The organism is Streptomyces sp. NPDC097595 (assembly GCF_044761525.1).
In the GTDB taxonomy this organism is placed as follows: Bacteria; Actinomycetota; Actinomycetes; order Streptomycetales; family Streptomycetaceae; genus Streptomyces; species Streptomyces drozdowiczii_A.
On sequence record NZ_JBIWCN010000015.1, the window covers coordinates 1 to 56,902 of the forward strand.

General features: G+C 70.6%; 51 protein-coding genes and 1 pseudogene (1 of these 52 cut by a window edge). 27 read left to right on the forward strand and 25 right to left on the reverse strand.

The window, feature by feature from the left end:
- Positions 1-433 precede the first annotated feature (433 nt).
- The 3 genes from ACIQZN_RS22535 to ACIQZN_RS22545 all read left to right on the forward strand — a co-directional run bounded on the left by ACIQZN_RS22535 (position 434) and on the right by ACIQZN_RS22545 (position 9,561).
- Complete coding sequence (locus tag ACIQZN_RS22535) at positions 434-2,122, forward strand: LamG-like jellyroll fold domain-containing protein (RefSeq protein WP_403996670.1); 1,689 nt, start codon at positions 434-436, stop codon at positions 2,120-2,122.
- A gap of 228 nt (positions 2,123-2,350) precedes the next feature.
- A complete protein-coding gene (locus tag ACIQZN_RS22540; protein WP_403996673.1) occupies positions 2,351-9,052 on the forward strand; it encodes a polymorphic toxin-type HINT domain-containing protein in 6,702 nt (2,233 codons plus the stop codon).
- 50 nt (positions 9,053-9,102) lie between these two features.
- Entirely contained in the window at positions 9,103-9,561 is a 459-nt protein-coding gene (locus ACIQZN_RS22545; protein ID WP_403996675.1) for a DUF4265 domain-containing protein, read from the forward strand.
- A 379-nt stretch (positions 9,562-9,940) separates the two neighbouring features.
- On the opposite strand, the gene ACIQZN_RS22550 is transcribed toward ACIQZN_RS22545, so the two are convergent.
- The 3 genes from ACIQZN_RS22550 to ACIQZN_RS22560 form a co-directional block, all read right to left on the reverse strand.
- Entirely contained in the window at positions 9,941-10,951 is a 1,011-nt protein-coding gene (locus ACIQZN_RS22550) for a sigma-70 family RNA polymerase sigma factor (RefSeq protein WP_403996677.1), read from the reverse strand.
- 97 nt (positions 10,952-11,048) lie between these two features.
- Positions 11,049-11,765 (reverse strand): L,D-transpeptidase, encoded by a 717-nt coding sequence (locus tag ACIQZN_RS22555; protein ID WP_403996680.1) that lies wholly within the window; start codon positions 11,763-11,765, stop codon positions 11,049-11,051.
- Between the two features lie 103 nt (positions 11,766-11,868).
- A complete protein-coding gene (locus ACIQZN_RS22560) occupies positions 11,869-13,167 on the reverse strand; it encodes an MFS transporter (protein ID WP_403996683.1) in 1,299 nt (432 codons plus the stop codon).
- 63 nt (positions 13,168-13,230) lie between these two features.
- On the opposite strand from ACIQZN_RS22560, the gene ACIQZN_RS22565 reads away from it, so the two are divergent.
- Positions 13,231-14,205 carry a LysR family transcriptional regulator gene (locus tag ACIQZN_RS22565; RefSeq protein WP_403996686.1) on the forward strand — a complete coding sequence of 325 codons (975 nt, stop codon included), beginning with the start codon at positions 13,231-13,233 and terminating at the stop codon, positions 14,203-14,205.
- A gap of 25 nt (positions 14,206-14,230) precedes the next feature.
- On the opposite strand, the gene ACIQZN_RS22570 is transcribed toward ACIQZN_RS22565, so the two are convergent.
- Positions 14,231-14,911, reverse strand: a complete 681-nt coding sequence (locus ACIQZN_RS22570) for an alpha/beta hydrolase (RefSeq protein WP_403997158.1) — start codon at positions 14,909-14,911, stop codon at positions 14,231-14,233.
- A gap of 222 nt (positions 14,912-15,133) precedes the next feature.
- On the opposite strand from ACIQZN_RS22570, the gene ACIQZN_RS22575 reads away from it, so the two are divergent.
- Both ACIQZN_RS22575 and ACIQZN_RS22580 read left to right on the forward strand, forming a co-directional pair.
- Positions 15,134-16,288 carry an adenosine deaminase gene (locus ACIQZN_RS22575; protein WP_403996689.1) on the forward strand — a complete coding sequence of 385 codons (1,155 nt, stop codon included), beginning with the start codon at positions 15,134-15,136 and terminating at the stop codon, positions 16,286-16,288.
- A 134-nt stretch (positions 16,289-16,422) separates the two neighbouring features.
- Positions 16,423-16,737, forward strand: coding sequence for a hypothetical protein (locus tag ACIQZN_RS22580; protein WP_073964299.1), 315 nt, complete (start codon positions 16,423-16,425; stop codon positions 16,735-16,737).
- A 73-nt stretch (positions 16,738-16,810) separates the two neighbouring features.
- On the opposite strand, the gene ACIQZN_RS22585 is transcribed toward ACIQZN_RS22580, so the two are convergent.
- The 5 genes from ACIQZN_RS22585 to afsQ1 all read right to left on the reverse strand — a co-directional run bounded on the left by ACIQZN_RS22585 (position 16,811) and on the right by afsQ1 (position 20,595).
- Positions 16,811-17,014: a PspC domain-containing protein gene (locus ACIQZN_RS22585; protein WP_403996692.1), complete on the reverse strand. Its 204-nt coding sequence runs from the start codon at positions 17,012-17,014 to the stop codon at positions 16,811-16,813.
- Between the two features lie 90 nt (positions 17,015-17,104).
- Positions 17,105-17,686, reverse strand: a complete 582-nt coding sequence (locus tag ACIQZN_RS22590) for a VanZ family protein (protein WP_403996695.1) — start codon at positions 17,684-17,686, stop codon at positions 17,105-17,107.
- A 97-nt stretch (positions 17,687-17,783) separates the two neighbouring features.
- Positions 17,784-18,383 (reverse strand): hypothetical protein, encoded by a 600-nt coding sequence (locus ACIQZN_RS22595; protein ID WP_403996698.1) that lies wholly within the window; start codon positions 18,381-18,383, stop codon positions 17,784-17,786.
- Complete coding sequence (locus ACIQZN_RS22600; RefSeq protein ID WP_403996701.1) at positions 18,380-19,921, reverse strand: ATP-binding protein; 1,542 nt, start codon at positions 19,919-19,921, stop codon at positions 18,380-18,382. The genes ACIQZN_RS22595 and ACIQZN_RS22600 overlap by 4 nt, the downstream gene beginning before the upstream one ends.
- On the reverse strand, positions 19,918-20,595 hold the full coding sequence (gene afsQ1, locus ACIQZN_RS22605; protein WP_026171255.1) for a two-component system response regulator AfsQ1: 678 nt from the start codon (positions 20,593-20,595) through the stop codon (positions 19,918-19,920). The genes ACIQZN_RS22600 and afsQ1 overlap by 4 nt, the downstream gene beginning before the upstream one ends.
- 212 nt (positions 20,596-20,807) lie before the next feature.
- On the opposite strand from afsQ1, the gene ACIQZN_RS22610 reads away from it, so the two are divergent.
- Positions 20,808-21,554, forward strand: coding sequence for a SigE family RNA polymerase sigma factor (locus tag ACIQZN_RS22610; protein ID WP_403996704.1), 747 nt, complete (start codon positions 20,808-20,810; stop codon positions 21,552-21,554).
- A 247-nt stretch (positions 21,555-21,801) separates the two neighbouring features.
- Here ACIQZN_RS22610 and ACIQZN_RS22615 read toward each other — a convergent pair whose 3' ends face one another.
- The gene (locus ACIQZN_RS22615; RefSeq protein ID WP_403996707.1) at positions 21,802-22,431 is read right to left on the reverse strand and encodes a uridine kinase; all 630 of its coding nucleotides are present in this window, start codon (positions 22,429-22,431) and stop codon (positions 21,802-21,804) included.
- Positions 22,432-22,571: 140 nt separating this feature from the next.
- Between ACIQZN_RS22615 and ACIQZN_RS22620 the strand changes: the two genes are divergently transcribed.
- Positions 22,572-22,988, forward strand: a complete 417-nt coding sequence (locus ACIQZN_RS22620) for a hypothetical protein (RefSeq protein ID WP_330313434.1) — start codon at positions 22,572-22,574, stop codon at positions 22,986-22,988.
- Positions 22,989-23,058: 70 nt separating this feature from the next.
- On the opposite strand, the gene ACIQZN_RS22625 is transcribed toward ACIQZN_RS22620, so the two are convergent.
- From ACIQZN_RS22625 to deoC, 3 genes are read right to left on the reverse strand one after another with little or no spacing between them, the layout of a single operon-like run.
- Entirely contained in the window at positions 23,059-23,955 is an 897-nt protein-coding gene (locus ACIQZN_RS22625; RefSeq protein WP_403996711.1) for an aldehyde dehydrogenase family protein, read from the reverse strand.
- Entirely contained in the window at positions 23,945-25,384 is a 1,440-nt protein-coding gene (locus ACIQZN_RS22630) for an aldehyde dehydrogenase family protein (protein ID WP_403996714.1), read from the reverse strand. Before ACIQZN_RS22630 ends, ACIQZN_RS22625 begins: the two co-directional genes overlap by 11 nt.
- 5 nt (positions 25,385-25,389) lie before the next feature.
- Positions 25,390-26,337 (reverse strand): deoxyribose-phosphate aldolase, encoded by a 948-nt coding sequence (gene deoC / locus ACIQZN_RS22635; protein WP_330242292.1) that lies wholly within the window; start codon positions 26,335-26,337, stop codon positions 25,390-25,392.
- Between the two features lie 135 nt (positions 26,338-26,472).
- On the opposite strand from deoC, the gene ACIQZN_RS22640 reads away from it, so the two are divergent.
- Entirely contained in the window at positions 26,473-27,111 is a 639-nt protein-coding gene (locus ACIQZN_RS22640; RefSeq protein ID WP_403996717.1) for a PH domain-containing protein, read from the forward strand.
- 38 nt (positions 27,112-27,149) lie between these two features.
- Here the strand turns inward: ACIQZN_RS22640 and ACIQZN_RS22645 are convergent, their stop codons facing one another.
- From ACIQZN_RS22645 to ACIQZN_RS22655, 3 genes are all read right to left on the reverse strand, one after another.
- Positions 27,150-28,796, reverse strand: coding sequence for a phospho-sugar mutase (locus ACIQZN_RS22645; RefSeq protein WP_403996720.1), 1,647 nt, complete (start codon positions 28,794-28,796; stop codon positions 27,150-27,152).
- 241 nt (positions 28,797-29,037) lie between these two features.
- Positions 29,038-29,862: a purine-nucleoside phosphorylase gene (locus ACIQZN_RS22650; protein WP_393768660.1), complete on the reverse strand. Its 825-nt coding sequence runs from the start codon at positions 29,860-29,862 to the stop codon at positions 29,038-29,040.
- A gap of 105 nt (positions 29,863-29,967) precedes the next feature.
- A complete protein-coding gene (locus tag ACIQZN_RS22655) occupies positions 29,968-30,405 on the reverse strand; it encodes a gamma-glutamylcyclotransferase (RefSeq protein WP_026171252.1) in 438 nt (145 codons plus the stop codon).
- 260 nt (positions 30,406-30,665) lie between these two features.
- On the opposite strand from ACIQZN_RS22655, the gene ACIQZN_RS22660 reads away from it, so the two are divergent.
- Together ACIQZN_RS22660 and ACIQZN_RS22665 are read left to right on the forward strand one after the other, a co-directional pair.
- The gene (locus ACIQZN_RS22660) at positions 30,666-32,105 is read left to right on the forward strand and encodes an NAD(P)H-quinone dehydrogenase (protein WP_018101035.1); all 1,440 of its coding nucleotides are present in this window, start codon (positions 30,666-30,668) and stop codon (positions 32,103-32,105) included.
- Between the two features lie 165 nt (positions 32,106-32,270).
- Entirely contained in the window at positions 32,271-33,194 is a 924-nt protein-coding gene (locus ACIQZN_RS22665; RefSeq protein ID WP_403997163.1) for a DeoR/GlpR family DNA-binding transcription regulator, read from the forward strand.
- A gap of 82 nt (positions 33,195-33,276) precedes the next feature.
- Here the strand turns inward: ACIQZN_RS22665 and ACIQZN_RS22670 are convergent, their stop codons facing one another.
- Together ACIQZN_RS22670 and ACIQZN_RS22675 are read right to left on the reverse strand one after the other, a co-directional pair.
- On the reverse strand, positions 33,277-33,894 hold the full coding sequence (locus tag ACIQZN_RS22670; protein WP_403996723.1) for a TetR/AcrR family transcriptional regulator: 618 nt from the start codon (positions 33,892-33,894) through the stop codon (positions 33,277-33,279).
- A gap of 139 nt (positions 33,895-34,033) precedes the next feature.
- Positions 34,034-35,788, reverse strand: coding sequence for an acetyl/propionyl/methylcrotonyl-CoA carboxylase subunit alpha (locus tag ACIQZN_RS22675; RefSeq protein ID WP_403996726.1), 1,755 nt, complete (start codon positions 35,786-35,788; stop codon positions 34,034-34,036).
- A gap of 372 nt (positions 35,789-36,160) precedes the next feature.
- Here ACIQZN_RS22675 and ACIQZN_RS22680 point away from each other — a divergent pair, with 372 nt between their 5' ends.
- Positions 36,161-36,631, forward strand: a complete 471-nt coding sequence (locus ACIQZN_RS22680; RefSeq protein ID WP_403996729.1) for a hypothetical protein — start codon at positions 36,161-36,163, stop codon at positions 36,629-36,631.
- Between the two features lie 7 nt (positions 36,632-36,638).
- Here ACIQZN_RS22680 and ACIQZN_RS22685 read toward each other — a convergent pair whose 3' ends face one another.
- From ACIQZN_RS22685 to ACIQZN_RS22700, 4 genes are all read right to left on the reverse strand, one after another.
- Positions 36,639-37,250, reverse strand: a complete 612-nt coding sequence (locus tag ACIQZN_RS22685) for a Maf family protein (RefSeq protein WP_403996731.1) — start codon at positions 37,248-37,250, stop codon at positions 36,639-36,641.
- A gap of 77 nt (positions 37,251-37,327) precedes the next feature.
- Positions 37,328-37,456, reverse strand: a complete 129-nt coding sequence (gene mmpB, locus ACIQZN_RS22690) for a morphogenic membrane protein MmpB (protein WP_403996735.1) — start codon at positions 37,454-37,456, stop codon at positions 37,328-37,330.
- 67 nt (positions 37,457-37,523) lie between these two features.
- The gene (locus tag ACIQZN_RS22695; protein ID WP_403996738.1) at positions 37,524-37,730 is read right to left on the reverse strand and encodes an acyl-CoA carboxylase epsilon subunit; all 207 of its coding nucleotides are present in this window, start codon (positions 37,728-37,730) and stop codon (positions 37,524-37,526) included.
- Between the two features lie 14 nt (positions 37,731-37,744).
- Complete coding sequence (locus ACIQZN_RS22700) at positions 37,745-39,328, reverse strand: acyl-CoA carboxylase subunit beta (RefSeq protein WP_403996741.1); 1,584 nt, start codon at positions 39,326-39,328, stop codon at positions 37,745-37,747.
- Between the two features lie 133 nt (positions 39,329-39,461).
- Between ACIQZN_RS22700 and ACIQZN_RS22705 the strand changes: the two genes are divergently transcribed.
- The 6 genes from ACIQZN_RS22705 (at position 39,462) to hutH (ending at position 47,131) form a co-directional block, all read left to right on the forward strand.
- Positions 39,462-40,325 carry a biotin--[acetyl-CoA-carboxylase] ligase gene (locus ACIQZN_RS22705; protein ID WP_403996744.1) on the forward strand — a complete coding sequence of 288 codons (864 nt, stop codon included), beginning with the start codon at positions 39,462-39,464 and terminating at the stop codon, positions 40,323-40,325.
- A 125-nt stretch (positions 40,326-40,450) separates the two neighbouring features.
- On the forward strand, positions 40,451-41,629 hold the full coding sequence (locus tag ACIQZN_RS22710; protein WP_403996747.1) for an adenylate/guanylate cyclase domain-containing protein: 1,179 nt from the start codon (positions 40,451-40,453) through the stop codon (positions 41,627-41,629).
- 126 nt (positions 41,630-41,755) lie between these two features.
- The gene (locus tag ACIQZN_RS22715) at positions 41,756-43,384 is read left to right on the forward strand and encodes an IS200/IS605 family accessory protein TnpB-related protein (protein ID WP_403996750.1); all 1,629 of its coding nucleotides are present in this window, start codon (positions 41,756-41,758) and stop codon (positions 43,382-43,384) included.
- A gap of 12 nt (positions 43,385-43,396) precedes the next feature.
- On the forward strand, positions 43,397-44,209 hold the full coding sequence (locus tag ACIQZN_RS22720; RefSeq protein ID WP_403996753.1) for an enoyl-CoA hydratase/isomerase family protein: 813 nt from the start codon (positions 43,397-43,399) through the stop codon (positions 44,207-44,209).
- Between the two features lie 83 nt (positions 44,210-44,292).
- On the forward strand, positions 44,293-45,474 hold the full coding sequence (locus tag ACIQZN_RS22725) for a diguanylate cyclase domain-containing protein (protein WP_403996756.1): 1,182 nt from the start codon (positions 44,293-44,295) through the stop codon (positions 45,472-45,474).
- 112 nt (positions 45,475-45,586) lie between these two features.
- A complete protein-coding gene (gene hutH / locus ACIQZN_RS22730; RefSeq protein WP_403997166.1) occupies positions 45,587-47,131 on the forward strand; it encodes a histidine ammonia-lyase in 1,545 nt (514 codons plus the stop codon).
- On the opposite strand, the gene ACIQZN_RS22735 is transcribed toward hutH, so the two are convergent.
- Positions 47,112-47,300, reverse strand: coding sequence for a hypothetical protein (locus ACIQZN_RS22735; RefSeq protein ID WP_403996759.1), 189 nt, complete (start codon positions 47,298-47,300; stop codon positions 47,112-47,114). The genes hutH and ACIQZN_RS22735 overlap by 20 nt on opposite strands.
- Before the next feature lie 588 nt (positions 47,301-47,888).
- On the opposite strand from ACIQZN_RS22735, the gene ACIQZN_RS22740 reads away from it, so the two are divergent.
- From ACIQZN_RS22740 to ACIQZN_RS22775, 8 genes and pseudogenes are all read left to right on the forward strand, one after another.
- A complete protein-coding gene (locus ACIQZN_RS22740; protein WP_403996762.1) occupies positions 47,889-49,154 on the forward strand; it encodes an Ig-like domain-containing protein in 1,266 nt (421 codons plus the stop codon).
- Positions 49,155-49,301: 147 nt separating this feature from the next.
- Positions 49,302-50,768: an ABC transporter permease gene (locus ACIQZN_RS22745; RefSeq protein ID WP_403996765.1), complete on the forward strand. Its 1,467-nt coding sequence runs from the start codon at positions 49,302-49,304 to the stop codon at positions 50,766-50,768.
- A 35-nt stretch (positions 50,769-50,803) separates the two neighbouring features.
- On the forward strand, positions 50,804-51,487 hold the full coding sequence (locus ACIQZN_RS22750) for an ABC transporter ATP-binding protein (RefSeq protein WP_328901950.1): 684 nt from the start codon (positions 50,804-50,806) through the stop codon (positions 51,485-51,487).
- A gap of 99 nt (positions 51,488-51,586) precedes the next feature.
- Positions 51,587-51,739, forward strand: a pseudogene (locus ACIQZN_RS22755) (DUF1330 domain-containing protein); the annotation flags it as partial.
- Positions 51,740-51,865: a hypothetical protein gene (locus tag ACIQZN_RS22760; RefSeq protein ID WP_403997197.1), complete on the forward strand. Its 126-nt coding sequence runs from the start codon at positions 51,740-51,742 to the stop codon at positions 51,863-51,865.
- A 249-nt stretch (positions 51,866-52,114) separates the two neighbouring features.
- On the forward strand, positions 52,115-53,494 hold the full coding sequence (gdhA, locus tag ACIQZN_RS22765) for an NADP-specific glutamate dehydrogenase (RefSeq protein ID WP_403996768.1): 1,380 nt from the start codon (positions 52,115-52,117) through the stop codon (positions 53,492-53,494).
- 103 nt (positions 53,495-53,597) lie between these two features.
- Positions 53,598-53,858 (forward strand): type II toxin-antitoxin system Phd/YefM family antitoxin, encoded by a 261-nt coding sequence (locus ACIQZN_RS22770; RefSeq protein WP_403996771.1) that lies wholly within the window; start codon positions 53,598-53,600, stop codon positions 53,856-53,858.
- A complete protein-coding gene (locus ACIQZN_RS22775; RefSeq protein WP_403996774.1) occupies positions 53,855-54,124 on the forward strand; it encodes a type II toxin-antitoxin system RelE/ParE family toxin in 270 nt (89 codons plus the stop codon). Before ACIQZN_RS22770 ends, ACIQZN_RS22775 begins: the two co-directional genes overlap by 4 nt.
- Positions 54,125-54,171: 47 nt before the next feature.
- Here ACIQZN_RS22775 and msrA read toward each other — a convergent pair whose 3' ends face one another.
- Both msrA and ACIQZN_RS22785 read right to left on the reverse strand, forming a co-directional pair.
- Complete coding sequence (gene msrA, locus ACIQZN_RS22780) at positions 54,172-54,837, reverse strand: peptide-methionine (S)-S-oxide reductase MsrA (RefSeq protein ID WP_403996776.1); 666 nt, start codon at positions 54,835-54,837, stop codon at positions 54,172-54,174.
- Between the two features lie 61 nt (positions 54,838-54,898).
- Complete coding sequence (locus tag ACIQZN_RS22785) at positions 54,899-56,005, reverse strand: hypothetical protein (RefSeq protein ID WP_403996779.1); 1,107 nt, start codon at positions 56,003-56,005, stop codon at positions 54,899-54,901.
- A 66-nt stretch (positions 56,006-56,071) separates the two neighbouring features.
- Between ACIQZN_RS22785 and ACIQZN_RS22790 the strand changes: the two genes are divergently transcribed.
- Positions 56,072-56,902: the 5' portion of a cystathionine gamma-synthase gene (locus ACIQZN_RS22790; protein WP_403996782.1), read on the forward strand. 315 nt of this gene lie beyond the right edge of the window; the window shows 831 of its 1,146 coding nt (coding positions 1-831); it begins with the start codon at positions 56,072-56,074; its stop codon lies off the right edge, out of view.

The following is a 56,902-nucleotide window of genomic DNA, read 5'->3' on the forward strand; positions in this document are numbered from 1 at the left end:
GCGGAAGCTCCGGTGCAGCACGAACCGCATCACCAACTTCGTGAAGGCCATCCTCGTCCTTCACCACGCGTCAGCGTGAGGTTGGAAAAGGCTCAAGGACTACGACCACAACGACATCGCCGGTAAGTCCGAGAGCCTCAAGGCCCAGTTCCACGTCTTCTGGACGAAGGGCTCGACGCAGGTAGACCACTACGCGACCACGGCCTTCCATACGACGACCGGTACCGGCCAGACGGGCTCCGCCGCATTCAAGTACACAGTCGGCTCGGACCTCAGCACGGACTCCGACGCGGGCTTCAGCATCCCGTCCAACGTGGTCGTCGGCTGGGAGGTACGGGGCTCGGACGGAACCGCGTGGGGCCCGTGGAGCTCGGCAGGTGACGAAGCGTACCGGTGTGAGTTCATTTACGACGCCACCGCCCCCAAGGCGCCGGTGATCACCTCTGCGCAGTACCCCGATGACGGTGCATGGCACGCGGGCGTCGGTGACTACGGCAGCTTCACCTTCGACTCGTCGTCCAACGACGCCGCGAAGTACACGTACCGTTTCAAGGGCGGCAACTGGACGACGGTCACGCCGACCACGCCCGGCGGCCCCGCGACCGTGAAGTTCATGCCCCCGACCGAGGGAACCTGGAGCGTCGAGGCCAAGGCCGTCGACGCGGCAGGCAATGCGGGGAAGACGCCGACGGGGGGATATACCTTCCTCGTCGACCGTGGACGCGCTCCAGTGGGCGGCTGGACTCTCGGTGACGTAAAGGGCGCCACCTCGGCATCCGGCACCGGCTCGTCCCCGGCTGCCGCACCTGGCCCCGGAGTCACCTTCGGCGCCAAGCCTGGACCGCTCGGCGCGGCCGACACGTACGCCGCGCTTGACGGCACCGAGGACGCCTACCTCGACGCCGGTCAGCACATCGTGAACACGGATGCCGGCCTCTCGGTCAGCGCCTGGGTGCGGCTGCCGGAGGTTCCGGACCATGACGAGACCGTGATCAGCCAGGACGGCACCGGCCTGCCGGGCTTCGATCTGGGCTACGACAGCGACACCCGCGCCTGGGTCTTCCGCATGCCGTTCAACGACATGGAGTCGCTGGGTAGCTGGCAGGTCACCGGAGGCAAGGTGGTGCCGGACGCATGGACGCACCTCATCGGCTCCTACGACGGAGTTACGGGCATCATGCGTCTCTACATGGACGGCACGGCTGTCACCACCACCGCGAAGCGGGCCACGTCGTGGAACGCCGCCGGGAACCTTCAGATCGGACGCCGGTTGGCCCTCGACGGCTACACCGCCCACCTCGAGGGTGGCATCGCCGACGTCCAGGTCTACGACCGAGTCGTCACCGGCTCCGAGAGCGCGGAGCTGGGCGGCATCGTGGCCCAACAGCTCGCCTACTGGGACGTCGACACCGCTCCGGCGGGGGTCGCGCCCGAGGCGTACGGCGGAACCGGTCTCACGCTCGGCGGTGGCGCGTCCATCTACCAACCGGCGCCGGGCTGCGACCCGGAGGCGGACCCGGACTGCGTCGAGACCGCGCCCGAAGAGCCCATGTGGGGTGACGGCCACCTGCTGCTGAACGGCACCGACGCCTACGCGACACGGTCCGCCGGGCTGCTCTCCAAGCAGGACAGCTTCACCTTGACCGCCCGCGCCCGCCTGTCCTCCGTGTCACCCACGAAGGACCAGACAGTCATGGCGCTCAGTGGTACCCAGGGCAACGCGATCACGGTGGGGTACTCGGCGGCAGACAGCCGATGGGTCCTGACCGCGACCGATGCGGATTCTGCGGCGGCCATGAGCACCACGGTCAAGGCGACAGGCTTCCTGCCCAGCAGCAGTAGCGAGGGCGACCACCTTGCCCTCGTGTACTCGGCTGTCTTCGGAGACGTCGTGTTGTACGTCAACGGTGTCGAGAGCGCCCGCGTGCCGTGGACCAACAGCTGGGACCTCACCACGACCTCGCTCCAGGTGGGCCGCCGCCTGACCGGCACCACCGCCGACGCCTTCCTGTCTGGCGCGGTCGACGAGGTACGCCTGTTCCAGGGGGCGCTCGACGCCAGCCTCGTCGCGACCGTCATGGTCCTTCCTGACGACACGAGCGTCGAGGCGACGCTGTCCTGATCGCCCGCGCATGGCCGGGGCCGGACCCAAGAGGTTTCGCCCCGGCCGTGCCCCGTTTTCAGAGCACCGATCCCATCTCCTGACGGAGTTCTCATGCGCGCATCACCTTTTGGAAGATCCCATTTCCGCATACCGACACGGTTGGTACGCAAGGTTGTACTCACGGCGACGGTCGCGTTGTCCATCGGTCTGCTGCCCCAATACGCACCGCAGGCAGCCGCCAATGGCGTGACACGCCCCGATACCCAGACCAATCTGGACGACCCCGCCGAGGGCAGAAACGGTGTCGTCAGGAAGCAGAAGGGCGCCGACCAGGCCGCACGCGCGACGGTGACGAAGGCAGCGGTCACCCGGTGGCCCAAGGCGTCATCGGACGATGTCGCCTTGGCGGCAAAGGGCTCCGAGGGCGCTCTGGCCGAGGGCCTTCCGCTGAAGGCCGCAGCCACGGGAACGACCAGTCCCCGGTCCGTCCGGCTGGCCGTTCTCGACCGTAAGAAGGCAACGGCCGCCGGTGTCGACGGTCCGCTGATGACCGTGGCCCGTACCGACGGCGGAGCCGATAGCGGCCCGGTCGAGGTGTCCCTCAACTACGGTGACTTCGCGGAGGCGTACGGCGGCAACTACGGAGCGCGCCTGCGCCTGGTGACGTACCCGGAGTGCGTCCTCACCACGCCCGACCGGCCGGGATGCGCCACGGCAACGCCACTGGCCACCCGTAACGACACGGACAGCACGACGCTGAGCGCGAAGGTCTTCGCCGCACCGGCCGCCATGACGGCGGCGTCCGGTTCCGGTGTCACCGTGCTGGGCGCGACCGCGGAAGCGGCGGGAAGCCAGGGCGACTTCGGGGCCACCTCGTTGAAGGCGTCCTCCCAGTGGAGCGTCTCCAACTCCTCCGGCGCCTTCAACTGGTCCTACCCCATCACCGCGCCGCCCGTGCCCGGTGGTCTTGCTCCGGAAGTCGGCCTGGCCTACAGCTCGCAGTCCGTGGACGGGCAGACCGCCACCACGAACAATCAGGGCTCATGGATCGGGGAAGGCTTCAGCTACGAACCCGGCTTCATCGAACGCCGGTACAAAGCCTGCGCCGACGACGGCCACGACGACACGATCGGCGACCAGTGCTGGGGCTACGACAACGCCACGCTCTCGCTGCCGGGCGGCGCCTCGGGTGAGCTGATCAAGGACGACACCACCGGCGAGTGGCACGTCTCCTCCGACGATTTCTCCAAGGTCGAGAAGATCACCGGCACGATCAACGGTGACAACGACGGCGAGTACTGGAAGCTCACCTCCACCAACGGCACGCAGTACTTCTTCGGCCGCAACCAGCTCCCCGGATACAAATCCGGCAACGAGGCCACGAACTCCACCTGGACCGTCCCGGTCTACGGGGACGACTCCGGTGAGCCCTGCTACAAGTCCACCTTCGACACCGCCTTCTGCAACCAGGCATGGCGCTGGAACCTCGACTACGTGGTCGACCCGCACGGCGACACCATGGCGTACTTCTACGGCAAGGAGTTCAACTACTACACCCAGGGCCTGAAGACCACGGAGAACGGCAAGGCGTACGTCAGGGGCGGGTACCTCAAGCGCATCGACTACGGACAGCGCGAGGACAAGACCTACTCGACCAAGCCTGCCGCGCGCGTGGTGTTCACCACCGACGAGCGCTGCGTCGGAGACCTCACCGACTGCTCGCCCTCCGCACTGAAGGACGACACCGCCGCCGACTGGCCCGACGTGCCGTGGGACCGGAACTGCAAGGCGGACACCAAGTGCGCCGGCCAGAACTCGCCCACCTTCTGGACGCGTAAGCAGCTCACCGAGATCACCACCCAGATCCGGAACGGCGAGACGACCTATGAGGATGTCGACCGGTGGAAGCTCGGCCATTCCTACGTGGACAACGGTGACGGGTCGAGGTCGCTCTGGCTGAAGAACATCGACCACACCGGACTGGTGGGCGACGACAAGTCGGTGCCGTCGGTGGAGCTGAGGGGAATCCAACTCCCCAACCGCATCGATGTTCCGAACGACAACATCCAGGAGTTCAACCGGTTCCGGCTCGCCGGCGTCGCGAGCGAGTCGGGCAGCGTGCTGTCCGCCAACTACTCCGAGCCGGAGTGCACATCCACCACCTTGCCCAAAATGGGCGATTCGAAGGTGCGTTGCTACCCGGTCAAGTGGAACCCACCGGGTGTGAAGGACCCGATCACGGACTGGTTCAACAAGTACGTGGTCACGTCGGTGATCGAGGAAGATCGGGTGGGGGAGAGCCCCGACCAGATGACGACGTACACCTATCTCGGTGACGCGGGCTGGCGGAAGGCCAAGCCGGATGGTCTCTCCAAAACCGACAACCTCACGTGGAGCGACTGGCGCGGGTACAGCAAGGTCCGGGTCGAAACCTCCGACGGCAGCATCAAGCCGTCGAATACGAAGACTGAGCATGTCTTCTTCCGCGGCCTGGACGGCGATGCCCAGCCGGGCGGCGGCACCCGGTCCGTCAGCGTGAAGGACAGCAACGGCACCTCCTACGACGACTCCGACTGGAAGTCGGGCACCGAACTCGAGACGACGACCTACAACGGCGACGAGATCGTCACCAAGTCGATCAACACCCCCTGGACGAAGGTCACCGCGACCCGCGTCAAGGACTGGGGCACCGCGTACGCCCGCTACGTGCGAGAGGGCCGGTCCGACACTTACGAGGCGCTCGAAGGCGGCGGCTGGCGGCAGACCGCCTCCACCACGTCGTACGACGACAAGGGCCGGGCGGTCCAGGTCGCCGATTACGGCGAGCTGGACGTGGCCGACAACCAGTGCACCCGCACGGAGTACGCGGACAGCGCCTCCAAGCACCTGTACAGCTACGTGTCTCGCGTCGAGACCCTGGGCGTCGATTGCAGCACGATCGACCCCGACCGGTCCAGGGTCGTCATCTCCGACGAGCTGACGTACTACGACGGCGCGACCACCCGGGGTGCCGAGCCGACCCAGGGCGAGCCGACGCTGGTGAAGCGGCTGGTCTCGCACAACGGCACCACCGGCACGTACCAGGAGGTGACCACCGCCACCTTCGACCAGTACGGCCGCCCGCTCGTCGTCACGGACGCGGCGAAGACCCCTACGACCACGACGTATACGGACAACGCATACGGCCTGGCCGTGTCCAAGACCGAGACGAACGTGCTCGGCTGGTCCACGACCACTGAGTACGCGCCCGAGTGGGGCACGCTCTCCGCCCAGACCGACATCAACGGCAAGCGCACCGACCTGGCGTACGACGGTCTCGGCCGCGTCGTCTCGGTGTGGATGCCCGACCGCCCCAAGGCGAAATTCACCCCCAGCATCAAGTACGACTACGGCATTCGGCAGACCGGACCGAACTATCTGCACACGCAGAAGATCGAGAAGGACGGCGCGTCCTACGGCCACGAGTACACCCTGTACGACGGCCTGCTCCGGCCCCGCCAGGTCCAGACAGAGGCCCAGGGCGGGGGACGCCTGCTCGCGGACACCTACTACGACGGCTCCGGCCGTGTGGTGAAGACCAACGACACCTACTACGCCGCCGGAGCGCCGACGGCCACGCTGTTCGTCCCGCGCAACGAGGACATCGACGCACAGACGGTGACCGAGTTCGACGGCGCCGGCCGGACCACCGCTACGGTTCTGAAGGTCGCGGGCATCGAGAAGAACCGCACCACCATCACCTACGGCGGCGACAGGATCCACACCGACCCGCCGAACGGCCAGATCCCGACCACCGCCATCTCGGACGCCCGGGACCACACGGTCGAGCTGCGTCAGTACAAGGGCGACAAGCCGCTCCTCCCCGGGACGGCGAACGACTACGTCTCGACCAAATACGCCTACACCCCGGCCGGACAGCTGTCCAAGGTCACGGACGACAAGGGCAACGCCTGGTCGTACACATACGACCAGCGCGGCCGTAAGCACACCGCGACCGACCCGGACACGGGGTCCTCGACTTACGAGTACGACGACCTCGACCGGCTCGTCTCCACCACTGATTCCCGCTCCAACACCACGACCACGGTGTACGACAAGATCGGCCGCACCACCGAAACGTGGCAGGGAGCGGCCGGCACCGGTACCAAGCTGTCCGTCTCCAAATACGACACGGTGGCCAAGGGCGAGCTGTACGGCACGTACACCTACAAGGACGGCGCCGTCCTCTCGTCGGTGACCTACCCGGCCCTGGACGACGACCTCGCACCGACCACCACCAAGTACTACCTGTCCAAGACCGCCGAACCCGAGCTGGGCGGCACCTACCAGTTCGACACCCAGTACAACAAGGACGGCACGGTCGCCGGGCAGAACTTCCCGGCTGCGGGCGGCCTGCCCGCGGAGGCCCTGTCCTACGACTACGACGCCCTCCAGCGCCCGGTGGCGATGAACACCTCGCTCGGCGGAATGAGCTACGTCTCCGGGGTGGCGTACTCGCCCACGAACAAGGTGGAGCAGCTGGAGCTGACCACCGGCGGAACGGGAGCGAAGAAGACCTGGCTGTCCTACGCCTACGAACAGGGCACCTCGCGCCTCATCAACGCCCGGGTCGATGTTCAGGGCGCCGCATCGGTGGCGTACGACGCCCGTTACACCTATGACGACGGCGGCAACGTCCGGTCCATCACGGACGCGCCCGACGGCGGAACCCGGGACGTGCAGTGCTTCCGGTACGACGGCCTGCGGCAGATGACGGACGCCTGGACGTCGAATGCCACCCCGAACAAGGCGGTGGGCACTGGAGCGACGGAGGCTGCCTGCGCGTCCGCGCCCTCGTCCGCGACCGTGGGCGGAACCGCGCCCTACTGGTCGAAGTACGGATTCGACACACTGGGCAACCGGACGTCGGCGACCGACTACGGCCTGAACGGCGCGGCTACGTCGACGAAGTCGTACACGTATGGCGAGAACGGGGAGGGCCCCCACCAGCTGACCACGGAGGTCGTGGACACCACGGCCACGTCGAGCACTCCTGCGGTCAAGCTGGCCAACACGTACTCCTACGACGCGACCGGTAACACCGAGCAGCGCGTCCTCAACGGCGACACACAGAAGCTGAGCTGGGACAAACAGGGTGAGCTGACCAAGGTCACCAACGCGGACGGTGCCACTACCGATTACGTCTACGACGCGTCGGGCGACCGCCTGCTCAGCAAGACGGCCGAGGAGACGACGTTCTACCTGCCCGGCACGGAGCTGCACCTGAAGAAGTCCACGGGTGCGGTGACAGCCGCGCGCTATTTCAGCCTGGCCGGCCAGACCGTGGCGGTCAGGGACAACGGCGGCGTCACCTTCCTCGCCTCCGACCACCACGGCACGGCGCAGCTCGCCGTCAACGCGGCCACCGGCGCCACCCAGCGCCGTCGCATGGACCCATTCGGAGCGGAACGCGAGGGGTCCGCGACGGACTGGGTCGACGACAAGGGCTTTGTGGGCGGCACGGTCCAGAAGGTCACCGGCCTCACGACCCTCGGAGCGCGGGAGTACGACGACTCGACGGGCCGGTTCATCTCAGCCGACCCGGTCATCGACTACACCGACCCGCAACAGATCAACGGCTACGCGTACAGCCTCAACAACCCGGTCACGTTCTCGGACCCGGGCGGCCTGGCGCCCGACGACTGCGCCCTGGTCGGCGTCGCCTGCAAGCCGACCGGCAACGGCGGCTGGACCGTCAAGCCCACCGATCAGTACTACACCTACTACGGGGTACAGGCGCCCACCGAGACCCCGGCGCAGTACAAGGCACGCCAGGCCCAAACGGACGCGGACATCGCCAAGCAGCGCGCGATAGCCGCGGCCAAGGAACTCGCCAAGATCGCAGCCGACGAACTGGGCATCACCGACGCTCTGGACTGCTTCACAACCGGAGCACTCGGCGCGTGCGGCGCGACGGCGGTCAACATCATCTCCAGTGCGGTCGGCGGAATCGTCGGCAAGCTGGCCAAGAAGTACGGCCTCCCGTGGAAGTGGAAGAAGGCCGCAGAACTCGGCAAGCGCCTCTGGAAGCTCGGCGACAAGCTGATCAGCGGAGTCAAGAACTGGCTCAGCAAGTTGAAGATCGCCAAGAACGCCGGCGGTTGTAACAGCTTCGTGCCAGGGACCAAGGTTCTTATGGCCGACGGAACGTCAAAACCGATCGAGAAGGTCAAGATTGGTGAAAAGGTTCTGGCGACTGACCCTGTAAAGGAAAGATCAAAGGCGCGTGAGGTCACGGCAGAAATCAAGGGCCGAGGCCACAAGAAGCTGGTCAAGGTCACCATCGATACGGACGGTGACCAGGGCAGCCGCACCACTTCCGTCACCGCCACGGACGGGCACCCGTTCTGGGTAGCGGGACTGGATCTGTGGATCGACGCCACGGACCTCGAAGCGGGTGAGCAGCTCCGCACGAGCAGTGGCGCGCTGGTGGAGATCGAAGGCGTAGAACGTTGGGCAGCGGAAGCGACCGTCCATAACCTAACCATCGGTGACCTGCATACGTACTATGTGCTAGCAGGGGCCACCCCGGTTTTGGTTCATAATGCCAGTTACGGAGTTGCCGGAGAAGTGTGCAAGCTTCGACCCAACTTCAAACCAAAGGAAGGGCGAGGTGGCAAGGTCGGGACGCGCCCCGGGAAGAATTTCACGCCCGCTGGAAAAGACGAGGTTATTCAGCGCAATGCGCTGGAGCAGGAAGATGGGATTGCGAGATGCGTCAACCCCAACTGCAACGTCGAACTCGTTTACCCGGCTAAGTCAGCAAAGGACGTAACGCCTCCGACTAATGAGGCGCAGGTGGATCACGTAGTATCTGAAGCTACTGGTGGTTCGGGAGATCCAGCCAACGGTCAAGCGACGTGCCGTGTCTGCAACAGGCTCAAAAGTGACGGCCCGCAACCATGGTGAGCTAACGCTTGGTTGGCGAGGTAGGCGAAGAAAGGCGATTCATGGAATACATGGCCAAGATCCACGTCCGATTGTGCGTTGAAGGTGGATGGCCGCCGGTCGCCTTCGAGGAGGTAAGCGCGAAGCCCCTGGGGGATCACCTCTACGAGCTCGTATCTCCGCCTGCTTTCGCCAAGCGGTTGGCGGTCGGAGATGTGGTTCGCGTCGTGCACCACGGATCGCCGGAAATGGTCTGGGTAGACTCCATCATTGAGTCGAGTGGCCATTCGACAGCGCGCGTGATCTTCTTCCGGGCGGCTGGTCCGGAGCCCGAGAACACTCTCAAGGGTGATCTTTCCCGTCTCGGTGTGAAAATTCACGAGACTGCCATGGATGGGATGATCGCAATTGATATTCCCGGCCCGGTGGATTATGAAGCCGTTCGCGCTGTCCTGCAGGAAGGGGAATCCAGACGCTTCTGGGAGTTCGATGAAGGCGCCATTTCACCGCTGCACGACCAGGGTGCATAGAAATATCCCCTGCGGGCTGATTGGCTAGTTTCGTTGGGGTCAGGGCGCAAAGAGTGCGGCAGTTAGATCCCTTCGGTCGAAAAACTGTAGACCCCCTCCGGAGTGCCTCGCGGAGGGGGTTCACATACTTTGGTGGCTGCGGCGTTCGGATTACGGCAGTGAAGCGGTAGACGGCCCAGCGGGCCAGGTTTGAAAACCTCACTGTCGCGGGTGACTGCATGTAGTGGTGTTCCGCACGGAGTCTTTGCTGAAAATGGTATAGCTTTCATGCCGGGCGTGCTCGAACTCGGAGTCCGCTTGGACGGCAGCCGGTCCAACCCTTCGGGTGCCCTCATCGGATGCGGCACTGCACGTACACGAGCATCACCCACCCTCCGTCTCACGTCGCATCCGCCTCCAACCGGTCCGGCAGCCCGAACAGCGGGAACCAGCGGTCCGTGGCCAGGAAGCAGTGCATCCCCGTGATCGCGCCGTCCTTGATGTCGATGACCTGGACCGCCCAGGGGATGAAGCCCGGGCCCTCCGGGTCCGGCTTGTACTGGGCGAAGGCCGGGGTGCCGTTGGCGGAGGTGGCGAGGAGGCGGGAGCCGGCGCAGGCCGCGCCCAGGGACGTCATGAAGCCGGTGATGTCGTCATGGCCCCGGAGCCACAGGTCGAACGGCGGCATCGTCATCACCGCGTCCTCGTGGAGGAGGGCGGTCAGCGCCTTCATGTCGTAGCCCTCGAACGCCGCCACATACCGTTCGAGCAGGGCGGTCTGCTCCGCGTCCAGCGGGTCCGCCGCGTCGGCGGCCACGGACTCGTGGTCGGTCAGGGTCGCCCGGGCCCGCTGGAGGGCGCTGTTGACCGAGGCGACCGAGGTGCCGAGCAGCTCCGCGACCTCCGCCGCCTTCCACGCCAGCACCTCGCGCAGGATGAGCACCGCCCGCTGCTTCGGCGGCAGATGCTGGAGCGCCGCGACGAACGCGAGGCGCACCGACTCGCGCGCCACCGCCGCCTCCGCCGGATCGTCGGTCGTCGGGATGATCCGGCCGTCCGGCATCGGCTCCAGCCAGGCGTTCTCCGGCAGCGGGTTGAGCGCGGCCTGCGCGAGCGGCGTCGGCCCGGTCAGATCGACCGGCCGGGCCCGCTTCTTGCCCGCGTTCAGCATGTCGAGGCAGACGTTGGTCGCGATGCGGTACAGCCAGGACCGCAGCGAGGACCGGCCCTCGAACTTGTCGAAGCTGCGCCAGGCCCGTACCAGCGTGTCCTGGACCGCGTCCTCCGCCTCGAACGCCGAGCCGAGCATCCGGTAGCAGTAACCGGTCAGCTCGACCCGGTGCCCTTCCAGACGGCTGTCGATGTCGCCCGGCGCGCCGGGACCCGCTGCCGCCGTTGTCAGTTCACTCATCGCCGATCCACCCTGTCGTGCCGTGACACCGCTCACTTCATCCAGTACTTCGGAAGCTACAGCGGGGCACTGACAACGGGCGGGCGAGCGGCAGCCGTCAGGTCCCCGGCTTGCGGCCGTACACGTAGACGTCGTCGCCGTTCTTCAACAAATTCCAGTATGACTTCGCGTCCGAGGTGCGCATGTTGACGCAGCCGTGCGACCCCGGCGGATTCCACATCGTCACGCCGACCGCGTGGAACGCCTGGCCGCCGTCGAAGAACTGCGAGTACGGCATGGACACGTGGTAGATCGACGACACGTGGTTCTTGTGACGCCAGTAGATCTTCTTGGCGCCCGTCCGCGTCTCGTATCCGTCCCGCCCCGTCCGCACCGGCACCGGCCCGAACTTCAGCTTCTTGCCGTCCTGGATCCAGCTGATCTGCCGCGTCAGGTCGACGCAGGCGATGCGCCCCTTGTTGGTCGGGCACTTCCCGGCCTTGTTCGGGTTCTTGCCGGCCGCCTTCTGCGCGGTGAGCGTCTGCATCGTCCGCCAGGTGACCGGTCCTGCGTAACCGATGGTCGGAGTGACGCCGTAAGTGCTCTGGAACGACCGGATCTTGGTGCAGTCCGCCGCAGACTGCTTGCCGTCCACCTTCAGGTGCAGGTACTTCTCGACCTGCTTCTGGTACGGGCCCGTGGACGTCGTGCAGGACGCCGCCTGCGCGGCGGTGCCCGTACCGAGGACGAATGCCGGTATCGCGGTCAGCCCCGCGACGGACAGGACGAGCCCCCGCCGCGCCCGTATGCCCGTAATGCCCCGAATGTTCTGCATGTTCTTCCTGACTCCCATGTACGCCAACTCCCCTTCGCGCGCACTGCGGTGATTCCGCCTGCTAGATGCGCGAAGGGGAGCGACAGGTTGTGCGCCGAATGTCTCAGTTCTGTACGGGCGCCACGGCGGCGGGCCGCAGCCGTTCGGCGCGGGCGGCCCGCGTCCCGTACAGCGTGATGGATACGACTCCGAGGACCGCGAGCAGGCCCAGCGTGACCGTGCCCGCCCAGCCGCCGGCGTGGAAGGCTACCGCGCCGAGCGTGCCGCCCGCGCTGGAGCCGAGGTAGTACGCCGACTGGTACAGCGCCGACGCCTGGGCGCGGCCCGTCGTCGCCGTACGGCTCACCGAGGAGGAGGCGACCGCGTGCCCGGCGAAGAAGCCGGCCGTGATCAGGACCAGACCCAGGAGCACGGAGGCCAGCTGGTCGCCCAGCGAGAGCAGAAGCCCGGCGGCCGTGGTCGAGACCGCGAGGTACAGCGCGCCCCGCCGCCCCAGCCGGGCGACCAGTCGTCCGGCGGCGGCGGAGGAGACCGTACCGACCAGGTATACGAGGAAGATCGAGCCCACGACGCCCTGCGGCAGGTTGAACGGGGCCTCCACGAGCCGGTATCCGATGACCGTGTACACGGCGCCGAACACCGTCATGAACAGCGCCCCGATCGCGTACAGGCGCCGCAGCAGCGGGTTGGCGAGGTGCGAACCGACGGTCTTCGCGAGGGCCTTCGGGTTCAGCGTGCCCGGGGTGAAGTGCCGCGCGCGCGGGATCATGAAGTGGAAGACGACCGCGCAGGCCACGGCCAGCAGCCCGACCGCGCCGAGCGCCGCTCGCCAGCCCCACAGCTGCGCGATCCAGCCGGTGAGGATGCGGCCGCTCATCCCGCCGATGCTGTTGCCGGCGACGAACAGCCCGATCGCGGCGACGAGCGCCTTGGGCCGCACCTCCTCCGCCAGGTACGCCATCGCGGAGGCGGGCAGTCCGGCGAGCGCGGCGCCCTGGACCGCGCGCAGCGCGATCAGCCAGCCCAGCGAGGGGGCGAACGGCACGAACAGGCCGACCGTCACCGCGACCACCAGCGAGGCGGTCATCATCTGCCGTCGCCCGAACCGCTCGGACAGCGCGCTCATCGGCAGCACGCACAGCGCCAGCGCCCCGGTCGCGGCGGACACCGTCCAGCTCGCCTGCCCGGCCGTCGCGCCGAAGGACGCGGAGACGGCGGGCAGCAGCGCCTGCGTGGAGTAGAGGAGCGCGAACGTCGCGACACCGGCGGCGAAGAGGGCGAAGCTCATCCGGCGGTAGCCGGGGCGCCCGGGTGCGAGCCGGTCGGTGGTGTCGGTGACGGGGGACGACTGGGTCGAGGCGGCCACGGTGAGGGTGGACGCCCCGGTACTGGCGGGAGGCATGCGACGACGGTAGGACGCGCGGGATTCATGCGTCCAATGCACAAACAGCGAATAATCAATCCCATGGTGCATCAACGCAGCTCACAGCCACGGCTGTCACCGAGTAGTTACAAGGAAGATATCCGCGCGCATGAAGAGGACATCCGCGCGGTCCTCGCCCCGCGCCTCGCGTACTTCGAGGCGGTCGCCCGCCACGAGCACGTGACGCGCGCCGCGCAGGAGCTGGGCGTCCCGCAGTCCACGCTCTCGCGCGCGATGGTGCGGCTGGAGGACGACCTCGGCGTCGCCCTGTTCGCGCGCAAGGGCCGCACGGTGTCCCTGACCCCGGCCGGCCGCACCTTCCTCGGCTCGGCCGAGCGCGCCCTGGAGGAGGTGGAGAAGGCCGCCGACTCGGTACGCGCCGACGCCGACCCCACCGCCGGCAAGGTGGCCTTCGGTTTCCTCCACACGTTGGGCTCCGAGACCGTCCCCGCCCTCATCCGCGCCTTCCGGGCCGACCACCCCCGGGTCCGCTTCCAGCTCGTCCAGAATTACGGCGAGGCCATGATCGAACGCCTCCGCGCCGGCGGCCTCGACCTCTGCCTCACCTCCCCGGTCCCGGACGCCCCCGACCTGGTCACCCGCCGCCTCGACGAACAACGCCTCCGCCTGGTGGTCCCCGAGGACCACCCCCTGGCCACCCGCCGCCGCATCCGCCTCGCCGAAGCAGCCGACGAAACGTTCGTCACCCTGGAACCCGGCTACGGCCTCCGCCGCATCACGGACGACCTCTGCGCGGCGGCGGGCTTCGTCCCCCGGGTCGCCTTCGAGGGCGAGGAGGCGGAGACGCTGCGGGGCCTGGTCGCGGCGGGCCTGGGTGTGGCCCTGCTGCCCCCGCCCGCGGTGGCCCGCCCGGGCGTGGTGGAACTGACGGTGACGGCGCCGCGCGCGGTGCGCGAGATCGGGGTGGCATGGCTGGACGGGCACCCGGACACGCCCCCGGTGGCGGCGTTCAAGAAGTTCCTGCTGGGGCGGCGGGGGAGTCTGCTGCCGGGGTGAGGGAGCCCGCACTCCGCGGGCTCCCTCAGCCGACCCCCAACGACTCCCCGAACCCCACAGCCAACGGCATCCGCAGCCCCAACGGCGGCGGAGCCGCCAGCGCGTCCGTCACCGGGCGGGCGTACGCGTGGCCGAACAGCGTGCCGCGTACGAAGTCGGCGGCCAGGGCCGCTACTTCGGCGCGGTGTTGGCGTAGGCCATGGCCGTCCGAGTGGACCTCGAAGCGGCAGGTGTCGCGGTTGGCCTTCTTGGCGCGTTCGGCCAGGCGGAAGGAGAGGTCCGGGGCGCAGCGGGTGTCGTTGGTGCCGTGGACCAGCAGGACCGGGCGGCCGACCAGGTGCTTGACCGGTTCCGGGTCGGCGGACGGGTCGCCGGGGAGCCAGGGGGCCATGGCCAGGACCGCGCCGACCGCCGGGTGGCCGCCCGCGCGGAGGGCGGCCCGGGCGCCCATGCCGTGGCCGGCCAGGCAGAGGGGGACGTCGCCGTAGCGGCGTACGGCCTCGTCCACCGCCCATTCCGCGTCCGCCGCGAGGTGGGCGTCGTCCTCGTTCCAGCCGCGGCAGCGGTAGCGCACCACATGGGCGGTGAGGCCGTCGGCGCGGCCCGCGTGGGCCAGGGCGCGGGCCAGCGGGAGCAGGCGGGCGTGGGAGAGGGCGGAGGGGCGGCGGTGCGAGTGCGGCTCGCCGTCCGGGAGCAGCAGGACCACGCCGCCGACCGTTGTTGCTCCGGCCGCCGCTCCGACGGCCCGTCCCAGCCGTGCCGCGGGCTGGGGGAGTGCGCGCTGTGCCATGGCGTAACAGTGTCAGACGAGCGCGGGTCCGCCACCCCTGTTCGCGGGGTCTGTTACGCAGCGGGGCGCGGGGAGGCTCGACCGTACCGTTATGCGACGACAAGCCCGCTCTACGCGCGTAGGCGCTACAGTGCCTGGATGATGAGCCCGACCCTCAACGTGCCCGGCCCGGACCAGATCCGGCGTGCCCCCAAGGTCCTTCTGCACGACCACCTCGACGGCGGTCTGCGTCCAGGAACGATCGTCGATCTCGCGGCGGCGATCGGTTACGACGCGCTTCCCGAGAACGAGCCCGACAAACTCGGCATCTGGTTCCGGGAGGCCGCGGACTCCGGTTCGCTGGAGCGGTATCTGGAGACGTTCGCCCACACCTGCGCGGTCATGCAGACCCGTGACGCGCTGGTCCGGGTCGCCGCCGAGTGCGCCGAGGACCTGGCCGCCGACGGGGTCGTCTACGCCGAGGTGCGGTACGCCCCCGAGCAGCACCTGGAGGCCGGGCTGACCCTCGAAGAGGTGGTCGAGGCCGTCAACGAGGGCTTCCGCGAGGGTGAGCGGCGGGCCCGCCGGGACGGCAACCGCATCCGCGTCGGCGCCCTGCTCACCGCGATGCGGCACGCCGCGCGCTCCCTGGAGATCGCGGAACTGGCCAACCGCTACCGCGACCAGGGCGTCGTCGGCTTCGACATCGCGGGCGCCGAGGCCGGGTTCCCTCCCACCCGGCACCTGGACGCCTTCGAGTACCTCAAGCGCGAGAACAACCACTTCACGATCCACGCGGGCGAGGCGTTCGGGCTGCCGTCGATCTGGCAGGCCATCCAGTGGTGCGGCGCCGACCGGCTCGGGCACGGGGTCCGCATCATCGACGACATCGAGGTCGCTGAGGACGGCTCCGTGAAGCTGGGCCGGCTCGCCTCCTACGTACGGGACAAGCGCATCCCGCTGGAGATGTGCCCGACGTCCAACCTCCAGACCGGGGCCGCGTCCTCGTACGCCGAGCACCCCATCGGGCTGCTCCGCAAGCTGCACTTTCGGGCCACCGTCAATACCGACAACCGGCTGATGAGCGGCACGAGCATGAGCCAGGAATTCGAGAAGCTGACCGAGGCTTTCGGATACACGCTCGATGACATGCAGTGGTTCACCGTCAATGGAATGAAGTCCGCATTCATTCCTTTCGATGAACGTCTGGCGATGATCAATGACGTCATCAAGCCCGGGTATGCCGAGCTGAAGTCCGAATGGCTTTTCGAGCAGACTGCTGCGACCAGCGTGTCTTCCTCGTTGGCCGGCTGACGGAGGCGTACGGAAGGCGGCCGGGTAGAGGTTTTCCCGGCCGTTTTCCGTGGTGTCGCATGTTTGCGGAGTGGAGTGGCGGCTGACTACGTTGCATAGCCGCTCACATCCCCTTCCCCAAGGATGAATGTCATATGAAGCAGTCTGCTGCCAGGACTCTCGGTGTCGCCGCTCTCGGTGCCGCTTTCGCCGCTGCCGCCGCCGGTACCGCGTCCGCCTCCGCGCTGCCGCTGGAGACGGCGACCAGCGTCCTGCCCGTCGCCGGTGCCGTGGCCGACGCCACCTCGACGCTGCCGGTCCAGGACACCGCCGACCAGCTCCTCGGCACCAGCCAGACCAAGGTCCTCGGCGACGCCACCACCCCCGTCAAGGGCCTCCTCGGCGGCATGCCGGCCGGCGGTCTGACCACCAGCGGCCTGTCCGCCAACGGTCTGCCGCTCGGCGGCTGAGCCGAAGCCGGAACATGCCTGTGGGCGGACACCCCGACCGGGTGCCCGCCCACAGGCATGTGTACGGGAACGGCTACCAGGCGGTCGAGGACGACCGCCCCTCCTGCGGCAGCAGCAGCCACAGCGCCAGGTAGAGCAGGAACTGCGGGCCCGGCAGCAGGCACGAGACCACGAAGATGATGCGCATGGTCCTCGCCGACGTGCCGAAACGCCGCGCCAGCGCTGCGCACACTCCGCCGAGCATGCGTCCGTCACGGGGGCGGGCAAGTGCGGCCATGGTGGGCTCCTTCGCGAACCGTTGCGGGGAGCAGTCCGGTGTGCTCCCGATACGTCCATCGTGCCGCGACGAACCGGACGAAGCGTCGCTCTACGGGGCCATCCCGACCCCGGAAATCGTCGGGGTCGAACCCTGAGGGATCGCCCCCTGAGGGATCGAACCCTGAGCGGCCTCGTGCCCCCTCCGCGCCACCACATGCGTCCCCGCCGCCCCGCCGCGCCGCCGCAGCCGCGCCCGGCACGCGGGCACCACCAGGACGTGGGCGAGGGCCACGCCCGCCGTGTTCAGGAACAGCGAGTCCACGTCCACCACCTGGCCGGGCACCCCGGTCTGCCCCAGCTCGATGGCCAGCGAGATCAGGGAGCCGGCCGCGACCGTACGGGCCAGCGAGAGCCACGGGGACACGTACAGCCGGCCCCCGGCCATCGGGAGCAGCACGCCCAGCGGCGCCAGGAGCAGCAGCCCGCCGCCGATCCGGCGGAACGCGGCGGCGGGGCCCAGCGACAGATCGGCCCTGATGCCGGCGAACGGCGAGAGGTTGGGGGCGTCCATCCACGGCACGTCCAGCGGACGCAGGGTGAGCCACCCGACGAGCAGCAGATGCGCGAGGAGCAGCGACACCCCGACCGCGCGGAAGCGGATGACGGCCTGGCCGTCCGTACCTTGACGCACGAAGCCCTAGACGCGGGCAGTGGCCGGATCGGTTCCGCCGGACCCGGGGAGACCTGCCTCACGACGGACCCCGGACCTCCTGAGGCCCCGAAGACCCCTACGGCACCCCCACCGTGCTCGGGCTCGCCTTCGTCTCCGCCGTGCACAGGTAGCCGCGGGCCGGGTAGTCGCCGGGACCGCCCAGCGTCACCGTGTCACCGGGAGTCAGGGACTCGCTGTCCGCGAAGGTGCAGACGACCTGGGCCAGGGCCTCGGCCGACAGGTCCTCCGGCTGCTCGTTGAGCCGCAGCGCACCCTTCGCGTCCCCCGGGCGGGGGCCGAAGACACGGAGCGTCGCGGGCACCTCGGTGGAGAAGCCCGCCTGCCGTTCGTCCGCCGTGGGCTGCCTGCGCAACTCGTCCAGCAGCTCCGTGGCGACCGCCGGCCGGTCCGACTCGGCCTCCTGGACCTGCACCGCCCGGTCCACCGTCACCAGCTGCGCGGCGCAGATCAGATACACCTGTACGGGGATGCCCCGCCCGGCCTGGGACGCGGCGTCCTCGGCGGGCATCGCGCACGGCACCCGGGACGGGGCGGCACCGGCGTCCACCGGCACCGAGGTCGTACGGATGCCACAGCCCGCCGCCAGTACGGCACAGAGTGCGGCACCTGCCAGGGCGGCGGCGGTTCGGTGTCCCCGGCGTTCGCTGCGCCTCACGTCGCGTCGTCCTCCTGATGGTCCGGTATCGGTGCGTCGTGATCCCCGGCGGCACCGCTCGGCGCCCCGGGGTCGCGCGGCAGGCGCAGCACGAAGACCGCGCCGTCGCCGTCCGGGGAGTTGCGGGCGGTGATGTCGCCGTTGTGGATGTGCGCGTTCTCCATGGCGATGGAGAGCCCGAGCCCGCTGCCATCCGAACGCGGCCTGGAGGCGCTCGCCTTGTAGAACCGGTCGAAGACGTGCGGCAGGACGTCCTCGGGGATGCCGGGGCCGTGGTCCCGGACCTCGATGACGAGCTCCTCGCCCTCGATGCGCACCGAGACCCGTACCGGCGAACCGCCGTGCTTGAGCGCGTTGCCGATCAGGTTGGCGAGGATCACGTCGAGCCGGCGCGGATCGAGGCGGACCATCATGCCGCGCTCGGCGTCCAGTTCGACCGCGTCCAGCCAGGCGCGGGCGTCGATGCAGGCGGTCACCTGGTCCGCGACGTCCACATAGTCCAGGACGAGACGGGCGGTGCCCGCGTCGAAGCGGGTCACCTCCATCAGGTTCTCCACGAGGTCGTTCAGCCGGCGGGTCTCGCTGACCACGAGGTTCACCGCGGGCGCGATCATCGGGTCGAGGCTGTCGACCTCGTCCTCCAGCACCTCCGTGACCGCGGTGAGCGCCGTCAGCGGCGTACGCAGCTCGTGCGACATGTCGGCGACGAAGCGGCGGCTGGCCTCCTCGCGGGCGCTCATGTCCGCGACCTTCTTCTCCAGCGAGCTTGCGGTCCGGTTGAACGTCCGCGACAGATCGGCCAGTTCATCGGTGCCGGACACCACGAGCCGGGTGTCGAGCTTGCCCTCGCCGAGCTTGCGGGCCGCGTCCCCGAGCCGCTGCACCGGCCGCAGCACGGTCGTCGCCGCCGCCTGCGCGAGCAGCGCCGAGCCGACCAGGGCGAGCGCCGTGGCGATCCCCAGCGACCAGGCGAGCGAGCTGAGGTCCTGCCGCTCCTGGTCGAGCGACTTCAGCATGTAGCCGGTCGGCCCGCCGCCGATGATCTTCGTACCGGCGACGAGATACGGCGTGCCGCGTATCGAGGTGCGCTGCCAGAACAGGTGGTACTCGTACTTGTTGCCCGACTTGACCGGCTGCTTGCGGTCCACCTGCTCCTGCAACGACAGCGGTACGTTGTCGCGCGTGAAGGTGTCCAGGTCGCTGTTGCCGACGATGGGCTTGCCCGGGTCGCGCTCGTCGATGAGGAGCACGCTGTAGCCGGGGCTGCTGCTCGCCATCTGCACGGCGGCCGTCTGGAGGTCCTCCTTGGTGGGGCGCAGCGGCAGCGAGGCCGCCCGGGACTGCATCTCCTGGCGGAAGTCCCCGAGCGCCGCGTCCTGCGTACGCGTCAGCACGGCCTCGCGGTTGAGCCAGTACGCGATGCCGGAGGCCGACACGGCGGCGGTCAGCGCGACGAGGCCGAAGACGATGACGAGCCGCAGGCGCAGGCTGGTCCAGCGGAGCCCGGCGCGCAGGCCCCGCCGCACAGCCGTGCTCACTGCGGCGAGTCCAGCCGGTAACCCACGCCCCGCACCGTACGGATCAGGGTCGGCGAGGACGGTACGTCCTCCACCTTGGCGCGCAGCCGCTGCACACAGGCGTCGACCAGCCGGGAGTCGCCCAGGTAGTCGTGCTCCCAGACCAGGCGCAGGAGCTGCTGCCGGGACAGGGCCTGGCCGGGCCGTCGGCTCAGTTCGAGCAGGAGGCGCAGCTCGGTCGGCGTGAGCTGCAGATCCTCGCCGTTCTTGGTGACGGTCATGGCGGAGCGGTCGATGACCACGTTCCCGAAGGTCGCGGAGTCGGTCGACTCCCGTTCGCCCCGGCGCAGCACCGCGCGGATACGGGCGTCGAGCACCCGGCCCTGCACGGGCTTCACCACGTAGTCGTCGGCACCGGACTCCAGACCCACCACGACGTCGATGTCGTCGCTGCGGGCGGTCAGCAGGATGATCGGCAGCTGGTCGGTGCGGCGGATGCGCCGGCACACCTCGAAACCGTCGATCCCGGGCAGCATCACATCCAGCACGACCAGGTCGGGGCGCTGCTCGCGCAGCAGGTTGAGGCCGTCCTCTCCCGTCGCCGCGGTGGCCACACGGTGGCCCTGGCGTGACAGCGAGAGTTCGAGGGCCGTGCGGATGGCGTCGTCGTCCTCGATCAGCAACAGGAAAGGCACTTGGTCATTCTGACCCATGGGGCGCCCCAGTTCGACAGTTGGTCCCCCCTGATGCGTGCCCCATACGTCCCTCATGCATCAGGAAGCACGGATTCGCGACGCCGCCGGGCCCTGTGACAGCCCTGTGACAGTCGGCGGACAGCGCCATGAAACTGCCCCGGCAAGCTCGTTGGCACAAGGAACGGACGGACTCCACCGATGGGGGGCGCGAGATGAACGCAACTCACAGCATCAACGCAAGCGCAGTTGTCACGCGTCTCCACGATGTCGGGCGGAACACCGAGAAGTCCGGCGCCGCAGTGAACGGACGGGGGTGCGTTCGAGGCGCCGGGCGTCAGCACACGTCATTCATGACGGTGGTTGACGCGGGGGGCAACGGGGGAAGCGCGTACGGGGAGGACTCGGGGGAGCGGAAGTCACCGGAGCGGTCCGGGGACGCCGAAGCGGCGTTCACGGCCTATGTCCGGGAGCGCCGCGCCTCCCTGTACGCGACCGCCTACCACCTGACCGGTGACCGGTTCGAGGCCGAGGACCTGCTCCAGAGCGCCCTCTTCTCGACGTACCGGGCCTGGGACCGCATCAGCGACAAGGCCGCTGTCGGCGGTTACCTGCGCCGCACGATGACCAATCTGCACATCAGTGCCTGGCGCAGGCGCAAGCTGAACGAATACCCGACCGAGGAGCTGCCGGAGACGGCGGGCGACACGGACGCGATGCGCGGTACGGAGCTGCGCGCCGTGCTCTGGCAGGCGCTGGCGCGCCTTCCCGAGCTGCAGCGCACGATGCTCGTCCTGCGGTACTACGAGGGTCGTACGGACCCCGAGATCGCGTCGATCCTCGACATCAGTGTCGGCACGGTGAAGTCGAGTATCTGGCGGTCGCTCCGCCGGCTGCGCGAGGACGAGGTCCTCAGCTTCGGCCGTGACGAGGAGGAGTCCTTCGGCGAGCTGGTGGCCTGAAGGCTGGGGGGAACGGGGGCGCGCTGCCGCGTCGGGGGACGCGGCGGTGTTGTTACGGGGGAAGTAACGGGGGCCCGGGGGATACGGGGGGTATCTCGGGGGACAACGGGGATACGGGGAAGTCGCGGGGTCGGACGGGCCGGGGGGTCTTGTCCGGCCCCGCGGCGCGTTTCACGTCAAGCCCCTCCGGCGATTGAGGAGCGGGGGCGCGGGGGCGGAGCCCCCGAAACCGAAACCGGCGGAGGGCTTACCGGGTCACCGGCAAACGGCAGCGGCCCGCCGCCGCGGCGGCCAGGCGGCCCAGCGCCTCCGGCTTCGCACACGCGTGCGCGCCCAGCGCGACGTGACGGGAGACGATGCGGCGTTCCGTACGCATCAGGCGCCAGCCGCGACGCAGCAGGAACGGGACCGACTTGCGGCCCTCGCGCAGGTCGCGGAGGAGGCGGCGGCGGAAGGTCGTGGAGGGGCGGCCGCGCAGGCAGAGGGCGTCGGCCAGGAGGCCCAGGGACTGGCAGCGGTCGATGATGTCGGCCGCGAAGATGCCCTCGGCCACGAAGAGCGGGGTGCGCCCGATGTGCTGGACCTCGTGCCCGGTGCGGGAGCTGGTGGAGATGTCGTACACCGGGACGTCGGTGCGGCCGGTCCGGCAGAGCTCCGTGATTGCGGTGACGGCGGCGTCGGCGTCCCAGGAGGCCGGGGAGTCCCAGTCGATGTCCGTACTGCCGTCGACGAGCGGCAGGGTGGGGTCGTCGGCTTCCTTGTAGAAGTCGTCGAGGCGCAGCACCGGAAGCCCGGTGCGGGCGGCGAGGGACGACTTGCCGGAGCCGGAGGGGCCCGTCAGGAGGACGACGCGGGTCGAAAGCGCTTGGGAACTCACAGGACACGAGTCTGAGGCATTGACCCGCACGTGGGACCCCCGGAGGTCTTGTTGGTATCGCGCATCACACCTCAACTACTCTTTGCATTCGGTTGATTACGCGACCGATGGTCCGATCGTCCCGATCAGGTGGGAAATCCATGGCACGTCACGCACTTTCCAAGTCCCGGCGCCGCACCCTGCTGCGCGCAGGTCTGACCGTCACCGCGGTCGGCGCCGCACTCGGCGCGGGGGGTGCGGCGGCGCAGGCCGCCCCGCTGCCCGTCGTCCAGGAGACGGGGGCCGACGTCGGCCTCGCGGAGGCCACCGGCGCGGCCGGCGGCGCGGTCACCGGGGCGCTCGGGCAGTCGCTGGAGCACAGCGTCGCGCCCGTCACCCACCTGCGGCTCGACCCGCTGGCCGGTACCGGGACGGACCCGCTGGACAACGCGGTGGGCACCCAGGTCGCGGACTTCAAGCCGCTCTCCACGGCGCTGGTCACCGATCCGCTGACGAGCGGCGGTGCCATCAAGGACCTGCCCGTCGTGGGCCCGGTCGTGGAGGGGCTGCGCGGCTGAGTTTCCGCAGGCAGCGGGACGGCCCGTTCCCCGGAGGCGCCTCTGGGAAACGGGCCGTCGCCGTGTGCGGTCAGTACGAGGAGCCCGAGGCTCCCAGCGCGCCCGTCGGGTGCCAGACCGTCTTGGTCTCCAGGAACGCCGTCAGGCGGTGCGTGCCCGGGTCGGCGGTCCAGTCGTCGCCGTCCACAGCCTGTGGACGCGCGACGCGCTTCAGGTTGTCCGCCGCCGCGATCTCCAGTTCCTTCGCCAGCTCCGCGTCCGCCCCCGTCAGGTCGATGCCGTTCACGTCCTGGTGGGCGGCGAGCGGCGCGGCGATCTCCGCGGTCTTCCCCGACAGCACGTTGACCACACCGCCCGGCAGGTCCGAGGTGGCCAGCACCTCGCCCAGCGACAGGGCGGGCAGCGGGGACTTGGCGGAGGCGACCACGACCACGGTGTTGCCGGCCGCGATCACCGGGGCGATCACCGAGACCAGGCCCAGGAACGAGGACCCCTGCGGCGCCAGGACCGTGACCACGCCGGTCGGTTCGGGCGTCGACAGGTTGAAGAACGGGCCCGCGACCGGGTTCGCGCCGCCCACGATCTGGGCGATCTTGTCCGTCCAGCCCGCGTACCAGACCCAGCGGTCCACCGCCGCGTCCACGACGGCCGCCGCCTTGGACTTCGACAGGCCCTCCGCCTCGGCCACCTCGCGTACGAACTGCTCGCGGCGGCCCTCCAGCATCTCCGCGACGCGGTAGAGGATCTGGCCGCGGTTGTACGCGGTCGCGCCGGACCAGCCGCCGAACGCCTTGCGGGCGGCCACGACCGCGTCGCGCGCGTCCTTGCGGGAGGACTGGGGCGCGTTCGCCAGCCACTTGCCCTTCGAGTCCGTCACCTCGTACACCCGGCCGCTCTCGGAGCGGGGGAACTTGCCCCCGACGTACAGCTTGTAGGTCTTGAAGACGCTCAGACGGTTATCGGACATCGAGGTACGCCTCCAGGCCGTGACGGCCGCCTTCGCGGCCGTAACCCGACTCCTTGTAACCGCCGAATGGCGAGGTCGGGTCGAACTTGTTGAACGTGTTGGCCCAGACGACGCCCGCCCGGAGCTTGTTCGCGACCGCGAGGATGCGCGAACCCTTCTCCGTCCAGATGCCGGCCGACAGGCCGTACTGGCTGTTGTTCGCCTTGGCGACCGCCTCGTCCGGCGTACGGAACGACAGCACCGAGAGCACCGGGCCGAAGATCTCGTCGCGGGCGATGGTGTGCGCCTGGGTGACGTTCGTGAAGAGCGTCGGGGCGAACCAGTAACCGGCCGAAGGCAGTTCGCACGGGGCGCTCCAGCGCTCCGCGCCCTCCGCCTCGCCGGTCTCCACGAGCGCGGTGATCCGGGCCAGCTGCTCCGAGGAGTTGATCGCGCCGATGTCCGTGTTCTTGTCCAGCGGGTCGCCGAGGCGCAGCGTGGACAGCCGCCGCTTCAGCGCGTCCAGCAGCTCGTCCTGGACCGACTCCTGGACCAGCAGGCGGGAGCCCGCGCAGCACACCTGTCCCTGGTTGAAGAAGATGCCGGTGACGATGCCCTCGACGGCCTGGTCGATCGGGGCGTCGTCGAAGACGATGTTGGCGCCCTTGCCGCCCAGCTCCAGCGTGACCTTCTTGTCCGTCCCCGCGACGCTCCGGGCGATGGCCTTGCCGACGGCGGTCGAGCCGGTGAACGCGACCTTGTTGACGTCCGGGTGTTCCACGAGCGCCTGGCCCGCGTCGCCGTACCCCGTCAGGATGTTGACGACACCCTTGGGCAGGCCCGCCTGGCGGCAGATGTCCGCGAAGAACAGCGCGGACAGCGGCGTCGTCTCGGCGGGCTTCAGGACCACCGTGTTGCCCGTGGCGAGCGCCGGGGCGATCTTCCACGCGAGCATCAGCAGCGGGAAGTTCCACGGGATGACCTGGCCGGCCACGCCCAGCGGACGCGGGTTCGGGCCGTAGCCGGCATGGTCCAGCTTGTCGGCCCAGCCCGCGTAGTAGAAGAAGTGCGCGGCGACCAGCGGGAGGTCGGCGTCGCGGGTCTCCTTGATCGGCTTGCCGTTGTCCAGGGTCTCCAGGACGGCCAGCTCGCGGGAGCGCTCCTGGATGATCCGGGCGATCCGGAACAGGTACTTGGCGCGCTCGGAGCCGGGCAGCGCCGACCACTTCTCGAACGCGCGGCGGGCCGCCTTCACGGCCCGGTCCACGTCGTCGGCGCCGGCCCGGGCGACCTCGGACAGCACCTCCTCGGAGGACGGGCTGACCGTCTTGAAGACCTTGCCGTCGGCCGCGTCGGTGAACTCACCGTCGATGAACAGGCCGTACGAGGGGGCGATGTCGACGACGGAACGGGACTCCGGCGCCGGTGCGTACTCGAATGCGGATGCCATGGGTATCAGTCCACCGTCACGTAATCGGGGCCGGAGTAACGGCCGGTGCTGAGCTTCTGGCGCTGCATCAGCAGGTCGTTCAGCAGGCTGGAGGCGCCGAAGCGGAACCAGTGGTTGTCCAGCCAGTCCTCGCCCGCCGTCTCGTTGACCAGCACGAGGAACTTGACCGCGTCCTTCGAGGTGCGGATGCCACCGGCCGGCTTCACGCCGATCTGGACGCCGGTCTGCGCGCGGAAGTCGCGCACCGCCTCCAGCATCAGCAGGGTGTTCGCGGGCGTGGCGTTCGTCGCCACCTTGCCGGTCGAGGTCTTGATGAAGTCCGCCCCGGCCAGCATCCCGAGCCAGGAGGCCCGCCGGATGTTGTCGTACGTGGACAGCTCACCGGTCTCGAAGATCACCTTGAGCCGGGCGGACCCGCACTCCGCCTTCACGGCGAGGATCTCCTCGTACACCTTCAGATAGCGGCCGGCCAGGAACGCGCCCCGGTCGATCACCATGTCGATCTCGTCGGCCCCGGCCGCCACGGCGTCCCGGACGTCCGCGAGCTTCACGTCGAGCGCGGCGCGCCCGGCGGGGAAGGCCGTCGCCACGGACGCCACCTTCACGCCGGAGCCGGCCAGGGCGGCGGCAGCGGTGGCCGCCATGTCGGGGTAGACGCAGACTGCGGCGGTGCGCGGGGTCGTGCGGTCGGTGGGATCGGGGTTGACGGCCTTGGCGGCGAGCGCCCGGACCTTGCCGGGGGTGTCCGCGCCTTCCAGCGTCGTCAGGTCGATCATCGAGATGGCGAGGTCGATGGCGTACGCCTTGGCCGTCGTCTTGATCGACCTGGTTCCGAGGGCTGCGGCGCGCGCTTCGAGTCCGACCGCGTCGACGCCGGGCAGCCCGTGCAGGAAGCGGCGCAGCGCACTGTCGGACGCCGTCGCGTCGGCGAATGCGGGGAGGGTGGTGGGCATGGTCACCACATGAGCATATCTACGCGCGTAGCGACCTGTACAGGGACCCAGGCCATCCGCACATCCCACGCCCTCGCCGCCCGCGCGAGTCGGCCGCCACCGCGCCCCCGCGCCGCGTCAGGCACAATCGGGCTCATGACGAGCCCCACGCCTGCCGACGAGCCCACCTACGCCGACCGGACCTTCCGGTCGCCCGCCGGGCTGGCCGGTGGCGTCCTGCTCCTCCTGCTCGTCTGCGGGATCGGCGGCGACGCCGCGGTCCGGGGCGACGGCCGGGTGCCGTGGATGGCGCTCGCCGGAATGCTGACCGCCGTGCCCCTGATCGTCGCGTTCACGCTGCGCCCGGTGGTCGCCGCGAACGACGCGCGCATCCGCATCCGCAACCCGTTCCGCACGATCACGCTGCCGTGGAGCGACGTCGCCGACGTACGGGCCGGGTATTCGAGCGAGCTCTTCACGCAGGACGGTACGAAGTTCCAGCTCTGGGCCGTCCCCGTATCGCTGCGGCAGCGCAAGAAGGCCGCCCGCCAGCAGTCCCGGCAGGCGGTGGACGACCCGTACCGGCGTACGTCCACGATCGCCGACGTACGCAACACCAAGGCCCGCACCGCGGCCGCCGACCAGACCGTCGCGGACCTGCGCGAGCTGTCCGAGCGCGCCGGTGACAAGGCCGCGACCGACGCCCCCACCGCCTCGGTGCGCTGGGCCTACGAGGTCATCGCCCCGGCCGCCGTCGGCGCGGTCCTGCTCGTGGTCCTGGGCGCGACGGGCTGAGACGGGTACGGGGCGGCCCGGCCGCCCCGCCGCTTCCGTCAGATGCCCGCCGCTGCCGCCAGGTCGCGCTTGACGCCGGTCAGCAGCTCGGTGGCGCGGGCGCGGGCGGTGGGCAGCGCGTCGGCGGAGCCCACCGGCACGACGACCTCCAGGTAGCACTTCAGCTTCGGCTCCGTGCCGCTCGGGCGGACGATCACCCGGGCGCCGTCGAGCGTGTAGCGCAGCCCGTCGGTCGGCGGCAGCCGGTCCGTGCCTCGCGACAGGTCCTCGGCCGAGGTCACGGGCAGCCCCGCCAGGGCGGTCGGCGGCTGCTCGCGCAGGCGGCGCATCGCGTCCGCGATGACCGACAGGTCCTCGACCCGCACCGACAGCTGGTCGGTCGCGTGCAGCCCGTGTTCGAGCGCGAGGTCGTCCAGCAGGTCGAGCAGCGTGCGGCCCTGCTCCTTCAGTACGGAGGCGAGCTCGGCGACGAGCAGCGCGGCCGTGATGCCGTCCTTGTCGCGGACGCCCTCCGGGTCCACGCAGTAGCCGAGCGCCTCCTCGTACCCGTAACGCAGCCCCTCGACGCGGGCGATCCACTTGAAGCCCGTCAGGGTCTCCTCGTAGCCCAGGCCCGCCTTCTCGGCGATCCGGCCCAGCAGTGAGGACGAGACGATCGACTCCGCGAACACGCCGGTCGCGCCCCGGCGCACCAGGTGCGCGGCGAGCAGTGCGCCGGTCTCGTCGCCCCGCAGCATCCGCCAGCCGCCGTCCGCCGCCGGGTCCGGCACGGCGACGGCGCAGCGGTCCGCGTCCGGGTCGTTGGCGATGACGAGATCCGGTTTGGCGCGGCGCGCTGTGGTGAACGCGAGGTCCATCGCGCCGGGCTCCTCCGGATTGGGGAAGGCCACGGTGGGGAACGCGGGGTCCGGCTCGGCCTGCTCCGCGACGAGCACGGGGGCCGGGAAGCCGGCCCGGTCGAACGCGGCGGTGAGCACCGAGGTGCCGACGCCGTGCATCGCGGTGTACACGGTGCGGGCGGTGCGGGGCGACTCGGCGTCGAGCACGGCGTCCGTACGGGTCAGGTAGGCGTCCAGGACCTCGTCGCCCAGGGTCTCCCAGCCGGTCTCCGGGCGGTCCACGGTGGCCAGCGGGCCGACCGCCGCGATGGCCGCGGCGATCTCGCCGTCCGCCGGCGGCACGATCTGCGAGCCGTCGCCGAGGTAGACCTTGTAGCCGTTGTCGCGGGGCGGGTTGTGGCTGGCGGTCACCTCGACGCCGGCGACGGCGCCCAGGTGCCGTATGGCGTACGCCAGCACGGGGGTGGGCAGCGGGCGGGGGAGGACCGCCGCGCGGAGGCCGGCGCCGGTCATCACCGCGGCGGTGTCCCGGGCGAAGTCGGCGGACTTGTAGCGGGCGTCGTAGCCGATGACGACGAGACCGCCGGTCTGCCCCTGGTCCTTGAGGTACGCGGCGAGGCCGGCCGCGGCGCGGATGACCACGGAGCGGTTCATGCGCATCGGGCCCGCGCCGAGCTCGCCCCGCAGTCCGGCGGTGCCGAACTGGAGCGTGCCCGCGAAGCGGGTGGTGAGCTCGGAGGTGTCCTCGGCGGCGATGAGCTTGGCGAGCTCTTCGCGGGTGTCGGGGTCGGGGTCCTCGTCCAGCCAGGCGCTGGCGCGGGCGAGGAGGTCCGGGGGTGTCGTCACGGGGTGCCTTTCGTGTGCGGTGCGCTGGGGGTGGACGGTGCGGGGCGCCTGCGGCGGGCGTTGTCCCCTACCCGCCCCTTCCCGAAGCCGGGGCTCCGCCCCGGACCCCGCGCCTCAAACGCCGGCGGGGCTGATTTTTGCCCGCTTGCCGCGGATCTGCGGCAAGCGGGGGCGAAATCAAGCCCCTCCGGCGATTGAGGAGCGGGGGTACGGGGGCAGCGCCCCCGAAACGGTGCCGGGGTCAGATCCGGTCCAGCAACCGCGCCAGCAAGGACCCCATCCGCGTCGCGGAATCCCGCCCCGCCTGAAGGACCTCCTCATGGTTCAGCGGCTCCCCGCTCAACCCCGCCGCCAGGTTCGTCACCAGGGACAGGCCCAGGACCTCGGCCCCCGCCTCGCGGGCGGCGATCGCCTCCAGGACCGTGGACATGCCGACCAGGTCGCCGCCCATGACGCGGACCATGTTGATCTCGGCCGGAGTCTCGTAGTGCGGGCCGGGGAACTGGACGTACACGCCCTCCTCGAGCGTCTCGTCCACCTCCTTGCACAGCGCGCGCAGGCGCGGCGAGTACAGGTCGGTGAGGTCCACGAAGTTCGCGCCGATGATCGGCGAGGCCGCCGTCAGGTTGATGTGGTCGCTGATCAGGACCGGCTGCCCGGGGCGCATGCCCTCCCGCAGGCCGCCGCAGCCGTTCGTCAGGATGACCGTCCGGCAGCCCGCGGCGACCGCCGTGCGGACCCCGTGGGCGACGGCGGCGACGCCGCGGCCCTCGTAGTAGTGCGTGCGGCCGAGGAACACCAGGGCCCGCTTGTCACCGATCACGTGCGAGCGGATCGTGCCGCCGTGGCCCTCGACGGCCGGTGCCGGGAAGCCGGGCAGGGCCGTCACCGGGAACTCGGCCGCCGGAACGCCGAGCGCGGCAGCGGCCGGCGCCCAGCCGGAGCCCATCACGAGAGCGACGTCGTGGGTCTCGGCACCGGTCAGCTCGCGCAGGCGGGCGGCGGCGTCGGCGGCGGCGGCGTGCGGGTCGCCCTGGATGTGGTCCGGAATAAGTGATGCGTTCACGCGGACGAGCGTAACCGCTGAACCCCTACGCGCGTAGATGCCCCTGCACAGAGTCTTGCGGGAATCGTTCGTGTGTTCCGACAATCGGGCCGGCGGCCGGCCCCGTCAGCAGGGGCGCTTGCGCAGTTCCATCACATAGTCGTGCGGCGCGCCCGCCGATTCGGCCGCGTCCGCGATCTCGCCCAGATAGCGGGCGGACGGCAGGCCGCCCTCGTAACCGTTCAGCACATAGATCCAGGCCGGCTCCTCACCGTCCAGGGTGTGCACCCGGATCCGCATGCGCCGGTAGATGTCGAGGCCGACGCCCTCCCAGCGGTCCATGGAGTCCTCGTCCATGGGGGCCAGGTCGTACAGGGCGACGAAGACCTGGGAGCGGGGCGCCTCCACCACGGTGGCCAGCGCGCCTTCCCAGCCCATCTGCTCCCCGCCGAAGGTCAGCCGCCAGCCGTTCAGCCAGCCGGTGCCGCGCAGCGGTGAGTGCGGGGCGCGGCGCGTCATCAGCCGCGCGTCGAGGTTGCCGGCGTACGCGGCGTAGAGCGACATGGGATCGAGGGTACGGGAGGTGGCGGCGGGCATGCCGGTTCCTGTGAGGAACGCCCCCCGAGGGGAGGCGCGAACGGGGCGGTCGCGCCCGCCGTGTCCATGCGCCGTGCGCCCCGGCGCACGTATGGAGGGCCCCGGGGAGAAGCACCTTGGCGCGTGCGGGACAATGAAGTACGTACTGCATTCCCCCGGGGCGATCCCCCGGACCCCGGCCGGGACAGCAGACGGCCGCGGGACGAGAAACGCGAGGCGGACTTTTCGTGACCCGGATCGTGATCATCGGCGGCGGACCCGGCGGGTACGAGGCGGCACTGGTGGGCGCCCAGCTCGGCGCGGAGGTGACCGTCGTCGACTGTGACGGCCTCGGCGGCGCGTCCGTCCTCACCGACTGCGTGCCTTCGAAGACCCTGATCGCGACGGCCGAGGTGATGACCACCTTCGACTCCTCGTACGAGGAGCTGGGCATCATCGTCGCGGACGACACCCCGCACATAGAGCAGGCCGCACGGGTGGTCGGCGTCGATCTGGGGAAGGTCAACCGCCGTGTGAAGCGCCTGGCGCTCGCCCAGTCCCACGACATCACCGCCTCCGTCACCCGCGCCGGCGCCCGCGTCATGCGCGGCCGCGGCCGTCTGGAGGGCCTCCAGGCCGCCGACGGCTCCCGCCAGGTCGTCGTCACGGCCGCCGACGGTACGGAGGAGACGCTCACCGCGGACGCCGTGCTGATCGCGACCGGCGGGCACCCCCGGGAGATCCCGGACGCGCAGCCGGACGGCGAGCGCATCCTGAACTGGACCCAGGTCTACGACCTCGACGAGCTGCCGCAGGAGCTCATCGTCGTCGGTTCCGGTGTGACCGGCGCCGAGTTCGCCGGCGCCTACCAGGCCCTCGGCTCGCGCGTCACCCTCGTCTCGTCCCGCGACCGGGTACTGCCCGGCGAGGACCCCGACGCGGCGGCCGTCCTGGAGGACGTGTTCCGGCGGCGCGGCATGAACGTCATGGCCCGCTCCCGCGCCCAGTCCGCCAAGCGCGTCGGCGACCGGGTCGAGGTGACCCTCGCCGACGGCCGGGTCATCTCCGGCACGCACTGCCTGATGGCCGTCGGCGCCATCCCGAACACCGCGGGCATGGGCCTGGAGGAGGCCGGCGTCCGGCTCAAGGACTCCGGGCACATCTGGACCGACAAGGTCTCCCGTACCAGCGCGCCCGGCGTCTACGCCGCCGGTGACGTCACCGGCATCTTCGCCCTCGCCTCGGTCGCCGCCATGCAGGGCCGCATCGCGATGTACCACTTCCTCGGCGACGCGGTGGCCCCGCTGGACCTCAAGACCGTGTCCTCCAACGTCTTCACCGACCCCGAGATCGCCACCGTCGGTTACACCCAGGCGGACGTCGACGCGGGCAAGATCGAGGCGCTGGTCGTCAAGCTGCCGCTGCTGCGCAACCCGCGCGCGAAGATGCAGGGCATCCGGGACGGCTTCGTCAAGATCTTCTGCCGCCCCGGCACCGGCATCGTGGTCGGCGGCTGCGTGGTTGCCCCCCGGGCGAGCGAGCTGATCCACCCGATCTCGATCGCGGTCGACAACAATCTGACGGTCGACCAGATCGCAAACACCTTCACTGTGTACCCGTCCCTGTCGGGATCGATCGCCGAAGTGGCCCGCCAGTTGCACAGTCGTAAGCGCACGGGCGGGGCGTGACCGGCGTTCGATCAGGAGAGGACAACAAGGCGGTCTCCTATATCACTTGGTGACCGCCTGTATGTACAACTTCTGCTAATCGGCGCAAACTGCTGAAAAGTCTCGCGCGGTCACGTTACTGTCAGTTTCGTGTTCGCTGCAGAACGTCGTCAGTTGATCCTCGAAATGGTGCGCGCCAACGGGGCTGTATCGCTCCGTGAGCTCGCCCGCGTCGTCCAGACCTCCGAAGTGACCGTACGGCGGGACGTGCGGGCACTGGAGGCAGAAGGACTCCTCGACCGCCGGCATGGCGGTGCGGTCTTGCCGGGCGGTTTTACGCGGGAGTCCGGCTTTCCGCAGAAATCCCATCTCGCGACCGCGGAGAAGACGGCCATCGCCGATATGGCCGCCGGCCTCGTCGAAGAGGGCGAGGCCATCGTCGTCGGTGCCGGTACGACCACGCAGGAGCTGGCCCGCCGGCTCGCGCGCGTCCCCGGCCTGACCGTCGTCACCAACTCGCTGCTCGTCGCCCAGGCGCTGGCCCATGCCAACCGGGTGGAGGTGGTGATGACCGGGGGCACCCTCCGCGGCTCCAACTACGCCCTCGTGGGCAGCGGGGCCGAGCAGTCCCTCCAGGGGCTGCGGGTCTCCCGGGCGTTCCTGTCCGGGAGCGGGCTCACCGCCGAGCGCGGGCTCTCCACGTCCAACATGCTCTCCGCGAGCGTGGACCGGGCGCTGGTGCAGGCCGCGGCGGAGGTGGTGGTCCTCGCGGACCATACGAAGCTCGGTTCCGACACGATGTTCCAGACCGTGCCGACGGATCTCATCACCCATCTGGTGACGGACGAGCCCGCCGCGCATGACGACCGGTCGGCGGCGGAGTTGCAGGCGCTTGCGGATCAGGGCGTACGGATCGCTGTCGCGGGGGGTGGGGGGGCGTCTTCGGCTGCCGCCGACCCGGGGGCGGGTGGGAGGCCCTCCGCCCGGCGCGAGATGCCGTTGCCCGGGCAGCGGCGTACGCAGGGGCAGCCGTTGCGGGCGCTGGGTGAGGCGGGGGCCGGTGAGCGGGATCGGGAGCGGGCGCGGGTGGCGGACCTGCGGCGGCGGTAGCTCGGGGGCGCTGCCCCCGGACCCCCGCTCCTCAATCGCCGGAGGGGCTTGATTTGGGGCGCTGCCCCCGGGCCCCCGCTCCTCAATCGCCGGAGGGGCTTGATGTGCCGTCGGAGGGGCTTGGATGTAGCCCTCGTAGCGTCAGTGTCAGCAGGCGGCTTGCCAGTTCTGGGTCGTCCGGGGATTGTTCCGCTGCCAGGGCGATGGCGTTGGTCAGCTGCATGAGGTCGTCTATCGAGACGTCCTGCCTCACCGTGCCCGCCGACTGGGCTTGGGTCAGGAGGGTGGAACCCGCCTCGCGGAGCGGGGTGTTGCAGCGGGCCAGGGCCGAACTCTCGTCGCGGCATGTCGACATGAGGGCCTGGGCCAGGCCGCGGTACTCGCCCGCGTGGGTGACGATCGCGCCCAGCCACTCCACCAGCGCCGCGCACGGCCGGTCCGAGCCGGCCAGTTCGCGGGAGCGGGTGATCAGGGCGGTCACCGCCTCCTGGAAGACCGCGCTCATCAGGGCGTGCCGGGTCGGGAAGTGGCGGTACAGCGTGCCGATGCCCACCCCCGCGCGCCGGGCGATGTCCTCCAGGGACGCGTCGGTGCCGTGTTCCGCGAAGGCGGTACGGGCTTCCGCCAGCAGCCGGCCGTAGTTGCGGCGCGCGTCGGCACGCATGGGCCGGGTCGGCGTCCCTGCCGTACTCATCGCCATGGTGCGGTCCCTCCTGTCTCCCGGCCTGTCTCCCCGGTCTCCAGGATGCCATCGCGCGGGCCGCGCCCGTCCCCCGAATGCACCGGTGCCCCGGTCACGTCCGACGACATGACCGGGGCACCGGCGGGGAAGACGCGGGTCAGTCCTTGATCTCGCAGATTACGGCGCCCGAGGAGATCGAGCTGCCGACCTCGGCGGCCAGGCCCTTGACCGTGCCGGAGCGGTGCGCGTTCAGCGGCTGCTCCATCTTCATGGCCTCCAGGACGACGATCAGGTCGCCCTCCTTGACCTCCTGGCCCTCCTCGACGGCGATCTTGACGATCGTGCCCTGCATGGGGGAGGCGAGGGTGTCGCCGGAGACGGCGGAGCCGGACTTCTTGGCCGCGCGGCGCTTGGGCTTGGCGCCCGCCGCGAGGCCGGTACGGGCCAGGCTCATGCCGAGCGAGGAGGGCAGCGAGACCTCCAGGCGCTTGCCGCCGACCTCGACGACCACCGTCTCGCGGCCGGCCTCGTCGTCGGCGTCCGCTTCCGCCGGGGCGGCGAACGGCTTGATCTCGTTGACGAACTCCGTCTCGATCCAGCGGGTGTGGACGCGGAACGGGTCCGCGGTGAACGCCGGGTCCACCACGACCGCACGGTGGAACGGGATCGCGGTCGCCATGCCCTCCACGTGGAACTCCGCCAGGGCCCGCGCCGCACGCTGGAGCGCCTGCTCACGCGTCGCCCCGGTCACGATGAGCTTCGCGAGGAGGGAGTCCCAGGCGGGGCCGATGACCGAGCCGGACTCCACGCCCGCGTCCAGGCGCACGCCCGGGCCCGTCGGCGCCTCGAACCGGGTGACGGTGCCGGGGGCGGGCAGGAAGCCGCGGCCCGGGTCCTCGCCGTTGATCCGGAACTCGAAGGAGTGACCCCGCGAGGCGGGGTCGTCGTACCCCAGGGCCTCGCCGTCGGCGATCCGGAACATCTCGCGGACCAGGTCGATGCCGGAGACCTCCTCGGTCACCGGGTGCTCCACCTGGAGGCGCGTGTTGACCTCCAGGAAGGAGATCGTGCCGTCCATGCCGACCAGGAACTCGACCGTGCCGGCGCCGACGTAGCCGGCCTCCTTCAGGATCGCCTTCGACGCCGCGTACAGCTCGGCGTTCTGCGCGTCCGACAGGAAGGGGGCCGGGGCCTCCTCCACGAGCTTCTGGTGGCGGCGCTGGAGCGAGCAGTCACGCGTCGAGACGACGACCACGTTGCCGTGTGTGTCGGCCAGGCACTGGGTCTCCACGTGCCGCGGCTTGTCGAGGTAGCGCTCCACGAAGCACTCCCCGCGCCCGAACGCCGCCACCGCCTCACGGACCGCGGAGTCGTAGAGCTCCGGGATCTCCTCCAGCGTCCGAGCGACCTTCAGACCGCGTCCGCCACCGCCGAAGGCGGCCTTGATCGCGATCGGCAGCCCGTGCTCCTGAGCGAACGCGACGACCTCGGCCGAGCCCGAGACCGGGTCCGGGGTCCCCGCGACCAGCGGGGCACCGGCACGCTGCGCGATATGACGGGCGGCGACCTTGTCACCCAGGTCCCGGATCGCCTGCGGCGGCGGGCCGATCCACGTCAGACCCGCGTCCAGCACCGCCTGGGCGAACTCGGCGTTCTCCGAGAGGAAGCCGTAACCCGGGTGGATCGCGTCCGCCCCGGAATCCTCGGCAGCCTGGAGCACCTTGGCGATGTCCAGATAACTGGCCGCCGGGGTGTCACCGCCCAGAGCGAACGCCTCGTCGGCCGCACGGACGTGCAGAGCGTCACGATCCGGATCGGCGTAGACGGCCACGCTGCCGATACCCGCGTCCCGGCAGGCCCGGGCAACACGGACAGCGATTTCGCCACGATTGGCGATGAGCACCTTGCGCACGATGGCTCCCTCCTTGAAACAAGCTGAGTTTAGGGACTACCGACACGGTCCTACGACCCGTCCCCAATGGTGAGCTTGCCCACACGGAGTGTGATTCGAGGTGTGCTCGAGTCGCGAAATCCCTTGTGCCACCACGGTACGCCGGGTTCTGAAACCGCACAGTAGCCACCAGGTGTGGCCCAGGTCTCTATCGGCACGAGCAGCGACTTACCGTGATTCTTTGTGGAGTTCCCACTAAGGGGTGGGTAATTCTTTGCCCGACCCACGAAAGCCCGGAGGGGTGGGGGTTCGTCCGGGTCACGCACGGCTCTTGTCGTGGCCATTACCCGTTAGTAGGGTCCGCGCTATTGCACGTACTGCTGGTAACAGGGGGTGAGTGTCGTGGTTCGCAGGCTGGTGGCCTTTCTGGCCGCGCTCGTGCTGGCCGTGGAGGCCGTGGGCATCGTGATCATCAACGTGGTCCTGGGCACGGTCGTGAAGAACCAGGACATGTCCCTCGCCGGTACGGACCCGGAGGCGATGTCCAAGGGGACCTGGGTGCTCGGCGGGGTCTCCGGGGTCTTCCTGCTGCTGTGCGCCGTGCTGCTCGTGGTGGCGGGGATCCGCGACCGTGGTCCGGGGCGCGTCGGCCGGATCGTGTTGATCTGCTGCGCGGTCGTCCACGGCGTGCTCGGCGCGCTGACGGTCGGACTCGTCGGCTGGACGGCGTTCGCCTGGATGATGGTCGTGCTCGCGCTGATCGTGCTCGTCCTGGTGGCGTACGGTCCCGGGCCGGCCGCCGGGTCCGAGAAGGCCGGGCCCGAGGCGGCGGCCGGGCCCGAGCCGGAGCCCGAGCCGGCCTGATCCCCGCTCAGGCCCAGAGGTCGGTGATCTGGATGTCCAGCTCGCCCAGCAGACGGCGCAGCAGCGGGAGCGAGAGCCCGATGACGTTGCCCGGGTCGCCCTCGATGGAGTCCACGAAAGGCGCGGAGCGGCCGTCCAGGGTGAAGGCCCCGGCCACGTGCAGCGGTTCGCCGGAGGCCACGTAGGCGGCGATCTCGGCGTCGGTCGGTTCGCCGAAGTGCACGGTGGTGGACGCGGTCCGCGAGACCGTGCGGCCGGTCGTGGTGTCCGTCAGGCTGTGCCCGGTCCGGAGGATTCCGGCGCGGCCGCGCATCGACTTCCAGCGGGCGGTGGCCTCCTCGGCGTCGGCCGGCTTGCCGAGGGCCTGGCCGTCGAGCTCCAGGACCGAGTCGCAGCCGATGACCAGGGCGCCGGCGGTCTCCGGGAGTGCGGCGACCACGGCCGCCTTCGCCTGGGCGAGGACGAGGGCGAGCTCTGCGGGGGTGTCGGCGGTGAGGGCGTCCTCGTCGACGCCGCTGACGATCACCTCCGGGGCGAGGCCGGCTTGGCGGAGCAGAGCCCGGCGGGCCGGGGAGGCGGAGGCGAGTACGAGGCGGCGCGGTGCGGTCATGGGCGCCATCGTACGGACGCGGGCCGGTTCGGGGGCGCTGCCCCCGGGCCCCCGCTCCTCAATCGCCGGAGGGGCTTGATTTTGCCTCAGCGCGTGCCCAGTACGAACATCGCTACGACCATCGCCAGGGCCAGGATCAGGCCCGTTCGGCGCATCATCGTTTCCGCGTCGCGGAGTTCCTTGGGGGGTTTGTTCTCGGGGTCGGACCAGAGCATGGTCAGATCCTGCTGCGGAGGGTTCGGGCGGCGCCTGAGTACGCGTACTCAACCGCCGCCCCAGCGGTTACGCGGGCCAGTACGTACGGGCCCAGGCGCGCGGGCCCGGCAGGTGGCGGGCGCTTCGGGCCAGGCGGCTCGGGTGGGACCAGCCGGCGGGCGGTTCCGGGGTGTTGGACGACACGGCGGAGACCGCCGCCGCACGCGCCTGGACGACCGCGAGCGCGGCGGCCAGTTCCTCCGGGGTCGGGTTGCCCCGTACGACCTTGATCATGGCCAGGACCCTTTCTAGAGGGGGATGTTGCCGTGCTTCTTGGGCGGCAGGGACTCGCGCTTGGTGCGGAGCTGGCGCAGGCCCTTGACCACGTGTGCCCGGGTGTCGGACGGCATGATCACCGCGTCCACGTACCCGCGTTCGGCCGCCACGTACGGGTTGAGGAGCGTGTCCTCGTAGTCCGCGATCAGTTCGGCGCGCGTGGCGTCCTGATCCTCGGCGGCGGCGATCGTACGGCGGTGCAGGATGTTGACCGCGCCCTGCGCGCCCATGACGGCGATCTGGGCGGTCGGCCAGGCGAGGTTGATGTCGGCGCCCAGGTGCTTGGAGCCCATCACGTCGTACGCGCCGCCGAACGCCTTGCGCGTGATCACCGTGATCAGCGGGACCGTCGCCTCCGCGTACGCGTAGATCAGCTTGGCGCCGCGCCGGATGATGCCGCCGTACTCCTGGTCGACGCCCGGCAGGAAGCCCGGCACGTCCACGAAGGTCAGCACCGGCACGTTGAACGCGTCGCAGGTGCGGACGAAACGCGCCGCCTTCTCACTGGCGTTGATGTCCAGGCAGCCGGCGAACTGCATCGGCTGGTTGGCGACGATGCCGACCGGGTAGCCCTCGACGCGGCCGAAGCCGGTGACGATGTTCGGCGCGAACAGGGCCTGGGTCTCCAGGAACTCGCCGTCGTCCAGCACGTGCTCGATCGCGGTGTGCATGTCGTACGGCTGGTTCGCCGAGTCCGGGATCAGCGTGTCCAGCTCGCGGTCCTCGTCGCTGACCGCCAGGTCCGCCTCCTCCGGGAAGGCCGGGGCCTCCGAGAGGTTGTTCGACGGGAGGTAGGACAGCAGCGACTTGACGTACTCGATGGCGTCCTTCTCGTCGCCCGCCATGTGGTGCGCGACGCCCGAGGTGGTGTTGTGCGTACGGGCTCCGCCCAGCTCCTCGAAACCGACGTCCTCACCGGTGACCGTCTTGATGACGTCCGGGCCCGTGATGAACATGTGCGAGGTCTGGTCGACCATCACCGTGAAGTCGGTGATCGCGGGGGAGTACACCGCGCCGCCCGCGCACGGGCCGACGATCAGCGAGATCTGCGGGACGACACCCGAGGCGTGCACATTGCGCCGGAAGATCTCCGCGAAGAGCCCCAGCGCCGCGACGCCCTCCTGGATGCGGGCGCCGCCGCCGTCGTTGATGCCGATGACCGGGCAGCCGGTCTTCAGCGCGAAGTCCATCACCTTGACGATCTTCTCACCGTAGACCTCGCCCAGCGAGCCGCCGAAGATCGTGAAGTCCTGCGAGTACACGCAGACGGGACGGCCGTCGACCGTGCCGTAGCCGGTGACGACGCCGTCCCCGTACGGACGGTTCTTCTCGATGCCGAAGTTGGTCGAGCGGTGCCGGGCGAACTCGTCGAGCTCCACGAAGGAACCCTCGTCGAGCAGCAGCTCGACGCGCTCGCGCGCCGTCAGCTTGCCCTTCGCGTGCTGCTTCTCCACCGCGCGCGCCGACCCGGCGTGGGTCGCCTCGTCGATACGGCGCTGCAGGTCCGCGAGCTTGCCCGCGGTCGTGTGGATGTCGGTCTCTTCCGGCTCGGACATCGGGTGGCGGCTCCCTGCCTGGTCACGGGGACGACTTGGCTGCTGATCTGCTGACGAACAGCTACTGAGCCGTAGCGTATCGGCGCGGATACGGTTCGGCAGTGCGTCCTTTGACACACCTAGGGTGGCTTGCATGACACCTTCGGATGCGCCACAGAGCCGTTGGTCGGACCTGGACCGGCCGCCCCTCAACGTCCCCGCGCTGCGCCGCGGACTGCTGCGGCCGGACTCGCTGTGGACCGCCCTGGACGTGGTCGAGTCGACCGGCTCCACCAACACCGATCTCGCCGCGCGCGCCGCGGGCCTCGCCGAGGGCACGGTCCTCGTCGCCGAGGAGCAGACCGCCGGGCGCGGGCGCCTGGAGCGCACCTGGACCGCCCCGGCCCGCTCCGGGCTGTTCTTCTCCGTCTACCTGACCCCGGGGGACGTGCCCGCCGAGCGCTGGGGCTGGCTGCCGCTGCTCACCGGCGTCGCGGCGGCGACCGGCCTGGCCCGCGCGGCGGGCGTGGACATGGCCCTGAAGTGGCCGAACGACCTGCTGGTCTCAGTCGACGGCCAGGAGCGCAAGACCGGCGGCATCCTCGCGGAGCGGGCCGGCGACGGCGTCGTCATCGGCATCGGCCTCAACGTCTCGCTGCGCGCCGACGAGCTCCCCGCCCCCACCGCCGCCTCGCTCGCCCTGGCCGGCGCGGTCTCCACCGACCGCGAGACGCTGCTGCGGGGCGTCCTGCGGTCCCTGGAGCACTGGTACGGGCTCTGGCGCGACGCGGACGGCGACGCGGCGGCGAGCGGGGTGCAGGAGGCGTACGCGGCGGGCTGCGCGACCCTCGGCAAGGCCGTACGGGCCCAGCTGCCCGGCGACCGCACGCTCACCGGCGAGGCCGTCGCCGTCGACGGGGACGGCCGGCTCGTCCTGGCCACCGGCGGCGGACTGCGCGAACCGGTCTCCGCGGGCGACATCGTGCACCTGCGGGGCGCGGCGGGCGGCCTGACCTGAACCGGCGCCGCCCGCGCACTGTGCCCTGAGGACGTGAGGTAGGGCACACCTGCCGTATCGTTGAGGTGATCCACCGACGGACAGATCGGCAGGGCAGTGCGCAGGGAACGGGCAGGAGGCGGCTGGTGACCGTCGACGACACGACCTCCGGCGATGGCGCGCAGCAGTCACCGGACCCCTCGGTGCACGCCACACCGCACCACGAAGTCGACCACACGGCCGAGCCGACCGACGACCCCCTCGCGATCCGGCTGGAACAGCTGATCCTGGGCGCCGACCGGCGGTACACCCCCTTCCAGGCGGCCCGCACGGCCGGCGTCTCCATGGACCTGGCCTCCCGCTTCTGGCGGGCCATGGGCTTCGCGGACATCGGCCAGGCCAAGGCGCTCACCGAGGCCGACGTGCTGGCCCTGCGGCGGCTCTCCGGCCTCGTGGAGGCCGGGCTGCTCAGCGAGCCGATGGCGATCCAGGTCGCCCGGTCGACCGGGCAGACCACCGCCCGGCTGGCCGAATGGCAGATCGACTCCTTCCTGGAGGGCCTGACCGAGCCCCCCGAGCCCGGCATGACCCGCACCGAGGTCACGTACCCCCTGGTCGAACTGCTCCTGCCCGAGCTGGAGGAGTTCCTGGTGTACGTGTGGCGGCGCCAGCTCGCCGCCGCCACGGGCCGGGTCGTGCAGGCGGCCGACGACGACGAGATGGTCGACCGGCGCCTGGCCGTCGGCTTCGCCGACCTCGTCGGATTCACCCGGCTCACCCGCCGCCTGGAGGAGGAGGAGCTCGGCGAGCTGGTCGAGTCCTTCGAGACCACCTGCGCCGACCTGGTCGCGGCGCACGGCGGCCGGCTCATCAAGACCCTCGGCGACGAGGTCCTGTTCGCCGCCGACGACGCGGGCACCGCCGCCGAGATCGCGCTGCGCCTGGTCGAGGCGATGACCGTGGACGAGACCATGCCGGCGCTCCGGGTCGGCATCGCCTTCGGCACGGTCACCACCCGGATGGGCGATGTCTTCGGCACCACGGTGAACCTGGCCAGCCGGCTCACCTCGATAGCGCCCAAGGACGCGGTGCTGGTCGACGGGGCGTTCGCCGAGGAGCTGACGCGTACGGGCGACGCCCCGGTCTCCGAGGCGCGGGCGGCGGAGGAGGCCGCGGCGGCGGCCGAGCGGGCCCGGAAGGAGGGCCCGGACGCCGAGGTGATCCCGGCCCCGAAGTACCGCTACGGCCTCCAGCCGATGTGGCAGCGCCCTGTGCGCGGCCTCGGCGTGGTCGAACCCTGGCTGCTGGCCCGGCGCGGTTCCTGAAGCCAGCACCTCCTGATCTGTTTCGGGGCCCTTTGCGGGAGAGCGCGGGGATCGGGAGGTGACCTTGCCGGCGCTTGCTCGTTGTGTCGGGTGGCGGGATGGCCAGTCACAGGCGGGGGTGTGGTCGTGGGTGGTGTACGGGACTTGGCGGCACCATTCGTGGTTCCCGGGCCGTTCGGCGCAGCGGTGCGGGACCGTCTCAAGCACCTCACCGCCGAGGACGAGCGGGTGTTGCGGGCCGTGGGTGCGTATCAGGGTGGGCTGGCGTCACGGGATCTGAAGGCCCGGTGTGCGGACGGCCTGGATCACAGTGCTGAGTCGTGGGCTTCGCGTAAGCGTGGGTTGACGGGGGTGTCGTCGTCGCGGATCGCTGGGGCGATCACGAAGGCGTCGCATGACCAGTGGGCACTGGCCCGGCGCTGCCTGGCCGCCCATATCCGGAGCCTTGAGGCCGGAATCAGGATGCTGCGGCACCGCCTGTCGCTCCCGGTCGGCTCGAAGGGCGCGAAGCGGGCGGCGGGTGGTTACCGGTCCCGGGGTGAGTGGTTCCACAAGTCCCGCCGTTTGAAGGCCTTGGAGGATCGGCTGGCGGCTGCTGTCGCGGACTGGCGGTCGGGGCGGGTGCGCGTCGTGCGGGGCGGGAAGCGCCTGTTGAACACCCGCCATCACCTGACCGAGGCCGGGCTGAGCGAAGAGCAGTGGCGTGAACGGTGGGAGGCGGAGCGGTGGTTCCTGGCGGCGGACGGTGAGTCGGGGAAGCGGTACGGGAACGAGACGATCCGCGTCACTCCGGAGGGGCAGGTCAGTATCAAGCTCCCCGCTCCCTTGGCTCACCTGGCCAACAGCGCACACGGCCGCTACACCCTCACCCCCAGGGTCGGGTTCGCGCATCGGGGTGTGGAGTGGGCCGACCGTGTCGAGGCGAACCGTGCTGTCGCCTATCGCATCCACTACGACGCCGGGCGGGGGCGCTGGTACCTGACGGCGTCCTGGCAACGACCGATCGTGCAGACCGCCCCGTTGGAAGCGGCGAGGGCCGGGGGTGTGATCGGGGTGGACACCAACGCCGACCACTTCGCCGCCTACCGCCTCGACACACACGGAAACCCCGTCGGCGAACCCCACCGCTTCGCCTACGACCTCAGCGGAACGGCCGCACACCGTGACGCGCAGGTCCGCCACGCCCTCAACCGCCTCCTGCACTGGGCCCGCCGGACCGGCGTCACCGCCATTGCCATCGAAGACCTGGATTTCGCGGCGGAGAAGACCCGGGAGAAGCACGGACGCAAAAAGCGTTTCCGGCAGCTGATCTCCGGCATGCCCACCGGCAAGCTCAAGGCCCGTCTTGTCTCCATGGCGGCCGAACACGGTCTCGCGATCATCGCGGTCGACCCGGCCTACACCTCGATGTGGGGTGCTCAGCACTGGCAGAAGCCGCTGGCCACCCCGCACCGGAAGATGTCCCGTCACGATGCCGCCGGTATCGCGATCGGGAGACGCGCCCTCGGACACCCGATCCGGCGTCGGACGACACCGCCCCGTGCGCACCAGAGCGATGCGCACGGGCATCGGACCGTCCAGGCCGCACCAGGTGCCCCAGGACGTGAGGAAACCCGCCCCCGCATCCCCGGACCACGGACACGATCCGCGCCACCGGACGCGACGAGAACGCGGGCAACCAGGACACCCAAAACCGTTCGGGATGTCCGCAGTGCCAGGATGTGGGTCCAATACCCACTCCTGCCCATTGAATAGGAACGGTGCAGCATGACCGTCACGTCCGAGCAGCGGTTCGGGGAGTTCGTCGTCGTCCGGGCCCACGAGGGCCTCGATCACGTCGCCGAGCTGGTTCTCGACCGGCCGAAGGCCATGAACGCGGTGTCCACGGACATGGCCCGCTCGATCGCCGCCGCCTGCGACGCGCTCGCCGCCGACCGGGACGTACGCGTCACCGTCCTGACCTCCAGCCATGAGCGGGCGTTCTGCGTGGGCGCGGACCTCAAGGAGCGCAACTCCTTCTCCGACGCCGACCTGGTGCGCCAGCGGCCCACCGCGCGCGCCGCCTACACCGGTGTCCTCGAACTGCCCATGCCGACGATCGCCGCCGTGCACGGCTTCGCCCTGGGCGGCGGCTTCGAACTGGCCCTGTCCTGCGACCTCATCGTCGCCGACCCGACCGCCCTGGTGGGCCTGCCCGAGGTCTCCGTCGGCGTCATCCCGGGCGGCGGCGGCACCCAGCTGCTGCCCCGCCGGGTCGGGGCGGCGCGCGCCGCCGAACTGATCTTCAGCGCCCGCCGGGTGCCGGGCCCCGAGGCCCGTGAGCTGGGCCTGGTGGACGAGCTGGTGGCGGAGGGCGAGGACCGGACCGAGGCGCTGGCCCTGGCCGGCCGGATCGCCGCGAACTCGCCGGTCGGGCTGCGGGCGGCCAAGCGGGCGCTGCGGCTCGGGCACGGGCTCGACCTGCGGGCCGGCCTGGAGGTCGAGGACTCCGCGTGGCGGTCGGTGGCCTTCTCCGGGGACCGGGCGGAGGGCGTGGCCGCGTTCAACGAGAAGCGGAAGGCGAACTGGCCCGGAGAGTGACCCTGGGTCCGTTTCGGGGCGAATCGGTCACGCTCCGGAGTCGCCGAGTGATCGCGGAGCCCATATCGACCTAAACTGGCGCAATGGGTGGTGACGACGCACGACTGCGCGCCGTGGTCTCGCTGGCGCAGACGATGGCCGCGGCGCAGACGCCCCGGGGGTGCTGGCGAGCGGCCGCCCTGGGGGCCTGCGAGGCGCTGGGCGGCAGCTTCGCCGCGCTCTCGGTCTGGGAGCGCGACCGGGGCCGGCTGCGGGTCCTGGTCAACGCGGGTGAGCGGGCCGAGGGCGAGGAGGAGTTCCCCGACGAGGAGGTCTACCCGGTCCACCGGTTCCCGGAGATCACCGAGTTCCTGCACGAGCGGTGGGCCGGGGGCGGCGAGCCGGACGCCTGGGTGGAGACCGCCGAGGGCCCGGTGGACGGTGAGCCGGGCGAGGAGCGGGCGGCCGGGGCGCACGGATACGGGCCCGGCTACTGCCACCAGCGGGTGGCGGCGCTGCGCCGGCGCGGGCGCGGCTGCTGTGTGGTCGCGCCGATCGTGCTACACGGGCGGGCCTGGGGCGAGCTGTACGTGGCGCGGCCGGTGGGCGAGCCGGTCTTCGGGCGCGCGGACGCCGACTTCGCGACGGTGCTGGCCGCCGTGGTGGCCGCCGGGCTCGCCCAGACCGAGCGCCTGGAGGAGGTCCGCAAGCTGGCCTTCACGGACCCGCTGACCGGCCTCGCCAACCGCAGGGCCGTCGATGTGCGGCTGGACGAGGCGCTGGAGCGGCACCGGGCGGACGGGGCGGTGGTCAGCCTGGTCGTCTGCGACCTGAACGGGCTGAAGTGGGTCAACGACACCCATGGCCACGCGGTGGGCGACCGGCTGCTGGAACGTTTCGGCTCGGTGCTGTCGCGGTGCGGGGCCATACTGCCCGGCGCGCTGGCGGCCCGGCTGGGCGGCGACGAGTTCTGCCTGCTGGCGGTGGGTCCCGGGGCGGACGAGGTGGTCACCGTGGCCACCGAATTGTGCGAGCGGGCGGCCGGTCTCGAGTTCGGCAACGGGGTCGCCTGCGGGATCGCGTCCACGGGCGACGACATCGGGCCGGTGGTCTCGGCCCGGCGGCTGTTCCGGCTGGCGGACGCGGCGCAGTACCGGGCGAAGGCGGCCCGCTCGGACCGCCCGGTGGTGGCGGGGCGCGACGACGAGGTCGTCCGGCTGGCGGACTCCCCGCCGAAGTCCCCGCACGACCGCCGCCGGCTGCGCGGCAATCCGCCCGAGCACTGACCCGTACGGCCGGTGCTCGCGGCGGGGTCCGCGTAAGGGCTCGCGTAAGGGTTCAACCCGCCGACCACTGGTGACATGAAGGGTTTCAATCCGTACGCTGCTGAATATGGATATGCATACAGTCGTGGTGGGGACGTCCGGTACCACCGCTCAGGACGTCATCGCCGTGGCCCGCGGCAACGCCCGTGTCGAGCTCTCCGCCGACGCGGTGGCCGCGCTGGCCGCCGCCCGCGAGATTGTGGAGGCGCTCGCCGCCAAGCCCGAGCCGGTCTACGGCGTCTCGACCGGCTTCGGCGCCCTGGCCAGCCGGCACATCAGCCCGGAGCTGCGCGCGCAGTTGCAGCGCAACATCGTCCGCTCGCACGCCGCCGGCATGGGTCCGCGCGTCGAGCGCGAGGTGGTCCGGGCGCTGATGTTCCTCCGGCTGAAGACGGTCGCCTCCGGCCACACCGGCGTACGCCCCGAGGTCGCGCAGACCATGGCCGACGTGCTGAACGCCGGGATCACCCCCGTCGTCCACGAGTACGGATCGCTCGGCTGCTCCGGCGACCTGGCGCCCCTGTCGCACTGCGCGCTGGCCCTGATGGGCGAGGGCGACGCGGAGGGCCCCGATGGCACCGTCCGCCCGGCCGGTGAGCTGCTCGCCGCCCACGGCATCACCCCGGTCGAGCTGCGCGAGAAGGAAGGCCTGGCCCTCCTCAACGGCACCGACGGCATGCTCGGCATGCTGATCATGGCCCTGGCCGATCTGCGGACGCTGTACACCTCAGCCGACATCACCGCCGCCCTCTCCCTGGAGGCCCTGCTCGGCACGGACAAGGTCCTCGCCCCCGAGCTGCACGCCATCCGCCCGCACCCCGGCCAGGGAGCCAGCGCGGACAACATGCTGCGGGTGCTCGCGGGGTCCGGCCTCACCGGTCACCATCAGGACGACGCGCCGCGCGTCCAGGACGCCTACTCGGTGCGGTGCGCGCCGCAGGTCAACGGGGCGGGCCGGGACACCCTCGCGTACGCCGCGACCGTCGCCGACCGCGAGCTGGCGGCCGCCGTGGACAACCCGGTGGTGCTTCCGGATGGCCGCGTCGAGTCCAACGGCAACTTCCACGGGGCGCCCGTCGCGTACGTTCTGGACTTCCTGGCCATCGCCGCCGCGGACCTGGGCTCGATCACCGAGCGCCGTACCGACCGGCTCCTCGACAAGAACCGTTCGCACGGGCTGCCGCCGTTCCTGGCCGACGACGCGGGTGTGGACTCCGGGCTGATGATCGCCCAGTACACCCAGGCCGCCCTGGTCAGCGAGATGAAGCGGCTCGCCGTCCCGGCCTCCGCCGACTCCATCCCGTCGTCCGCCATGCAGGAGGACCACGTCTCGATGGGCTGGTCCGCCGCGCGCAAGCTGCGTACCGCCGTCGGCAACCTGGCCCGGATCGTCGCCGTCGAGCTGTACGCGGCGACCCGCGCGGTCGAGCTGCGCGCTCAGCAGGGGCTGACCCCGGCCCCCGCCACCCGCGCCGTCATCGAGGCGCTGCGGGCGGCCGGTGTCGAGGGCCCCGGCCCCGACCGCTTCCTGTCGCCGGACCTGGCCGCCGCCGACGCCTTCGTACGGGCGGGCGGGCTGGTCGCCGCCGTGGAGCCGGTCACCGGGCCGCTGGCCTGAGCCCGATCTCGGGGAGCGCGCCGGAATCCGCGTCGTCGCCCGCCGTCGCCGCCGCGCCGGGCGCGGTCCCCGTATCGCCCCTGGCGTTGGCCGAGGGGACGAACCACAGGGCGCAGAGGAGGGCCCCCGCGGCGGTGGCGGTCAGGAGCGGGCGGAGGGCGATGGCCACGGAATCGGTCTCCCTTGCGACGGCCGGACGTCCGGCTCGTGCCGATGCTAGGGCCTGTCGTCAAATTCCCGTCTGCCGGGCGACGCCATGCACGCACTCTCGCCGCACCGGCCCCAGACCCCAGTACATCCAGTACAGGGGTCTGGGGCCGGCACGCCGAGAGCACGCACCTGACGCCGCCCGGCCCGCCCTCCGGGCGGACGACGGGAATTTGACGACAGGCCCTAGGGCCGCCATTCGCATCACGCCAGGGTTCCGGGGAAGGCATGGCGGTGAGGCCGCCGGGGAACGCGTCCTCGGCGGGGGGCACCCCGGGCGTCCCGCACAATGGGAGGGAGGCCGACGGCTGCGGCGGTCCGGAAGGGCGGGCCCGACCTGCGGGAACGCAGGCCCTGCCCGCTCGTGGCGGACCGGAGCCGGTCCGTGCCGCGGACGCGGGAACCACCGCCCCCGGCACGGCGTCGAAGAGTGGTGTTCCCCACACATTCGGCGGACGTGGAACGGGGATCCCGTACAAGGGGTTCTTGGAACATTGAGGGGTTTCGCCGTTGGGCGGCCTTCTCGGGGTTTTCGGGGATTTCGGCAACGATGGAGAAGCGTGTGATGACGGACAGCAAGCGGCGCAAGGGCCTGATGGCCGCGTCCGCACTGCTCGGCGGCGTACTGGTGCTTTCCGCCTGCGACGACGGCGGCGACAAGGGCGGTCCCAGCCCCGAGAACTCGAAGTCCCAGGCGGCCGACGTCGACAAGGCGGCCGCCCAGGAGACCTCCGAGGCGCAGATAACGATCGCGCCCAAGAACGGCGCGACCAACGCGAGCATCAACAACGCCGCCAAGGTCACCGTCGCCAAGGGCAAGCTGACCGAGGTCACCATGACCAGCGCGGACGGCAAGAGCGTCAAGGGCACCCTCTCCGCCGACGGCACGAGCTGGCAGCCCGACGCCCAGCTGGAGCGCTCGACCACCTACAAGGTCAGCGCGACGGCGAAGGACGCCAAGGGCCGCGAGGCGCACGAGAACTCCTCCTTCACCACCGTCTCGCCCGACAAGAGCTTCATCGGGAACTTCACCCCCGAGGACGGCTCCACGGTCGGCGTCGGCATGCCCGTCTCGATCAACTTCAACAAGCCGATCACCGACACCAAGGCCGTCCAGGACGGCATCAAGGTGACGTCCAGCAGCGGCCAGGAAGTCGTCGGCCACTGGTTCAACAACCAGCGCCTCGACCTGCGCCCCGAGGATTACTGGCAGGCCGGCTCGACCGTCACCCTGAAGCTGTCCCTGGACGGCGTCGAGGGCGCGGACGGCGTCTACGGCGTCCAGCAGAAGACGGTCACCTTCAAGGTCGGCCGCAACCAGGTCTCCACGGTCGACGCCAAGACCCACACGATGACCGTCACCCGGGACGGCAAGACGATCAAGACCATCCCGATCTCCGCGGGCGGGCCCGACAACCCCACCTACAACGGCAAGATGGTGATCTCCGAGAAGTACAAGGAGACCCGGATGAACGGCGCCACCGTCGGCTTCACGGACGACGACGGCAAGGGCGAGTACGACATCAAGGACGTCCCGCACGCCATGCGGCTGTCCACGTCGGGCACCTTCATCCACGGCAACTACTGGGGCAAGGGCATCTTCGGCAAGGTCAACACCAGCCACGGCTGCGTCGGCCTGGAGGACGCCAAGGGCGCCGGGGACCCCAACACGCCCGCCGCCTGGTTCTACAACAACTCCATGGTCGGTGACGTCGTCATCGTCAAGAACTCCCCGGACAAGACGATCCAGCCCTCCAACGGCCTCAACGGCTGGAACCTCAGCTGGGCCGAGTGGACGGCGGGCGCCACCGCCTGACCGGTCCCTCCGGCCGAACCCCACCCCGTACGCCCGAAGGCGGCGGCACCACACCCGGTGCCGCCGCCTTCGGGCGTACACACTGTTCTCATCCGGCTCTCATGGTGGCCTTAACCCACCATCACGAGCCGTTCCTAGCCTCGCGCCATGTTCTTCACCTACCTCCGGCGCGAGCTGCGCCGCCGCAGAAAGGCGGCGCTCGTCGTCGCCTCCGGGCTCGCCCTCGGCATTGCGCTGGTCATCGTCGTCAGCTCCGTCTCCTCGGGCATGAGCAAGGCCCAGGACAAGGTCCTGGAATCGCTGTACGGGCTCGGCACCGACATGACCGTCACCAAGGCGGCCACGGCGCCCAAGTCGGGCTCCACCGGCCGCCCCAGGTTCGAGTTCGACGCCAAGGACAACGACGACGAGGCGACCCAGAGCACCGACCGGGTCATGGTCCAGGGCTTCCAGACCCTGGCCTCCTCCACGGTCGCCGAGGTCGGCGAGCAGGACGGCGTCGCCGGTGCGGTCGGCGGGCTGAGCCTGTCCGTCATGAAGGTGGACGGGCAGTTCAAGCGCGGCGAGTTCAAGCAGGAGGGCGGCACGAGCCAGGGCGGCGGACGCGGGCCCGGCGGCGGCAGCGGCATGCCGCAGGGCGAGGTCAGGGGCGGTGGCGCCTCCTTCGACGTCAACTCCTACACGGTGTACGGAACCGACGTCACCCAGCAGGACCTCGGCCCGCTCACCTCCTCGAAGATCACCTCCGGCCGTACGTTCAAGACGACCGAGACCAACGCCAAGGTGGCCGTGGCCGACTCCGCGTACGCCAAGGAGAAGAGCCTCGCCACCGGCAAGACCGTGACCATCCACGGCACCAAGTTCACGATCATCGGCGTCTCGACGGCCGACAGCGGCGACGCTGCCGCCAACCTCTACATCCCGCTCCAGCAGGCCCAGACCCTGTCCGACTCGAAGGACAAGGTCACCACGGTGTACGTGAAGGCCGCGGACTCCCAGCGGATCGACGGCGTCAAGTCGGCCATCCAGAAGAACATCTCGGGCACCACGGTCACCACCTCCGCCGACCTCGCGGACACCGTCTCCGGCTCCCTGTCCACCGCGTCCGACCTGGCCGCCGGCGTCGGCAAGTGGCTGTCCTTCGCGGTCCTGGCCGCCGCGTTCCTGGTCGCCGGGCTCCTCACCTCCTCCGCCGTCAGCCGCCGCGTCCGCGAGTTCGGCACGCTGAAGGCCCTCGGCTGGAAGAGCGGCCGGGTCACCCGCCAGGTCGTCGGCGAGGCCCTCGTCAACGGCCTCATCGGCGGTGTCCTCGGCATCGCCGTCGGCCTGGCCGGCGCCTACGCGGTCACCGCCGTCAGCCCCACGCTCACCGCCGAGCTCGGCTCCTCCGGGGGCGGCGGGATGCGCGGCGGCATGATGGGCGGCGGCGGGCCCGGCTTCGGCCGGCAGAGCGCGTCCAAGGCCCTCGACATCGCGCTCACCGCGCCCGTCTCCCTCTCCGTCATCGTGACCGCCGTCGCCCTGGCCGTGGCGGGCGGGCTGATCGCGGGCGCCTTCGGCGGCTGGCGCGCGTCCCGGCTGCGCCCGGCGGACGCGCTGCGCCGCGTCGAGTAGCAGCCCGGACCCCACACCCCGTCAGGAGATCACCCATGTACACGCTTCAAGGCGTCACCAAGCAGTACCAGCGCGGCAAGTCCACCGTGCACGCCCTCGCCGGCGTCGACCTCACCATCGAGGACGGCGGCCGCCTGGTCATCCAGGGCCCCACCGGAGGCGGCAAGTCCACCCTGCTCCAGATGCTCGGCGGACTGGACCGGCCCACCGCCGGGAGCATCGAGCTCGACGGCATGGACCTGGCCAGGCTCAGCGAGGCCAAGCTCACCAAGGTGCGCGCCGAGAACATCGGCTTCGTCTTCCAGAGCTTCAACCTCATCCCGACGCTCACCGCCCAGGAGAACGTCGAGACCGCCCTCGTCCCCCTCGGCGTCAAGGCGTCCGAGCGGCGCAGAAGAGCCGCCGAGGCGCTGGACTCCGTCGGGCTCGGCGAGCGCCTGGGCCATGTGCCCGGCGAGATGTCCGGCGGCCAGCAGCAGCGCGTCGCCATCGCCCGCGCCCTGGTCAAGCGGCCCAAGGTGCTCCTCGCGGACGAGCCCACCGGCAATCTGGACGAGTCCATGCGCGACGAGATCATGGAGGTGCTGGAGACCCTGTGGAAGGAGCACGGGCTCACCTTCGTCATGGTCACCCACGACAGCGCCATCGCCCGCCGCGCCCCGCGCCTGGCCACCATCCGCAAGGGCAAGGTCACCATCACGGAGAACGCCCCGGCCTGACCCCGCCCCGCCTCCCCGTCCCCGACCGCCGCCGGCGGGCCCCGCGCCCCCGGCGGCGGTGTCAGTTCCCGGGCCGCGCAGCACGGGCCCGGCGGGCCGGTGCGGACGGAGACCTCTGCGGTTACCTGTACCCCGAGGACCGCCCCAACGCGGAGGTCATCGACTACATCGAGCGCATCCAGTCGACGCCTCGGCTTCCCGTCCATCGAGGAGGCGCGTGCCTGGTACGCGTCCCCGGCCTATCAGGAGCTGGTGCCGCTGCGGGCCCGGAACATGGCGGGCGACCTGGTGCTCGTGGAGGGCGTCGCGCCGGACTACGACCCGAGGGCGACCGCCGCGGCGCTGCGGGCGGCGGCGGGCGGCGCTCCGGTGGCGTAACGGCTGGATTTCCGGAACCTCACCGTCGAGACAGCGCGGCTGTGAGATTCACCACTTCGGCGGGGCCCCGGTGGTCGCTCCGGTCCGGCCAATCGCGCGCCGATCCTGCCCCGCGCAAGGCCGTTGGCCCAGGTCCGGGGTGTTGCGGGGCGGGGTCACCCGGTGGATGCCACGGGCCTTCCGGTGTGCCCACTGGGAGAATCGGGGCTGCCCCCGCGTATGAGCCGACCCATGGAAGGTCTTGATCAGATGCCGGTCACCCCTGACTCCGCAACCTCGCACGCCGCCGAGCACCGCATCATCGAGCCGTTGTACGCCGAGGTGCTGCGCCGCAACCAGGGCGAGAAGGAGTTCCACCAGGCGGTCCGGGAGGTCCTGGAGACCCTCGGCCCCGTGCTCGCCAAGCGGCCGGAGTTCGTGGACGCCCGGGTCATCGAACGCATATGCGAGCCGGAGCGTCAGCTCATCTTCCGGGTGCCGTGGTCGGACGACTCGGGCGACATCCACGTCAACCGCGGCTTCCGCGTCGAGTTCTCCAGCCTGCTCGGCCCGTACAAGGGCGGACTGCGCTTCCACCCCTCGGTCAACCTCGGCATCGTGAAGTTCCTCGGCTTCGAGCAGATCTTCAAGAACGCCCTCACCGGCATGCCCATCGGCGGCGGCAAGGGCGGCGCGGACTTCGACCCGAAGGGCCGCTCCGACGCCGAGATCATGCGGTTCTGCCAGTCCTTCATGACCGAGCTCCACCGCCACGTGGGCGAGTACACCGATGTGCCCGCCGGTGACATCGGGGTCGGCGGCCGCGAGATCGGCTACCTCTTCGGCCAGTACAAGCGGATCACCAACCGCCACGAGTCCGGCGTCCTCACCGGCAAGGGCCTCGGCTGGGGCGGCGCCCTCGTCCGCACCGAGGCGACCGGCTACGGCTGCGTCATGTTCACCGCCGAGATGCTGCGCAGCCGGGGCGAGTCCCTGGACGGCCAGCGCATCTCCGTATCGGGCTCAGGCAACGTCGCGATCTACGCCATCGAGAAGGCCCAGCAGCTCGGCGCCACGGTCGTCACCGCCTCGGACTCCGGCGGCTACATCGTGGACGACAAGGGCATCGACCTCGACCTGCTCAAGGAGATCAAGGAGCGGGGCCGGGGTCGCATCTCCGAATACGCGGAGCGGCGCGGCGCGCACGTGAAGTACGTCGAGGGCACCGGCGTCTGGAACGTCCCCGTCGACGTGGCCCTGCCCTGCGCCACGCAGAACGAGCTGCACGAGGCCGACGCGCTCGCCCTCGTCCGCAACGGCGTCAAGGCGGTCGCCGAGGGCGCCAACATGCCCACCACCCCCGAGGCCGTCCGCGTCTTCCAGGACGCCGGAGTGGCCTTCGCCCCCGGCAAGGCGGCCAACGCGGGCGGCGTGGCCACCAGCGCCCTGGAGATGCAGCAGAACGCCTCGCGCGACTCCTGGACCTTCGCCCATACCGAGCAGCGCCTCGCGGAGATCATGCGCCACATCCACGACTCCTGCTACACCACCGCCGAGAAGTACGGCAGCCCCGGCAACTACGTCGTCGGCGCCAACATCGCCGGCTTCGAACTGGTCGCGGACGCGATGCTGGCGCAGGGCCTCATCTGACCCCGGCCACGAAGCACGGAACGGGTTCGGGGACACTTCCCCGGGCCCGTTCCCATCCTCCGAAGGCCGGGCTTGTGTACACGTTTATGTGTACAGTTGATATATGACTGAGACCGTGACCGTGCGCGAGGTCCGTATGCACCTGGCGGAAGTCATCGACAGGGCCGAGTCCGGCGAAACGACGGTGGTGACCCGCAACGGCAAACGCGTCGCCGCGCTGGTCCCGATAGAGGTTCTCGACGCCCTGGACGCGGCTGCCGACGAACTGGCCGCCCGGGAGGCGGAGGCGCACCGCCAGGACCCGACCGTCGGCATGGCGGAACTCCTCGCCGACCTCTTCGAGGGTGAGAGCCCGGCCGCGTGAAGTACGCCTTCCGCTTCACCGCTCACGCCCAGCGCCAACTGCGCGCGATCGACCGGCAGGACGCGCTCCGCATCCTCACAGCCATCACCCCGCTCGGCGACGACCCATGGCGGGCGGACGCGGGTGTCAAGAAACTCGCGGGGCATGACGGGCTCTACCGGGTGCGCGCCGGAGACTTCCGGGTGGTGTACGAGGTACGGGGCGACGTGCTGGTCATCCTGGTCCTCCACCTCGGACACCGGAGCGATGTGTACCGGAGCCTGTGAGGCCGGTCGGACGGGACGGGCCGGGGCCCGTCCCGTTCAGACGTGGCTCAGCCCTCCGCCGGCGCCACGCCCACCGGGCAGGTGACGCCCGTGCCGCCGATGCCGCAGTAACCGGCCGGGTTCTTGTCCAGGTACTGCTGGTGGACCGCTTCGGCGGGCCAGAACGGGCGGTCGTCGGCCGGCAGGATCTCCGTGGTGATCTCGCCGTGGCCGGAGGCCGTCAGGACCTTCTGGTACGCCTGGCGGGACGCCTCGGCGGCCGCTGCCTGGTCCGGGGTGTGGGTGTGGACCGCGGAGCGGTACTGCGTACCCACGTCGTTGCCCTGGCGGAAGCCCTGGGTCGGGTCGTGGGACTCCCAGAACAGCTTGAGCAGCTCCGCGTACGTGACGGTCTTCGGGTCGTAGACGACGCGGACCGCCTCCGTGTGGCCGGTGAGGCCCGAGCAGACCTCCTCGTACGCGGGGTTCTCGGTGTAGCCGCCCTGGTAGCCGGCGAGCGTCGTCCAGACGCCGTCCGTCTGCCAGAACTTGCGCTCGGCGCCCCAGAAACAGCCCAGCGCGAAGTCGGCGACCTCCAGGCCCTCCGGATACGGGCCGAGCAGCGGGTTGCCCAGCACCGTGTGGCGGGACGGGACGGTGAATTCGGGGGTGGAACGGCCGCGCAGAGCCTCCTCCGGGGTGGGGAGCTGGGGGGTGCGGTGGTGCAGGAACATGCGGGGGCTCCTCCTGGTTCGGCGTGCTGTCCGTACAACACGCGAAGCACCCTGCGGATTCCTAGTGCGGCAGCGTCGCCGGGCTGCCGCCGTTCGCCTCGTAGCCCGCGACCGCCAGCGCCCGGTACACCGCGTACTCCGCCGCCGGGTCCTCGCTCGCCGTCCACGGCAACGCGCCCACGTAGCCGTCGATGTGCACCAGCTGGTGCACCGCCTCCGCCCAGCGCTCCATCCGCACCAGGAACAGCACCAGCAGATGGCGCACGAGCGGCAGCATCGGGTCGTCGGCGCGCGCCGAGTGCACCGCGAACATCGCGCCCTCCACGGCCCGGGTCACCACCTGGCTCTCGTAGAAGCCGCGCACCAGATTGACCTCGGGCAGATGCTCGTACACCGCGAACAGCGGCAGCCCGGCCAGCAGCGAGCCCTGCGGGGCGCGGGCGGCGGCGGCCGTCGCGAAGCGGTCGGCCTCCTCGCGGGAGCCGTGCCACCGCTCGCTCCAGAAGTGCAGGGCCGCGATGTGCGCGCCCATGTGCGCCGGGGCCCGGTCGATGATCTTCGCCCACAGCTGGTCGAACTCCTCGCCGGAGTACCCCAGTCCGCGCGCGACGGCCAGCTCCACGATGTACGGGACCGGGTCGCCCGGGGCCAGCAGGGCGGCCTCGCCGATCACCGTACGGGCCTCCTCCAGGATGATCCGGAAGTCGTCCGTGCCCGCCGTGGACGAGCGCCACGCCTGCTGCACCAGGAACTCCGCGTGCACCGCCGCCGCGCCCGCGTCCTTCGGCGCCTCCGCGCGCCACTTGCGCAGCCACGCCCCGCCGACACCCGGCTTCCGCAGCAGTTCGAGGGAGGCCGCCCCGGCGAACGCCTGTACCCGCTGCCAGCGCAGCTCACCCTCCTTCGGCGTCCCGGCCAGCAGCTGCGACGCGGCCCGCCACTCCTGCGTGTGCTGCACGACCTCCAGCACGTCCAGCAGGTCCTGGTCCGCCCCCGGCGTCCGGACGTCCAGCTCCTCCTGGCGTACGAAGCCGTAGTCCTGCGGGTCGGCGGCGTCGGGGGAGCCCGGCGCTGCCAGCCGGATGCCGCCCCCGCGCCGGCGCAGCACGTACGGGCCGATCGCGGCGGTCAGCAGGCACAGTGCGAGCAGGAACCACAGAATCTCCATGCCCCCATTGTCACCGGACGGCCATGTGACCCGTGCGGGACCTCGTAACGAACTACGCTCGGCCCCATGAGCGACCAGCACAGCTTCGAAACCCGCGCCATCCACGCGGGGAACACGGCCGACCCCCTCACCGGCGCCGTGGTTCCGCCCATCTACCAGGTGTCCACGTACAAGCAGGACGGCGTGGGCGGGCTGCGCGGCGGTTACGAGTACAGCCGCAGCGCCAACCCGACGCGTACCGCCCTGGAGGAGAACCTGGCGGCCCTGGAGGGCGGCCGGCGCGGGCTCGCCTTCGCCTCCGGCCTCGCCGCCGAGGACTGCCTGCTCCGTACGCTGCTGACCCCCGGCGACCACGTGGTCATCCCGAACGACGCCTACGGCGGCACGTTCCGGCTGTTCGCGAAGGTCGCCTCGCGCTGGGGCGTGGAGTTCTCCGTGGCCGACACCTCGGACGTGGCGGCGGTCCGTGCCGCGATCACCCCGCGCACCAAGGCGGTCTGGGTGGAGACCCCGTCCAACCCGCTGCTCGGCATCACCGACATCGCCGCCGTCGCCCAGGTCGCCCGCACCGCGGGGGCGCGGCTCGTCGTGGACAACACCTTCGCGAGCCCCTACCTCCAGCAGCCGCTGGCGCTCGGCGCGGACGTCGTCGTGCACTCCACCACCAAGTACATGGGCGGCCACTCGGACGTCGTCGGCGGCGCGCTGATCGTCAACGACCCGGATCTGGCGGACGAGTTGGTCTTCCACCAGAACGCGATGGGCGGGGTGGCCGGCCCGTTCGACGCCTGGCTGGTGCTGCGCGGCATCAAGACGCTCGCCGTGCGCATGGACCGCCACGGCGAGAACGCCACCAAGGTCGCCGAGCTGCTGAGCCGGCACCCCAAGGTCTCCCAG

Coding starts and splice junctions, on each gene's coding strand:
- ACIQZN_RS22545 (WP_403996675.1), top strand. CDS start 9,103: ATGGCCAAGATCCACGTCCGATTGTGCGTTGAAGGTGGATGGCCGCCG.
- ACIQZN_RS22550 (WP_403996677.1), bottom strand. CDS start 10,951: ATGAGTGAACTGACAACGGCGGCAGCGGGTCCCGGCGCGCCGGGCGAC.
- ACIQZN_RS22555 (WP_403996680.1), bottom strand. CDS start 11,765: ATGCAGAACATTCGGGGCATTACGGGCATACGGGCGCGGCGGGGGCTC.
- ACIQZN_RS22560 (WP_403996683.1), bottom strand. CDS start 13,167: ATGCCTCCCGCCAGTACCGGGGCGTCCACCCTCACCGTGGCCGCCTCG.
- ACIQZN_RS22565 (WP_403996686.1), top strand. CDS start 13,231: ATGGTGCATCAACGCAGCTCACAGCCACGGCTGTCACCGAGTAGTTAC.
- ACIQZN_RS22575 (WP_403996689.1), top strand. CDS start 15,134: ATGATGAGCCCGACCCTCAACGTGCCCGGCCCGGACCAGATCCGGCGT.
- ACIQZN_RS22580 (WP_073964299.1), top strand. CDS start 16,423: ATGAAGCAGTCTGCTGCCAGGACTCTCGGTGTCGCCGCTCTCGGTGCC.
- ACIQZN_RS22585 (WP_403996692.1), bottom strand. CDS start 17,014: ATGGCCGCACTTGCCCGCCCCCGTGACGGACGCATGCTCGGCGGAGTG.
- ACIQZN_RS22610 (WP_403996704.1), top strand. CDS start 20,808: ATGAACGCAACTCACAGCATCAACGCAAGCGCAGTTGTCACGCGTCTC.
- ACIQZN_RS22620 (WP_330313434.1), top strand. CDS start 22,572: ATGGCACGTCACGCACTTTCCAAGTCCCGGCGCCGCACCCTGCTGCGC.
- ACIQZN_RS22625 (WP_403996711.1), bottom strand. CDS start 23,955: ATGTCCGATAACCGTCTGAGCGTCTTCAAGACCTACAAGCTGTACGTC.
- ACIQZN_RS22630 (WP_403996714.1), bottom strand. CDS start 25,384: ATGGCATCCGCATTCGAGTACGCACCGGCGCCGGAGTCCCGTTCCGTC.
- deoC (WP_330242292.1), bottom strand. CDS start 26,337: ATGCCCACCACCCTCCCCGCATTCGCCGACGCGACGGCGTCCGACAGT.
- ACIQZN_RS22640 (WP_403996717.1), top strand. CDS start 26,473: ATGACGAGCCCCACGCCTGCCGACGAGCCCACCTACGCCGACCGGACC.
- ACIQZN_RS22655 (WP_026171252.1), bottom strand. CDS start 30,405: ATGTCGCTCTACGCCGCGTACGCCGGCAACCTCGACGCGCGGCTGATG.
- ACIQZN_RS22665 (WP_403997163.1), top strand. CDS start 32,271: ATGGTGCGCGCCAACGGGGCTGTATCGCTCCGTGAGCTCGCCCGCGTC.
- ACIQZN_RS22670 (WP_403996723.1), bottom strand. CDS start 33,894: ATGGCGATGAGTACGGCAGGGACGCCGACCCGGCCCATGCGTGCCGAC.
- ACIQZN_RS22685 (WP_403996731.1), bottom strand. CDS start 37,250: ATGGCGCCCATGACCGCACCGCGCCGCCTCGTACTCGCCTCCGCCTCC.
- mmpB (WP_403996735.1), bottom strand. CDS start 37,456: ATGCTCTGGTCCGACCCCGAGAACAAACCCCCCAAGGAACTCCGCGAC.
- ACIQZN_RS22695 (WP_403996738.1), bottom strand. CDS start 37,730: ATGATCAAGGTCGTACGGGGCAACCCGACCCCGGAGGAACTGGCCGCC.
- ACIQZN_RS22700 (WP_403996741.1), bottom strand. CDS start 39,328: ATGTCCGAGCCGGAAGAGACCGACATCCACACGACCGCGGGCAAGCTC.
- ACIQZN_RS22705 (WP_403996744.1), top strand. CDS start 39,462: ATGACACCTTCGGATGCGCCACAGAGCCGTTGGTCGGACCTGGACCGG.
- ACIQZN_RS22720 (WP_403996753.1), top strand. CDS start 43,397: ATGACCGTCACGTCCGAGCAGCGGTTCGGGGAGTTCGTCGTCGTCCGG.
- ACIQZN_RS22725 (WP_403996756.1), top strand. CDS start 44,293: ATGGGTGGTGACGACGCACGACTGCGCGCCGTGGTCTCGCTGGCGCAG.
- hutH (WP_403997166.1), top strand. CDS start 45,587: ATGCATACAGTCGTGGTGGGGACGTCCGGTACCACCGCTCAGGACGTC.
- ACIQZN_RS22740 (WP_403996762.1), top strand. CDS start 47,889: ATGGAGAAGCGTGTGATGACGGACAGCAAGCGGCGCAAGGGCCTGATG.
- ACIQZN_RS22745 (WP_403996765.1), top strand. CDS start 49,302: ATGTTCTTCACCTACCTCCGGCGCGAGCTGCGCCGCCGCAGAAAGGCG.
- ACIQZN_RS22750 (WP_328901950.1), top strand. CDS start 50,804: ATGTACACGCTTCAAGGCGTCACCAAGCAGTACCAGCGCGGCAAGTCC.
- gdhA (WP_403996768.1), top strand. CDS start 52,115: ATGCCGGTCACCCCTGACTCCGCAACCTCGCACGCCGCCGAGCACCGC.
- ACIQZN_RS22770 (WP_403996771.1), top strand. CDS start 53,598: ATGACTGAGACCGTGACCGTGCGCGAGGTCCGTATGCACCTGGCGGAA.
- msrA (WP_403996776.1), bottom strand. CDS start 54,837: ATGTTCCTGCACCACCGCACCCCCCAGCTCCCCACCCCGGAGGAGGCT.
- ACIQZN_RS22785 (WP_403996779.1), bottom strand. CDS start 56,005: ATGGAGATTCTGTGGTTCCTGCTCGCACTGTGCCTGCTGACCGCCGCG.